Source organism: Streptomyces sp. NPDC029956 (assembly GCF_055574655.1).
The window spans coordinates 1-56,793 of the sequence record NZ_JBVHZJ010000007.1; the positions used below are offsets into that span (position 1 = coordinate 1).

Annotated in this window: 49 protein-coding genes and 1 pseudogene (1 of these 50 only partly in view); 37 read left to right on the plus strand and 13 right to left on the minus strand. The window is 73.9% G+C overall.

What is annotated here, in order from left to right; genetic code table 11:
* Positions 1–137: 137 nt before the first annotated feature.
* Positions 138–470 carry a DUF6204 family protein gene (locus ACZ4XX_RS07250; RefSeq protein ID WP_468506949.1) on the minus strand — a complete coding sequence of 111 codons (333 nt, stop codon included), beginning with the start codon at positions 468–470 and terminating at the stop codon, positions 138–140.
* 247 nt (positions 471–717) lie between these two features.
* Between ACZ4XX_RS07250 and ACZ4XX_RS07255 the strand changes: the two genes are divergently transcribed.
* Positions 718–2,754 (plus strand): DUF5107 domain-containing protein, encoded by a 2,037-nt coding sequence (locus ACZ4XX_RS07255; RefSeq protein ID WP_468506950.1) that lies wholly within the window; start codon positions 718–720, stop codon positions 2,752–2,754.
* A 293-nt stretch (positions 2,755–3,047) separates the two neighbouring features.
* Here ACZ4XX_RS07255 and ACZ4XX_RS07260 read toward each other — a convergent pair whose 3' ends face one another.
* Positions 3,048–4,025, minus strand: a complete 978-nt coding sequence (locus ACZ4XX_RS07260; RefSeq protein ID WP_468506951.1) for a helix-turn-helix transcriptional regulator — start codon at positions 4,023–4,025, stop codon at positions 3,048–3,050.
* Between the two features lie 244 nt (positions 4,026–4,269).
* Between ACZ4XX_RS07260 and ACZ4XX_RS07265 the strand changes: the two genes are divergently transcribed.
* The 3 genes from ACZ4XX_RS07265 (at position 4,270) to ACZ4XX_RS07275 (ending at position 7,265) form a co-directional block, all read left to right on the plus strand.
* Positions 4,270–4,611 (plus strand): hypothetical protein, encoded by a 342-nt coding sequence (locus tag ACZ4XX_RS07265; RefSeq protein ID WP_468506952.1) that lies wholly within the window; start codon positions 4,270–4,272, stop codon positions 4,609–4,611.
* Positions 4,608–5,729 carry a winged helix DNA-binding domain-containing protein gene (locus tag ACZ4XX_RS07270; RefSeq protein WP_468506953.1) on the plus strand — a complete coding sequence of 374 codons (1,122 nt, stop codon included), beginning with the start codon at positions 4,608–4,610 and terminating at the stop codon, positions 5,727–5,729. Before ACZ4XX_RS07265 ends, ACZ4XX_RS07270 begins: the two co-directional genes overlap by 4 nt.
* A 117-nt stretch (positions 5,730–5,846) precedes the next feature.
* Positions 5,847–7,265 carry a hypothetical protein gene (locus tag ACZ4XX_RS07275; protein ID WP_468506954.1) on the plus strand — a complete coding sequence of 473 codons (1,419 nt, stop codon included), beginning with the start codon at positions 5,847–5,849 and terminating at the stop codon, positions 7,263–7,265.
* A gap of 22 nt (positions 7,266–7,287) precedes the next feature.
* Here the strand turns inward: ACZ4XX_RS07275 and ACZ4XX_RS07280 are convergent, their stop codons facing one another.
* The gene (locus tag ACZ4XX_RS07280) at positions 7,288–8,145 is read right to left on the minus strand and encodes a methyltransferase domain-containing protein (protein ID WP_468506955.1); all 858 of its coding nucleotides are present in this window, start codon (positions 8,143–8,145) and stop codon (positions 7,288–7,290) included.
* A gap of 103 nt (positions 8,146–8,248) precedes the next feature.
* Positions 8,249–8,767 (minus strand): GNAT family N-acetyltransferase, encoded by a 519-nt coding sequence (locus ACZ4XX_RS07285; protein WP_468506956.1) that lies wholly within the window; start codon positions 8,765–8,767, stop codon positions 8,249–8,251.
* A 254-nt stretch (positions 8,768–9,021) separates the two neighbouring features.
* On the opposite strand from ACZ4XX_RS07285, the gene ACZ4XX_RS07290 reads away from it, so the two are divergent.
* The 3 genes from ACZ4XX_RS07290 to ACZ4XX_RS07300 all read left to right on the plus strand — a co-directional run bounded on the left by ACZ4XX_RS07290 (position 9,022) and on the right by ACZ4XX_RS07300 (position 12,947).
* Complete coding sequence (locus tag ACZ4XX_RS07290) at positions 9,022–10,284, plus strand: sulfite oxidase (RefSeq protein WP_468506957.1); 1,263 nt, start codon at positions 9,022–9,024, stop codon at positions 10,282–10,284.
* 118 nt (positions 10,285–10,402) lie between these two features.
* Complete coding sequence (locus ACZ4XX_RS07295; protein WP_468506958.1) at positions 10,403–11,635, plus strand: aminotransferase class I/II-fold pyridoxal phosphate-dependent enzyme; 1,233 nt, start codon at positions 10,403–10,405, stop codon at positions 11,633–11,635.
* Between the two features lie 244 nt (positions 11,636–11,879).
* Positions 11,880–12,947: an MBL fold metallo-hydrolase gene (locus ACZ4XX_RS07300; protein ID WP_468506959.1), complete on the plus strand. Its 1,068-nt coding sequence runs from the start codon at positions 11,880–11,882 to the stop codon at positions 12,945–12,947.
* Positions 12,948–12,977: 30 nt separating this feature from the next.
* On the opposite strand, the gene ACZ4XX_RS07305 is transcribed toward ACZ4XX_RS07300, so the two are convergent.
* Together ACZ4XX_RS07305 and ACZ4XX_RS07310 are read right to left on the minus strand one after the other, a co-directional pair.
* Positions 12,978–13,637 (minus strand): DedA family protein, encoded by a 660-nt coding sequence (locus ACZ4XX_RS07305; RefSeq protein ID WP_468506960.1) that lies wholly within the window; start codon positions 13,635–13,637, stop codon positions 12,978–12,980.
* A 232-nt stretch (positions 13,638–13,869) separates the two neighbouring features.
* Complete coding sequence (locus ACZ4XX_RS07310; RefSeq protein ID WP_468506961.1) at positions 13,870–14,649, minus strand: MBL fold metallo-hydrolase; 780 nt, start codon at positions 14,647–14,649, stop codon at positions 13,870–13,872.
* Positions 14,650–14,795: 146 nt separating this feature from the next.
* Here ACZ4XX_RS07310 and ACZ4XX_RS07315 point away from each other — a divergent pair, with 146 nt between their 5' ends.
* The 5 genes from ACZ4XX_RS07315 (at position 14,796) to ACZ4XX_RS07335 (ending at position 20,379) form a co-directional block, all read left to right on the plus strand.
* Positions 14,796–15,212 carry a recombinase family protein gene (locus tag ACZ4XX_RS07315; RefSeq protein WP_468506962.1) on the plus strand — a complete coding sequence of 139 codons (417 nt, stop codon included), beginning with the start codon at positions 14,796–14,798 and terminating at the stop codon, positions 15,210–15,212.
* A 293-nt stretch (positions 15,213–15,505) separates the two neighbouring features.
* The gene (locus ACZ4XX_RS07320; RefSeq protein ID WP_468506963.1) at positions 15,506–17,647 is read left to right on the plus strand and encodes a phage holin family protein; all 2,142 of its coding nucleotides are present in this window, start codon (positions 15,506–15,508) and stop codon (positions 17,645–17,647) included.
* Between the two features lie 278 nt (positions 17,648–17,925).
* Positions 17,926–18,228 (plus strand): hypothetical protein, encoded by a 303-nt coding sequence (locus tag ACZ4XX_RS07325; protein WP_468506964.1) that lies wholly within the window; start codon positions 17,926–17,928, stop codon positions 18,226–18,228.
* Positions 18,229–18,287: 59 nt separating this feature from the next.
* Positions 18,288–18,452 carry a hypothetical protein gene (locus ACZ4XX_RS07330; RefSeq protein WP_468506965.1) on the plus strand — a complete coding sequence of 55 codons (165 nt, stop codon included), beginning with the start codon at positions 18,288–18,290 and terminating at the stop codon, positions 18,450–18,452.
* Between the two features lie 76 nt (positions 18,453–18,528).
* The gene (locus ACZ4XX_RS07335; protein WP_468506966.1) at positions 18,529–20,379 is read left to right on the plus strand and encodes an alpha/beta hydrolase; all 1,851 of its coding nucleotides are present in this window, start codon (positions 18,529–18,531) and stop codon (positions 20,377–20,379) included.
* Positions 20,380–20,425: 46 nt separating this feature from the next.
* On the opposite strand, the gene ACZ4XX_RS07340 is transcribed toward ACZ4XX_RS07335, so the two are convergent.
* A complete protein-coding gene (locus ACZ4XX_RS07340) occupies positions 20,426–21,637 on the minus strand; it encodes a low temperature requirement protein A (RefSeq protein ID WP_468506967.1) in 1,212 nt (403 codons plus the stop codon).
* Positions 21,638–22,116: 479 nt separating this feature from the next.
* Here ACZ4XX_RS07340 and ACZ4XX_RS07345 point away from each other — a divergent pair, with 479 nt between their 5' ends.
* Positions 22,117–22,551 (plus strand): hypothetical protein, encoded by a 435-nt coding sequence (locus ACZ4XX_RS07345; RefSeq protein ID WP_468506968.1) that lies wholly within the window; start codon positions 22,117–22,119, stop codon positions 22,549–22,551.
* 24 nt (positions 22,552–22,575) lie between these two features.
* On the opposite strand, the gene ACZ4XX_RS07350 is transcribed toward ACZ4XX_RS07345, so the two are convergent.
* A complete protein-coding gene (locus tag ACZ4XX_RS07350) occupies positions 22,576–23,403 on the minus strand; it encodes a helix-turn-helix domain-containing protein (RefSeq protein ID WP_468506969.1) in 828 nt (275 codons plus the stop codon).
* A 91-nt stretch (positions 23,404–23,494) separates the two neighbouring features.
* Between ACZ4XX_RS07350 and ACZ4XX_RS07355 the strand changes: the two genes are divergently transcribed.
* Entirely contained in the window at positions 23,495–23,800 is a 306-nt protein-coding gene (locus ACZ4XX_RS07355; protein ID WP_319313399.1) for a 4a-hydroxytetrahydrobiopterin dehydratase, read from the plus strand.
* A gap of 106 nt (positions 23,801–23,906) precedes the next feature.
* The gene (locus tag ACZ4XX_RS07360; protein ID WP_468507131.1) at positions 23,907–24,641 is read left to right on the plus strand and encodes a class I SAM-dependent methyltransferase; all 735 of its coding nucleotides are present in this window, start codon (positions 23,907–23,909) and stop codon (positions 24,639–24,641) included.
* 23 nt (positions 24,642–24,664) lie between these two features.
* Here ACZ4XX_RS07360 and ACZ4XX_RS07365 read toward each other — a convergent pair whose 3' ends face one another.
* On the minus strand, positions 24,665–25,594 hold the full coding sequence (locus ACZ4XX_RS07365; RefSeq protein ID WP_468506970.1) for a Rossmann-fold NAD(P)-binding domain-containing protein: 930 nt from the start codon (positions 25,592–25,594) through the stop codon (positions 24,665–24,667).
* Positions 25,595–25,688: 94 nt separating this feature from the next.
* Between ACZ4XX_RS07365 and ACZ4XX_RS07370 the strand changes: the two genes are divergently transcribed.
* Both ACZ4XX_RS07370 and ACZ4XX_RS07375 read left to right on the plus strand, forming a co-directional pair.
* Positions 25,689–26,621, plus strand: a complete 933-nt coding sequence (locus ACZ4XX_RS07370) for an AraC family transcriptional regulator (RefSeq protein WP_468506971.1) — start codon at positions 25,689–25,691, stop codon at positions 26,619–26,621.
* A 98-nt stretch (positions 26,622–26,719) separates the two neighbouring features.
* Positions 26,720–27,685, plus strand: a complete 966-nt coding sequence (locus ACZ4XX_RS07375; RefSeq protein ID WP_468506972.1) for a class I SAM-dependent methyltransferase — start codon at positions 26,720–26,722, stop codon at positions 27,683–27,685.
* 70 nt (positions 27,686–27,755) lie between these two features.
* On the opposite strand, the gene ACZ4XX_RS07380 is transcribed toward ACZ4XX_RS07375, so the two are convergent.
* The 4 genes from ACZ4XX_RS07380 to ACZ4XX_RS07395 form a co-directional block, all read right to left on the minus strand.
* Complete coding sequence (locus ACZ4XX_RS07380; protein WP_468506973.1) at positions 27,756–28,223, minus strand: RICIN domain-containing protein; 468 nt, start codon at positions 28,221–28,223, stop codon at positions 27,756–27,758.
* A gap of 167 nt (positions 28,224–28,390) precedes the next feature.
* Positions 28,391–29,179, minus strand: a complete 789-nt coding sequence (locus ACZ4XX_RS07385) for an aldo/keto reductase (RefSeq protein WP_468507132.1) — start codon at positions 29,177–29,179, stop codon at positions 28,391–28,393.
* Positions 29,180–29,340: 161 nt separating this feature from the next.
* Positions 29,341–31,164, minus strand: coding sequence for an AMP-dependent synthetase/ligase (locus ACZ4XX_RS07390; protein ID WP_468506974.1), 1,824 nt, complete (start codon positions 31,162–31,164; stop codon positions 29,341–29,343).
* Positions 31,165–31,539: 375 nt separating this feature from the next.
* Positions 31,540–32,397: a LysR substrate-binding domain-containing protein gene (locus tag ACZ4XX_RS07395; RefSeq protein WP_468506975.1), complete on the minus strand. Its 858-nt coding sequence runs from the start codon at positions 32,395–32,397 to the stop codon at positions 31,540–31,542.
* Positions 32,398–32,542: 145 nt separating this feature from the next.
* On the opposite strand from ACZ4XX_RS07395, the gene ACZ4XX_RS07400 reads away from it, so the two are divergent.
* The 20 genes and pseudogenes from ACZ4XX_RS07400 to ACZ4XX_RS07495 all read left to right on the plus strand — a co-directional run.
* Positions 32,543–33,724, plus strand: coding sequence for a bile acid:sodium symporter family protein (locus ACZ4XX_RS07400; protein ID WP_468506976.1), 1,182 nt, complete (start codon positions 32,543–32,545; stop codon positions 33,722–33,724).
* Positions 33,725–33,749: 25 nt separating this feature from the next.
* Positions 33,750–34,289 (plus strand): isochorismatase family protein, encoded by a 540-nt coding sequence (locus tag ACZ4XX_RS07405; protein ID WP_468506977.1) that lies wholly within the window; start codon positions 33,750–33,752, stop codon positions 34,287–34,289.
* Positions 34,286–34,669 (plus strand): (2Fe-2S) ferredoxin domain-containing protein, encoded by a 384-nt coding sequence (locus ACZ4XX_RS07410; RefSeq protein ID WP_468506978.1) that lies wholly within the window; start codon positions 34,286–34,288, stop codon positions 34,667–34,669. The genes ACZ4XX_RS07405 and ACZ4XX_RS07410 overlap by 4 nt, the downstream gene beginning before the upstream one ends.
* Positions 34,670–34,842: 173 nt before the next feature.
* Positions 34,843–35,799, plus strand: a complete 957-nt coding sequence (locus ACZ4XX_RS07415) for a beta-ketoacyl-ACP synthase III (RefSeq protein WP_229313489.1) — start codon at positions 34,843–34,845, stop codon at positions 35,797–35,799.
* Between the two features lie 181 nt (positions 35,800–35,980).
* Positions 35,981–36,541, plus strand: a complete 561-nt coding sequence (locus ACZ4XX_RS07420) for a cupredoxin domain-containing protein (protein ID WP_468506979.1) — start codon at positions 35,981–35,983, stop codon at positions 36,539–36,541.
* Between the two features lie 286 nt (positions 36,542–36,827).
* Positions 36,828–37,481, plus strand: a complete 654-nt coding sequence (locus ACZ4XX_RS07425) for a class F sortase (RefSeq protein ID WP_468506980.1) — start codon at positions 36,828–36,830, stop codon at positions 37,479–37,481.
* A 155-nt stretch (positions 37,482–37,636) separates the two neighbouring features.
* Complete coding sequence (locus tag ACZ4XX_RS07430) at positions 37,637–38,818, plus strand: ROK family transcriptional regulator (protein ID WP_468507133.1); 1,182 nt, start codon at positions 37,637–37,639, stop codon at positions 38,816–38,818.
* Between the two features lie 301 nt (positions 38,819–39,119).
* Complete coding sequence (locus ACZ4XX_RS07435; RefSeq protein WP_468506981.1) at positions 39,120–40,637, plus strand: sugar ABC transporter ATP-binding protein; 1,518 nt, start codon at positions 39,120–39,122, stop codon at positions 40,635–40,637.
* Complete coding sequence (locus ACZ4XX_RS07440) at positions 40,634–41,632, plus strand: ABC transporter permease (RefSeq protein ID WP_468506982.1); 999 nt, start codon at positions 40,634–40,636, stop codon at positions 41,630–41,632. Before ACZ4XX_RS07435 ends, ACZ4XX_RS07440 begins: the two co-directional genes overlap by 4 nt.
* Before the next feature lie 127 nt (positions 41,633–41,759).
* Positions 41,760–42,806: a substrate-binding domain-containing protein gene (locus tag ACZ4XX_RS07445; RefSeq protein WP_468506983.1), complete on the plus strand. Its 1,047-nt coding sequence runs from the start codon at positions 41,760–41,762 to the stop codon at positions 42,804–42,806.
* Positions 42,807–42,947: 141 nt separating this feature from the next.
* A complete protein-coding gene (locus tag ACZ4XX_RS07450) occupies positions 42,948–44,318 on the plus strand; it encodes a Gfo/Idh/MocA family protein (protein ID WP_468506984.1) in 1,371 nt (456 codons plus the stop codon).
* 13 nt (positions 44,319–44,331) lie between these two features.
* A complete protein-coding gene (locus tag ACZ4XX_RS07455) occupies positions 44,332–45,336 on the plus strand; it encodes a sugar phosphate isomerase/epimerase family protein (RefSeq protein ID WP_468506985.1) in 1,005 nt (334 codons plus the stop codon).
* Between the two features lie 258 nt (positions 45,337–45,594).
* Positions 45,595–49,280, plus strand: a pseudogene (locus tag ACZ4XX_RS07460) (ThuA domain-containing protein).
* Between the two features lie 241 nt (positions 49,281–49,521).
* A complete protein-coding gene (locus ACZ4XX_RS07465) occupies positions 49,522–50,751 on the plus strand; it encodes an inositol-3-phosphate synthase (protein ID WP_468506986.1) in 1,230 nt (409 codons plus the stop codon).
* Positions 50,748–51,809, plus strand: coding sequence for an SCO3242 family prenyltransferase (locus ACZ4XX_RS07470; RefSeq protein WP_468506987.1), 1,062 nt, complete (start codon positions 50,748–50,750; stop codon positions 51,807–51,809). The genes ACZ4XX_RS07465 and ACZ4XX_RS07470 overlap by 4 nt, the downstream gene beginning before the upstream one ends.
* Entirely contained in the window at positions 51,806–52,780 is a 975-nt protein-coding gene (locus ACZ4XX_RS07475; RefSeq protein ID WP_468506988.1) for a sugar phosphate isomerase/epimerase family protein, read from the plus strand. The genes ACZ4XX_RS07470 and ACZ4XX_RS07475 overlap by 4 nt, the downstream gene beginning before the upstream one ends.
* Positions 52,774–53,334, plus strand: coding sequence for an EboA domain-containing protein (locus ACZ4XX_RS07480; RefSeq protein ID WP_468506989.1), 561 nt, complete (start codon positions 52,774–52,776; stop codon positions 53,332–53,334). The genes ACZ4XX_RS07475 and ACZ4XX_RS07480 overlap by 7 nt, the downstream gene beginning before the upstream one ends.
* Positions 53,334–54,182, plus strand: a complete 849-nt coding sequence (locus ACZ4XX_RS07485) for a TatD family hydrolase (protein ID WP_468506990.1) — start codon at positions 53,334–53,336, stop codon at positions 54,180–54,182. The genes ACZ4XX_RS07480 and ACZ4XX_RS07485 overlap by 1 nt, the downstream gene beginning before the upstream one ends.
* Positions 54,183–54,191: 9 nt before the next feature.
* On the plus strand, positions 54,192–55,547 hold the full coding sequence (eboE, locus tag ACZ4XX_RS07490; protein ID WP_468506991.1) for a metabolite traffic protein EboE: 1,356 nt from the start codon (positions 54,192–54,194) through the stop codon (positions 55,545–55,547).
* Positions 55,544–56,793, plus strand: partial view of a nucleotide pyrophosphatase/phosphodiesterase family protein gene (locus tag ACZ4XX_RS07495; RefSeq protein WP_468506992.1) — the 5' portion only. The gene runs 193 nt beyond the window's last position; only the first 1,250 of its 1,443 coding nucleotides appear in the window; the start codon lies at positions 55,544–55,546; the stop codon falls past the right edge of the window. Before eboE ends, ACZ4XX_RS07495 begins: the two co-directional genes overlap by 4 nt.

The window sequence follows — 56,793 nt, forward strand, 5'->3', positions numbered from 1 at the left end:
CGGTGCTTAACCAGTTGCACGCCGAATTGCCCGAAGTTACCATCTCCAAGACCCCTTTCCCCCCCCCCCCCCCCCCCCTCCCCCCCCTCCCCACCCCCCCCCCCCCCCCCCCCCCCCCCCCCCCCCCCGCCGGGCGCTCAGCGCTTGTAGTTGATCTTCATCGTGTCGAGGTCGGTCACGGTCGACCGCAGTGCCTTGTACCCGTGGCCGAGCTCCCCGAGCGCGGTCTCCACGCGCTCCTCCGCGAGCGCACCGGCCATCTCGTCGCCGTCCTCCGCGTCGGAGACGACGACCAGGCGGTACGAGAAGTGCTTCAGGGTCCGGTCGTAGGTCAGCGAGCCCTCCTCCGTGAACTGCATCGCGGTCAGCCCGTGCGCGTCCACCTCGGCGAGCAGCCGGGTCCGGCTCTCCTCCGACAGACCGTCGAACGTGCCGCGCACGATGACCCGGTAGGTGTGCTGCGTGCCCATTCCTCGAACTCCCTGTGCCCTGGTTCTCCGGCCGCCCGACGGCGTACCGGCCCGCCACACTACGGCGGCGGCCGCCCGGTCCGCCGGGATTTTCCGGCCGCCCCGGGCCGCGGTGCCAGACGCCCCCGGGCCGCGGTGCCAGACGCTGCCGCACCTCGGCACCGGCCGCCCCCGCACCTCGGCACCGGGCTGAGCCCGGGGTCGAGAACCCCTGGTCAGGAAGGCCTCCGGCGTGTTCCATGGGGCGATGACGACCGTACGACGTGCCGTACTGACGCTGCCCGCCGCCCCCTTGGGCCCGGACAACCCTCTTCCCGCACTGCGGGCCCCCGTAGGCGCCGGGGCCCACGCGGTCGACCCGCTGACCCTCGCGGAGCTCCCGCGCGACATGGCCCGCGGCATCGGCCGGGACCCGCTGCGCAGCCTGCTCCCCGCCCCCGTGCGCGACGGCTACGGCCGGGAGCGCACGCTCACGGACGTCGACACGATCGTGATCGAGAACGACCGGCTCCGGGTGACCGTGCTGCCCGGTCTCGGCGGCCGCGTCCACTCCCTCCACCACAAGCCCACCGGACGCGAACTCCTCTACCGCAATCCGGTGTTCCAGCCTGCCGCGTTCGCCCTCAACGGCGCCTGGTTCTCCGGCGGCGTCGAGTGGAACATCGGGGCCACCGGCCATACGACCCTCTCCTGCTCGCCCCTCCACGCGGCGACCGTCCGCGCGCCCGACGGCGGGCCGATGCTCCGCCTCTGGGAGTGGGAGCGGCTGCGCGACCTGCCCTTCCAGGTCGACCTCTGGCTCCCGGAGGACTCCGACTTCCTGTACGTCGGGGTCCGGATACGCAACCCCCACGAGCGCACCGCCCCCGTCTACTGGTGGTCCAACATCGCCGTCCCCGAGGACCGCCGCGTCCTCGCGCCCGCCGACGCCGCCTGGCACCACGGGTACGAGCGCGGCCTCAGCCGGGTCCCCGTACCCGTCACCGAGGACGGCACCGACCGCACGTACCCGTTGAACAGCACCCACGCCGCCGACTGGTTCTACGACCTGCCCGAGGGGCAGCGCCGCTGGATCGCCGCTCTCGACTCGGACGGCACCGGTCTCGTCCAGACCTCCACCGACCCGCTGCGCGGCCGCAAGCTCTTCGTGTGGGGCACCGGCCGCGGCGGCCGGCGCTGGCAGGAATGGCTGACGGAACCCGGCACCCCGGGCTACGCCGAGATCCAGGCCGGGCTCGCCCGTACCCAGCTGGAACACCTGGAGCTCGCGGGCGGCGCGGAGTTCAGCTGGCTGGAGGCGTACGGACCGCTCGCCGCCGACCCCGCGACGGCGCTCGGCGACGACTGGACCGCCGCCCGCTCCGACGTCGAGCGCAGCCTGTCCGGGGCCCTGCCCCGAGCCGTCGTCGACGCCGCGTACACGGCCTGGCGGGAGGGGGCCGCCGACTGTGCGCCGGAGGAGGTCCTCGCGGCCGGATCCGGCTGGGGAGCGCTCGAAGTCCTGCGCGGGGGGCACGAGTTGCCCGGTACGCCGTTCCCGGAGTCGATGCTCGGACCCGAGCAGGAGCCCTGGCGGGAACTCCTCCGCACCGGCGTCCTGCCGCCTCCGGCGAAGGGCGCGGCACCCGGTGAGGCCCCGGTCGCCCCGGCGTCCGCGCTCGGGACCGCACCCCTGATCGCGCCGATGGTCGCGTCTCCCTGGCGGGACATGCTGGAGACCGCCCCGGCCGACCCCACCACCGAGTGCCAGCTCGGCATCGCCCAGTGGCACGCAGGTGACCGGGCCCAGGCGGTACGGAGCTGGGAGCGGGGCCTCAAGGGGGCGACCACGCGCTGGCCGCTGCTGTACTGCCTGGCCGTCGCCGACCGGGAGGACGGCCACCCGGAACGAGCCGCCGAGCACTTCGCGGAGGCCTTCGCCGACCACGAGGCGACGTGGGGCGGCGGGGAGGCCGCCCCGGATCGTGAGGGATCGCACGCCCTGGTCGCCGCCGCCCTCGGCCGTGAGGCGCTCGACGCGCTCCTCGCCGTCGACCGCCCCGACCGTGCCCGGGCCTTCTGGCACCGGCTGCCGGACGCCGTCCGGCGGCGCGGCGCCTTCCGGCTGCTCGACGTCCGGCTGCTCCTCGCCGAGGGTCGGCCGGACGAGGCGCGGGCCGTCTTCGAGGCGGGATTCGAGGTCGCGGACCTGCGCGAGGGCGCCGAGGTCCTGGGCGATCTCTGGGAGCGGATCACCGATGAACTCCTGCCGGACGCGTACGAGTTCAGAATGCGACCGAGCTGACGGAAGGGGTGACCCCAGGGGGGCGGTCGCTACCCTGGGCGGGGCGGAGACCAGGGGGACCGGAGGTCCGGGGTGGCGGCGTGGGCGACACAGGAGTGCCGGTGCGGGCATCCGCGTTTCCGGCACGGAGAACCCCGGTTCTCGGGAACCTGTGACGGCTGCCTCTGCGGATCCTTCGAGCTGCCCCCGGCTCCCGCCCTCGCGGACGAGCCGCCCCCGCCCCCGGAGCGGGACCGCACGCCCCACCCCGCCTGCCCCCTCCAGGACCCGGACTGCACCGGGTTTCACGACCTCTACTGAACGTTCCGCGAGGTCGCCCGGAGGAAGCGGGCGCCCCACTCCCGGAGGTGCGCGGCGAACTCCGGCGGTCCCAGGACCTCGAACTCGGCTCCCACGTTGCCCAGCGCCTGCGTGGGCCAGTCGAGGGACGTCGAGGTCATGGTGAGCCGGCAGCTGTCCCGGTCGACCGGCTCGACCGTGCCCCACCGGCCGACCGTCCGCCGCACCCGCGCGGCGGGCGCGTGGACGAGGACCTCGACCGTGTGCGGCGCCGGGCCCCCGCCCGCCGCTCGTACGAAGGCCGCCGCGTCCTCGGCCGGGAGCGGACGCATCCGGAAGCGGGCCCCGGTCGCCGTCGGTCCGGTCAGCCGGTCCAGGCGGAAGCTGCGCCAGCCGTGCCGCTCCAGGTCGTAGGCGACCAGGTACCAGCGCCCGCCGAGGGCGACGACACGGTGCGGCTCGACCTCGCGCTCGGTGGCCGCGGAGCCCCGGGCGGTGTAGCCGAACCGCAGCCGCTCCTCGTCCCGGCACGCCTGGGCGACCGTGGTGAGCACCTCAGCCGCGACGGCCGGCCCGGTCGCAGTGGCGGAGACGGTCACCGCCCGCAGGGCGTCCACCCGGGCCCGCAGCCGGGGCGGCAGGACCCGCACCACCTTGGTGAGCGCCCGCAGCGACGCGTCCTCGATCCCCGCGATCCCGGTCTGCGCCGCATCGCCGATGCCGTCGGCATCGCCGATGCCGACGGCGAGGGCCACCGCCTCCTCGTCGTCGAGCAGGAGCGGCGGCAGGACGGCGCCGGGCGCGAGCTGGTAGCCGCCGTCCGTGCCGCGGGCCGCGCCGACCGGGTAGCCGAGCTCGCGCAGCCGGTCGATGTCACGGCGCAGCGTCCGCTCGGACACCCCGAGCCGTTCGCACAGGTCGGGGCCGGTCCAGTGGCGGTGGGTCTGCAGCAGGGAGAGCAGCCGGAGGGTTCGGGAGCTGGTGTTCGCCATGCGGGGGGATCCTGCCCCGAGTTCCGGTCGGAAAGTGACCGGAAGGGTCCCTAGGGTCGATCTCGAAGGCACCGGAGGAAACCCCGGGCTGGCCGGACCGATCCGGTCGAGTCCGCTCCGGACCGGACTCGACCGGACTCGACCGGATCGCTGGGCCGGACTCGACCGGTACCGATACCGGTGCCGCGGAACGCATCCGACGTGTACCGGTGCCATGGAGCGCGACCGACGTGAGGACCAGGAAATGACCACTTGTGAGATCCGGTCGGCCGCGCAGATCGCCCGGTGTCGCGGCGCGGCGCGGGTGATCGGCAGTGCCGGGAGCCCGGCGAAGGCCGCGTACCGGGTGGACGAGCCCGGCTTCGACGCCGCGTCCGACCACCACGACGGTTCCCCGGCCGACCGGCTCCGGGGGTCGGCGCCCGAGGGCGTCTCGGTGTTCTTCGCCGTGATCGGCGGCGAGCGGTACGAACGCTTCGTCTCCCCGCAGACGGTCGTCGCGGGCGGCATCGAGGACGTGCCGGGCGCGTTCCTCCCGCTGCCCCAGGGGGCCTGCCAGGGCGACGTCTCGGTGCGTCTGTCGTGACCGCTCTCTCCGTCCGGGCCCTGAACCGGGCCCTTCTCGACCGGCAGTTCCTGCTCGCGCGGACCGACCGCACGCCGCTCGACGTGATCGGACGCCTGGTCGCGCTCCAGGCGCAGGAGCCCAACTGGCCCTACGTCGGACTGTGGAGCAGGATCCACGGCTTCACCCAGGCGGATCTCACCACGCTCGTCGAGGACCGCAAGGTCGTCCGGTCCGCCCTGCTCCGCAGCACCCAGCACCTCACCGGGGCCGACGACTTCCGCCGCCTGCGGCCGCTGGTGCAGCCCGTACTCGACCGCACCGCGGGCGCTTCGTACTTCCCCCGGAACCGCGCCGCGGGGCACGGCGTGGGTCTGGACGCGGCGGCCCTCGTCGCCGAGGGGCTCGCCCTGCTCGGGGGCCTGACGCTGCCCCGCAAGGAGCTGGGCAGGCGACTCGCCGAACGCCACCCCGGTCACGACGGACGGATCCTGGCAGGGGAGCTCGAGCTGCGGACCCCGCTCGTCCACGATCCCGCCACCGGCTCCTGGGGCTCCTGGGGCAACCGGTCGGCGATCTCCGTCACGCCCGCCGAAGCGTGGCTGGGACGACCGGTCGAGGCCACCGGCGACGGCGAGGCGGCGAAGGAGCTGATCCGCCGCTACCTCGCCGCCTTCGGTCCGGCCGGTGTGAAGGACGTCCAGGCCTGGTCCGGGCTGACCCGCCTGGGCGAGGTCGTCGCGGAGATGGGCTCCGAGCTGCGCCGCTACGCCGGCCCCGGAGGAGGGGAACTGTTCGACCTGGCCGGCGCGGAGCTGCCCGACCCCGAGACCCCTGCCCCCGTGCGACTGCTGCCCGCGTTCGACAACGTCCTGCTCGGCCACGCCGACCGGACCCGGATCATCGGCGACGAGGACCGGACCCGCGTGATGCCCGGCTCGGCGCAGGTCCGGCCCACGTTTCTGGTGGACGGCCGGGTGCGCGGAACGTGGTCCCTCACCGCCGGAACCCTGCGACTCACCCCGTTCCGGCCGCTCCGCGCCGCCGACCGGGCGGCCCTGGAGGAGGAGGCGCAGCGGCTGCTGCCGTTCACGGGCGGCACGGCGGTGGCCCACGACGACCTGTCACCCGCCAGCTGATCGCGGCCAGGGGATGTCGGCGGAAGGGGCGCCGGAGGCGCATTGCGCCGATCATGGGAACGGGCACCCTTCGCGCCGACGGGCGCCCGTTCCGCCAGGGAGGCAGGAGGTACGGGCATGACGCGCACGCGTGAGGTCTACTCCTACGACTACGCGGCCGACTTCGGGCTCAGCGGACTCGCCGGCACCCTGTGCGCCCGGTCGACGCTCCGCCTCGACGAACCGGTGGTCCTCGACATCGCCGAGTCCGAGGCGGAGGACGACGACCACCGGCTCGGCGCGGACGTACGGCTCCTCCTGGAGTCCCCGCTGCCGGACGACGTGCTCCGTACCGTGTGGCTGGCGGCCGTACGCCGCTGCTTCGACCCCGCGGAGGGGGGCATCGACACCCGGACCTGGCTGGGCGGGGTCGCGGAGCTGTGCCCGCCGCGGGCTCCGGAGCGCGACCCGTACGAGTTGCGGTCCCTGGACGCGGCGCGGCCCGTCGTGCCGGAGGAGGAGCTGCGGACGACCGTGGCCGCGGAGATCGAGTCGGCCGCCGCCGGCCTGGAGCTCCGCGTCGCCGTGCCCGGAATCGTCCCGGCCCTCCTCCGGGTCGTGCGGGAGGCGGACGCCGACCTGGGGTTCCGGCTGTTCCTGAGGGCGCTCAAGGCGTACTCCGTGCCGGTCGACGCGGATGCGTACGACCGGCTGATCGCCCTCGGGGACGGGCTGGCGTACCCCCCTGCCGCGGTCCACGAGGGCCTGACCGTGCGCTGGCGCCCCCTCGACCCCGGCCGTCGCGACTTCGCACACGGACGGTTCGGGCTGCCGGCGCTCGCGTCCGCGCTCCGCGGGACCGAGTGGACCTACGGGGGCACTCCGCGCGAACACGTCCAGCAGGTCGCCGACGACGGCCCGGGGCACGCCCCGGGAGCCTACGCCGCGGTCCTCCTCGACGACGCCTGGCGGCTCCTCGACTCCGCCCTGCCGGAGGAGGCGGTCGGCCTGCTCTGGCGGACCGCGGCCGGGCGCCTGTACGTCCCCGACGAGGACGGGTTCGACGCCGACGGGCGGGCCTGGCTCGAGCAGGTCTCCCAGGTGTGCCACGCCCACCTCGCGGAGGTCGACCCCGCCTACGCGCCGTTCCTCTCGCCCGCGAGGACCGAGCTGACGGAGGCGGTGCTGCGGGAGGTGCGCGAGGCGGTCCATGCCGACGCGGAGCAGGTACGAGGGGTGGCGCGGGTCCTGGAGGACGTGGTCACCGCGGTCGACCCGGACCTCGGCTTCCGCCTCCTCCTCCGCCTTCTGGACACGTACGCCGTCCCCGTCGACGAGGCCCGGCGCGACCGCTACCGGGCGCTCGCCGACCGGCTCGGGTTGAGCCACGACCACGACGGGCTGAGCGACGGCCGCGGCGACGGGCTCGGCGACGGGCACGACGGGCTCAGCAGTGGCGAGGACGGGCGTGGCGGTGGCTACGCCGGGGCGAGCGGGGACCACGCCGGGTTCGGCGCGCGCCGCCCCGACGGCCGGTTCGCGGCGGACGTGCCGTAGCCCACCCCCGCCCCCGGGCCCGTCAGGACACCCGGCACAGGATCTCGCCGTGCGGGACCATGAACCAGGCGTCCTCCCGCGTGCCCCACTCACGCCAGGCCTCGGCGATCTCCGTCAGCTCGGCCTTGGTCGCGTGGCCGCCGGACACGGCCAGGTCGGCGTAGCCGGAGCCGGTCGTACGGTCCGCCCACAGACCGCTCCACCAGGCCCGCTCCTCGGGCGTCGCGAAGCACCAGGTGCCGGCGGTCGTCGTGATGTCGGTGAAGCCGGCCTGCCGTGCCCAGGAGAGCAGTCGCCGTCCCGCGTCCGGTTCGCCGCCGTTGTCCCGGGCGACGCGGTGGTACAGGTCCAGCCAGCCGTCCAGGACGGGCCGTTCGGGATACCAGGCGAAGGCTCCGTAGTCGCTGTCGCGGGCCGCGACGACACCGCCGGGGCGGCACACCCGCCGCATCTCGCGCAGCGCCTGCACCGGGTCGCCGACGTGCTGGAGCACCTGGTGGGCGTGGACCACGTCGAAGGATTCGTCGGGGAAGTCCAGGGCGTGCACGTCGGCCACCGCGAACTCGACGTTCTCCAGGCCGCGTTCGGCCGCCACGGCCCGGGCGTTCGTCAGGACGCCCTCGGCCGCGTCGACCGCGGTGACCCGGCCGGGGGAGACCAGGGCGGCCAGGTCGGCGGTGATGGTGCCGGGTCCGCAGCCCACGTCCAGGACGTCCAGCCCCGCGGAGAGCGCGGGCAGCAGGTAGGCCGCGGAGTTGGCGGCCGTCCGCCAGTTGTGCGAGCGCAGGACCGACTCGTGGTGACCGTGGGTGTAGACGGCGGTCTCACGGGCCGTCTCGTGGCCCGCGGGCGGCGTGGAGGGGATGGAGGCATGCGTCATCGGAGCGACTCCCTCGTGTGTGGGTGCGTGCTCACCACCGTACGCATCGATGTCGCATGATGAGATCTGCGTCTTGAGATGTGGACAACATTCCTGTGGTGCCTCAGGTGAACAGGGCGCCCCGGTAACGGAGTTCCTCGAGCACTCGGCCGCCCGTCTCCTCCCGCACGACCTCACCGTCCGGGCGCCAGCCCGCCGCCTCGTAGAAGCGGCGCCCCCGTGTGTTCCCCGCGAACACCCACAGCGCCACCGTCCGGAACCCCGTGGCCGCGAGGGTCTCCGCGGAGGCTGCGAGGAGGGCCCGCCCGACTCCCGTGCCCCACACCTCCGGCAGGGCGTAGAGGGCGGCCAGTTCGGCCGTGGTCCGCCGGTCGAACTCCCCGTCCGGCCAGGCGCGGAAGCAGGAGAAGGCCCGCACCCGCTCGTCGGGCCCCGTCTCCACCAGGACCGTGGGCCGTTCCGGAGCGGTGAGGCGGGCCCGCCAGGCGGCGGTGCGCTCCCCGACGTCCAGGGCTTCCAGGTACGGGCCGGGCAGCAGGTCGCGGTAGGCGGCCCGCCAGGACAGCACGTGCACGGCGGCGATGCCCGCCGCGTCCTCGGGAAGGGCTTCTCGTATCGGCATGCCGCATTGTCGGTCGGGCGCCGCCCCCGCCGCCTCGCAATTACGGCCTGCTTCCCGGACCTGCCTACACAGTTCCGGCCCCTCGCCGGAAACACCTGCGCACATGCGGCGCACCGGACCGACCGCCCTCCGGGCCGACCTGACGAACCCCCTGTGACAGCAGCATGAACGGGCCGTCCGGACCGCCTCCGCGCCCCTAGGATCGGCCGCGCCGCCGCCCGGTGGCGCACCTCTCCCACGTGCCGAGGAGTCCCGTGCCGAACTCGCCCGCGCCCGACCGCCGTTCCGTGCTGAAGGTCCTCGCGGCGGCCCCGGCGGTCTCCGCCCTCGGCGGGCTCGCCACCGCCACCACGGCCACCGCCGCATCCGCGCCCGCCCCCGCGAACGCACCCGCACCCTCGCGCGCCACGGCCGGAGCCGCCGTCCCGCTCGCCGCGCCCGGGATCGTCAAGGCCCTCCCGGCCGAGTACTTCACCGTCCGGGGCACCAACGCCGAAGCGCGGTTCGACGGCTTCGGGGACACCGGCCTCCTCACCCCCGTGGACCGCTTCTTCGTCCGGAACCACACCACCACCCCCGTCCTCGACGCCGCCGACTGGCGCCTGACCCTCTGGGGCGACGGACTGCACGGCCGCAGCCCGGTCCACTTCACCTACGGGCAGCTCCGGGACCTGCCCTCCGTCACCCGAACGGCCCTGATCGAGTGCGCCGGAAACGGCCGCAGTCTCTATACGAGCCAGCAGGGCGAGCCGGTCACCGGCACCGCCTGGACCCTCGGCGCCGTCGGAGCCGCCCGCTGGCGCGGAGTGCGCCTCGCCGACGTGCTGCGACGAGCCGGGATCGCCCGCGACGCCGTCGACCTCCAGCCGCGCGGCCTCGACGACCCGTACGTCTCCGGCGGGATCGACCACGGCCGGGTCCGCCGCCCGCTGCCGGTCGCCAAGGCCTTCGACGACGTGATCCTCGCGTACGAGATGAACGGCGAGCCCCTCCCGTACGACCACGGCCATCCGGTCCGGCTCGTGGTGCCCTCCTGGGTCGGCATCGCCTCCATCAAGTGGCTCGGCGACATCGAGGTCTCCACCCGGCCGCTCACCTCGCCCTGGTCCACGGACTGGTACCGCCTCTTCGGCGACGCCCACCCGGCCGGCGGCAGCGCCCCGATCGGCCGCCAGACGCTCAAGTCCGGCTACCAGCTGCCCTTCGGCGCCACCCTGGAGGCCGGCCGTGTCCACCGGCTGACCGGCAGGGCCTGGTCCGCGCACGCGCCCGTACGGGCGGTCGAGGTGTCCACCGACGGCGGCGCGCGCTGGCGGCGGGCCCACCTCCACGACACCCCGCGCCGCGACGGCTGGGTCCGCTGGAGCACGCCGTGGCTCCCGCGCGCCACCGGGCCGGTCACCCTGCTCTCGCGGACCACCGACGCGGCCGGCGGCACCCAGCCCGAGCGGGCCGTGCACAACACCCAGGGCTACCTCTTCAACGCGATCGTGCGACACCCGGTGACCGTCGCCTGACCCGTCGCTCGGAGCGTCGCCTGAACCGACGCCTGGAGCGGCGGAAACGGCCGAACCTTCGTATAAAGGGCACGGGGGTGCCGTGCCGGCGCCCCCGTGTGCTCAGGAGGTACGGGACATGCGGCAGACGGCTCCGGACGGCCGCGGCCCGGTGCGCTACGGCCCTCCCGCCCCCGACACGGGCCTGCCCGTCCTGCCGGGACTCGCCGGGCTCCTCTCCGCCGCCGCCGGGCGGACCACCCCCGAGCCGCCCGGCGGCGGACCCGTCCTGCGCGAGGCCGCCTCCGGCTACTGGTGGCGCCGCGGCCTGCGCACCCACCCCGAGGACGTCGTGGCAGGCCCCGGCGCCCCCGCGCTGCTGCTCGCCCTGATCGCCGCCCACGGCGGCGACCTCCTGCTGCCCCGGCCCTGCCCCGCCTGGTGGACCCCACAGGCCCGCCTCCTCGGCCGCCCGGCCTACCACGTGCCGACCCCCGCCGAGGCGGGCGGCGTCCCCGATCCGTACGCCCTCCTGGAGACCGTCCGGCGGATCCGTGCCGAGGGCGGCACCCCGCGCGTCCTCCTGCTCTCCGTCGCCGACGACCCCACCGCCACCGTCGCCCCGCCCGAACTCGTCCGCGAGGCGTGCGAGGCCGCCGTCGCCGAGGGACTGCACGTCATCAGCGACGAGACCTGGCGCGACACCCGCCACCACCCCGAGGACACCGTGCTCCTCAGCCCCGCCGAGATGTGCCCGGACGACGTGACCGTCCTCTCCGACCTCGGCGGCGCCCTCACCCCGGCGGCCTGGCCCTGCGCCGTGGCCCGCTTCCCGCCCACCGATCCGTCCCGCGCCGACCGCTGGACCGACCGCAGGGCCCGCGTCCTCGACGTGCTCACCGCTCTCGGGGCGGTCGTCCCCGGACCCGTCGCCCCCGCCGCCGCGCACGCCCTGGACGAACCGGAGGACGTCACCGTTCGGGCCCGGCGCGCCGCCGCCGTCCACGGTCGCCTGGCCGCGGCCGCGCACCGCGCCGTCCTCGCCGCCGGGGCCCTCGCCCGGCCGCCCCAGGCGGGCCGCCACCTCTACGCCGACCTCGGGCCGCTGCGGTCCGGTCTCGCCGCCCGGGGGGTCACCGACTCCCTGGAGCTGGAGAGCCACCTCGGCGCACGCCTCGGAGCTCCCGCGACCGGCGGCCACCGCTTCGGCGACGAACTCGGCGCTCTGCGCGTGAGGTTCGGCACCGGCATGTTCCTGGGCGGCACGGCGGAGGAACGGGCGGAGACGCTCGCAGCGCGGGACCCGGAGACGCTTCCCCACGTGGCGGCGAAGCTCGCGGAGTTCGGGGGAATCCTGGAGGAACTCCGATGACCGCGCCCCCGGTCGGCCGCCGGCCGAAGCGCCCCGGGCGAGCCGTGGCAGCGGTGGCAGCGGTGGCAGTACGGGTCGTGGCCGCACGAGCCGGAGTCGTGCGAGAGGCACGAGCCGAAGCCGTGCGAGGGACACGAGCCGTACCAGCCGGCCGCCCCCAGGCAACCGCGTCATCCACACCAGCCCGAGCCTCCGCACGAGCCTCCGCACGAGCCGAACCATCCGCGCAGAACGGAGCCCGCAGATGACGGAACGGACGGCAGACCCCGCGCGGGCAGCCCAGGCCGCCGCGTACCAGCCCGATGCCGCCACGGCTCCCGGCCCTGCCACCGGGCCGGCGCCCGCTCCCGTCCTCCATCCCGTCGGGCGGCTCCGGCTCGACTGGCCCCGCAGCTTCGCCGACCGGCTCACCGCCCCGCTCCCCGGCGTGCGGGCCCTGGCCCGCCTCGCCCGCGAGGGAGCCGTACGCCCAGGTCCCGAAGGCCTCCGCGACATCCCGCTGCTGCCCTTCGAACCGGGCCCGCTGCCGCCCGCCGGACCCGACACCCTCGCCCTCACCTGGGCCGGGCACGCCAGTTGGGTGCTGCGGATCGGAGGACTCACCGTCCTCACCGACCCGGTCTGGTCCCGGCGGATCTTCGGCACCCCCGCCCGGCTCACCCCCGTCGGCGTCCGCTGGGAGGACCTGCCCGACATCGACGCCGTCGTCATCAGCCACAACCACTTCGACCACCTCGACGCCCCCACCCTGAAGCGCCTTCCCCGGCACACCCCGGTCTTCGTCCCGGCCGGCCTCGGCCGCTGGTTCACCCGCCGCCGGTTCAGCCGGGTCACCGAGCTCGACTGGTGGGAGGCGGCCGAACTCGACGGCGTGCGCTTCGACTTCGTCCCCGCCCACCACTGGTCCAAGCGCACCCTCCTGGACACCTGCCGCTCCCTGTGGGGCGGTTGGGTGCTCACCGACCGGTCCGGGCGGCGCGTCCACTTCGCGGGGGACACCGGATACGGCCACTGGTTCGCCGAGATCGGCCGCCGGTACCCCGGCATCGACCTGGCCCTGCTCCCGATCGGCGCCTACGACCCCCGCTGGTGGCTCAGCGACGTCCACACCGACCCGGAGGAGGCGGTCCGCGCCCACCAGGACCTGGGGGCGCGGCGGATGGCCCCGATGCACTGGGCGACCTTCGTGCTGTCCTCGGAGCCCGTCCTCGAACCCCTCACCCGGGTCAGGACCGCCTGGGAGCAGGCCGGGCTGCGCCGCGAGGACCTGTGGGACCTGCCGGTCGGCGGCTCACGGGTGCTCGCGCCCTGACGCGGTGTGCGCCGACGGCACGTGCCCCGTCTACTGCTCCGACACCCCGCCCACCTTCGGCCTCGGCCCCCGCAGCCGCCGCCACAGCGCCGGGACCGCGCTGACGAGGACCGTGAGGCCGACCGCGGCGACGACGCCCTGCCAGGGCTCCGGGAACAGCGAACCGCCCAGGATGCCGATCAGCTGGTACGTCGCCGCCCACGCCAGACAGGCCGCCATGTCACCGCGCACGAACCGCCGCAGCGGCATCTCCGACAGCAGGCACGCCAGCATCACCGGGATCCGCCCCGCCGGCACGAGCCGGGACAGGACGAGCACCGACACCTGATGCGTGTCGAGCCGCTCCTGCGCGTGCGCCAGCCGATCCGGCGTCACCCGGCCCCGCAGCGCGGCGAGCCACCGCGAGCCGTTGCGCGAGCGCACCCCGCGCTGCCCCAGCCAGTACAGGGCGGTGTCGCCGAGGAGCGCCGCGAACGCCGCCACCAGGAAGACGAGGAGCAGCGCGAGCGGCGACGTCTGGTGGAAGGCGACCACCGCCGCCGAACTGACGATCGCGCCCGTCGGCACGACCGGAACCAGGGCGCCGAGCGCCACGAGGAGGAACAGGGAGGGATAGCCGACGGCCTGTTGCGTCGACTCCGGCGGCAGCTCCCGCACCACCGTCACGACCCCGGTGAGCCCGTGGATCACCGGCCGCCCCCAGGCCGCGCCGCGGGTGCGGACCGGGGCGCCGTTCCCGCCTCGGCCGCGGTCGCCCCCGCCTCGGTCGCCCTCTCGCGGGTCGTCGCCCCCGCCCCGATCGCCCCCGCCCAGGTCGCGGTGGCCGCCTCGCCGATCGCCGTCGCCCCCGCCCCGGTCGTCGCCCGCCCGTCCGCCGGAGCGGGAGCCGCCTCCGCCGAACGTCCGCCCCTCGTCCCCCGTCTCACCGGGCCACCTCCGGACGTACCCGCTCGCCGTGCGCGAGCAGATGGACGGCCACCTTCGGCGCCAGCCGCGCCGCGTGCCGTACGAACTCGTCGCCCGGCGCGTGGAACTCGTGCGGCCTGATCCCGTCAAGCCCGATCGGCCAGTACGTGCCGTAGTGCACCGGGACCGCCGCCGCGGGCGACAGCTCGGCGAGCGCCTCGGCCGCCCGGCCCGCGTCGAGATGGCCGTGCCCCAGGTACGGGCCCCAGCCGCCGACCGGCAGCAGCGCCACGTCCACCGGGCCCACCGCCTCCGCCATCCCCTCGAAGAGGCCGGTGTCCCCGGCGAAGTACGTCCGTGCCTCGCCCTCGACGACGTACCCGAGTGCGGGGGCGCGGTGCGGCCCCACCGGCAGCCGCCGTCCGTCGTGGCGCGCGGGCACCGCCCGTACCGTCACGCCCTCGACCGTCACGGTGTCGCCCGGCTCCACCTCGGTGAGCCGCAGCCCGTTCCCGTCGAGCCTGCGCAGCCCGGGTACGGCGGCGGGGGCGCCGCGCGGCACGACGATCAGGGTGCCGGGCGCGAGCCTGGCCAGTGACGGCAGGTGCAGATGGTCGGAGTGCAGGTGCGAGACGAGGACGGCCTCGGCGACCGCGGCCTCGGGGGGAGGCAGGGCGCCGCGCCGCCGCCGCAGGTGGGCGAGCCGCCGTGCGAACAGCGGATCGGTGAGGAAGCGGACCCCGGAGTCCTCGACCGTGCAGGTCGCGTGACCCCACCAGGTGACCTCCACCGGCATGCCGCCTTCCGTCGTCTCGGGTTCCTGCCGTCGTCCACCGTCGTTCACGATGTCCGCGCTCGTACCCTCGCTCCGTATCGAGGGTAAATGTCCGCTGCGGGCGCCGGAGGATGTTCGGCCGTGCCGTCCCGCAGTAGGGTCGGCCCATGGACGACGTTCGGGTGGCGGCGATCGCCAGCCTCACCCCGCTCGAAGAGCTGGACAGCGACCCCTTCCTCGTGGACACGCGCCGCCAGCACGCGGTGTGTGCGCGCTGGGCCGACGACAAGGGGTACGTGGTCGCCCGCCGGCTGCTGTTCTACGGTATCCGGCCCGACCACGAGGCCCTGTGGGCGGACGTGGAGGCGGGGGCGGTCGACCTGTTCGTCGCCGCCAACGAGCGGGTCCTCGCGCGCGCGTTGACCTCCGTGTCCGGCTTCCGCGCGGAGTGCGCGCGGCGCGGGGTGCGGGTGGAGACCGCCTGTTCCGACGAGCCTGCGTGCGAGCCGGAGTACGACGCGGCGGCCAAGGCGGGGGTCCACCGGCGGCTCTCGATGCCGACGGCCGGTTACGACGGCTGCTGACGTACGACCTCGCGCAGAGCCGCCCGGCGTACGGCCGCGCGTACACAGACGCCCGGCGTACGACCGCGCCTACGACCTCACGGACGCACGCGCGTACGCCGTCCCGTGCCGCTTCACGTACGTCTTCGCGCCTGACCCGATGGACGTCTTCGCGACGTCTTCGCGTACGGCCCGACGGACGTCTTCATGCCCGACCTGACACACCCGGGCCGATCGCCGTCACTCGTTCTCCCCGCCGACCGCGGGCGTTGTGCCACGCTTGAGACAGGAAACGGGTGAAAGGTGTAGCGGGCGTGGGTGACGGGCGATGGGGTGGCGCCGACCGCTGGCGGTCCGCGGGCAGTGCGCTGGGGCGGGTGATCGCGGTGTGGGCGGTGTCGACGCTCACGATGCTGATCCTCGCCGGGCTGCTCCCCGACTTCGAGCTGCAGTCCGCCGACGGCGACAGCTTCACGAGGACGGCGCTCACCGCCGCCGCAGCGGCCGGCGCCTTCGGCCTGCTCGGCGCGCTCGTGTGGCCGGTGATCGTAAGGGCCCTGCTGCTCGTCCCCGCGCTCCTGCTCGGTCTGCTCGTGTTCTTCCTCAACGGTTCACTGCTGCTCGTCGCGCTCTGGGTGATCCCCGACGGGCGCGGCGCCGCGAACCCCGAGACCGCCGTCGTGGTCGCCGCCGTCATGTCCGCCGTCGCCTCCGCCACCTCCACCGGCCTCGCCGTCCGCGACGACGGCGCCTACCGGCGCCGGCTCTACCGGCTCACCGGCCGCACCCGGCCCCGCGCGTCGGGCGACGCACCCGAGCAGATCCCCGGGACGGTCTTCCTCCAGCTCGACGGCGTCGGCCACCACGTCCTGCGCGGCGCCGTCGCCGACGGGCTCATGCCGACCGTGGCGTCCTGGATCGACGCCGGCCACCGGCTCACCCCGTGGCGCACCGACTGGTCCAGCCAGACCGGCGCGAGCCAGCTCGGCATCCTGCACGGATCCAACGAGGACGTGCCCGCCTTCCGCTGGTACGAGAAGGACTCCGGCCGGCTCATGGTGTCCAACCGCCCGGCCAGTGCCGTGGAGCTCCAGCGCAGGGCCGTGCGCCGCACCGGGGACGGGGGCCTGCTCACCGTCGACGGGGCCTCGCGCGGCAACCTGTTCAGCGGCGGCGCCGACCAGCTCGCGCTCGTCCTGTCGATGGCCGCCCGGCGCGGCCCGCGCAACCGCTCGCGCGCCGGCTACTTCGCGTACTTCTCCGACCCGGCCAACGCCGTCCGCACCGCCGGTTCGCTGGTCGCCGAGTGCGGCCGTGAGGTGTTCCAGTCGACGCGGGCGCTGGTGCGCCGCGAGACCCCGAGGGTCTCGCGCGGCGGCACGTACCCCTTCGTGCGCGCCTTCGCGACCGTCGTGGAGCGGGACGTCGTCGTCTCGGCGGTGATGGGGGACATGCTGGCCGGGCGGACCGCCGTCTACGCCGACCTCGTCGCCTACGACGAGGTGGCCCACCACTCGGGCCCGCACGGCCGGGACACCGAGGGGGTCCTGCGCCGGCTCGACCGCTCGATCGCGCTGATCGCCACCGTCGCCGAGCACGCCCCCCGCCCGTACCGGATCGTGTTGCTCTCGGACCACGGGCAGAGCCCCGGCGAGACCTTCGAGGGGGCGTACGGGCTGACGCTCAAGGACCTGGTCAGGGCCGGGTGCGGGCTTCCCGTGCCGCGCCGGGTGCGCAGGACCCGCAGCGGTTCGGAGGCACGGGACGCGGCCAGGGACGCGCTGCGCCTCGCACTGCACCGGCCGGTGGACGAGACCGGCGAGACCGCGAAGGAGCTGCCCGCCCGGCCCTCCGAGCCGGTCGTCCTCGCCTCCGGCAACCTCGGTCTCATCTCGTTCCCCGACGTGCCGCACCGGATGACCCGGGAGGAGATCGACCGGCGCCACCCGGCCCTGCTCCGCACCCTCGCCCACCATCCGGGCGTCGGCTTCGTCCTGGTGGCGAGCGCCGAGCACGGCTCGGTGGTGCTCGCCCGCGACGGGGTGGAGGTGCCGGTCGCCGATCTCGACGACGGGGGACCGCTCGCCGTCTTCGGTCGGGGCGCGGCGCGGGCGGTGCGGCGTACGGACGGCTTCCCGCACGTCGCGGACATCATGGTCAACTCGATGTACGACCCTGCGACCGGCACCGTGCACGCCTTCGAGGAGCAGATCGGCTCGCACGGCGGCCTCGGCGGCGAGCAGTCGCACCCCTTCCTGCTCTCGCCGCCTGAGCTGTCGCCGCCGGTCGGCGCGGGGGAGGAGCTGGTCGGCGCGGAGCAGGTGCACCGGGTGCTGCGGCGCTGGCTGCGGGAGTGCTCGGGTCCGCAGGTCCCGCTGGAGATCTCGCCGCCCGCGGGCGGCTCGACATCTCTTCGTCCGATCGACGAGCCGGTCGCGCAGGACAAGCACCGCTGACGGACGGTCCGGCCGAGTCCACCGCCACCGGCTGTCGCCACCGGGGCGATCGCCGCCCCCTGCGGTGAACCGGTGAATCACGAGTCCCACCCGTAGGCCGCTCGGGCGGATCTCGGGCCGGACACGCGTGTCGGGACCCCGGCGGGGCAGTACGGATCTCCGTGAGCCCCGCGCCCGATCCGACCACCGCGCCGCCCGCCGCCCCGGCGGGCCGCCCGGCGTGCGCGAGGCGGGGGTGGCGAGGCCGGTTCCCGGCCCCTGACCGCCGCCTCTGGGTCGTGCTGCTCCTCGTCCTCGCCGCACTGCTCGGCACCGGGGCCTCCGGCGCGCTCACCGGCGGGGCCGAACTCCGGCCCGCCACCGCGTCCCCCGCGCCCGACCCGGGCGCCGAGACCCACGACCCTGCCGGTACCGAGGCCGGGCTGCCCGGCCGCTCCCGTCGGCACCGGACGGGCATCCGCCCGGTCCGCCGCCCGCGCCGCCTCCCGTACGGCGCCCGGGACCGGCGCCGCGGCCCGGCCGCCGCCCCCGTCCCCGCCCCGCGCGGCGACGCGCTCCGGTGCGTGGTGATGCGCTGCTGAGAGGCCCACGCCCCTCCGCAGCCCCCCGACATCACCCCCGCACCACGAGGAGCTTCGCCATGTCCGTCGACCCGTACGCCGTTCTCCAGGCCCTGCTGCGCGCCGAGGCCTCCCGGGCCCAGCGCTCCGAACGCCGCGCGCCCGAGCCCGCCGCCCCGGCGGCCGAGCCCGCCCCGGCCCCGGCACCCGAGCCGCCCACGTACCGGGACGAACCCCTCCGCTGACCCTCCGTCACGCCCCGACGCGGGCCACGGCGAAATCTGATTGCGTACCGGCGTCCGGGCGTACGAGGGTGTTCCGATGACCTCGACCGGCCGGAACACCAGACCCGATCGGTCCGCCGGACCCGCGTCCGACGAGCAACGGGGGGCGCTGCGGGAACCCGCCGCCACCGCAGGCGCCCCTCCTCGTCCGCCCCTCCCGCGCCGCGCCGCCGACCGGCTCCTCGCCTTCGCGCGGCGCCCCTACTGGGACCGCCCCGACCCCTCGTACCGTATCCGCCGCTGGCCCGACCTCACCGCGCTCTGCCTCGCCACGGTCTTCTTCTGGGCGAGCCTGACCCCGTCCCTTGTGCCCCGCCCCTGGTACCTCCAGGGCCTCGTCGGCGGGATCACCGCCGTCATCGGATACGCCCTCGGCTCCGGGCTCGCCTGGCTCTACCGGGCGCTCGCCCCGTGGCGGCCGGCCGCCCGGTTCCGTACCCGCTGCTGGCAGGCGTACTGGCTGCTCAGCCCGGTCCTCGCCGCCTGGTTCGTCTCCGGCAGCGCCCGGATGCAGCGTCAGCTCCGGGTCCTCCAAGGGCTCCCGCCCGCCCTCACCTGGCACACGCCGATGATCGCCCTCATCGCCCTCGGCCTGCTGCTCGCCGGTCTGTTCGTCGCCCGCGCCGTCCGGCTCGGCTCCGTCACCCTGATACGACAGCTCGGCCGGCTCATGCCCCGGCCCTTCGCCTTCGCCGTCGGCGCGGTCGTCTCCACCCTCCTCGTCCTCGTCGGCGTCCGCGACATCGTCTTCGACCGAGGAGTCGTCGACATCGCCGACCGCATCGCCGAAGCCACCAACGGCGGGACCAAGGACGGCATCCGGCGCCCCGCCTCCCGCCTCGTCTCCGGCGGACCCGACTCCCTCATCCCCTGGGAGAACCTCGGCTACCAGGGCCGCAACTTCGCCGGCTCCACCCCCACCCGCGGCGCCCTCACCGCCTGGACCGGGCGGCCCGCCCGCGACCCCGTCCGCGTCTACATCCCGTCCGCGCTGCCCGCCGCCTTCCAGGACGGCAGCCCGTTCGCCGCCCAGGCCAGGCTCGCCGTCCGCGAACTCGAACGCACCGGCGCCTTCGAACGCGCCGTGCTCGCCGTCGCCGGCACCACCGGCACCGGCTGGGTCGACCCGAACGTCGCCGAGGCCCTGGAGTACATGTACGAGGGGGACACCGCGATCGTCGCCGTCCAGTACTCGTACCTCCCCAGCTGGGTCTCCTTCCTCGTCGACAAGGAGAAGGCGGGCCAGGCCACCCGTGCCCTCCTCGACGCCGTACGCGCCCGGCTCGACACCCTCCCCGCCGCCCACCGGCCCCGGCTCGTCGTCACCGGCGAGAGTCTCGGCGCCTACGCCGTCGAGGCCTCCTTCGACAGCGCCGACGACCTCCTCGCCTCCACCGACGGAGCCCTGCTGCTGGGCGCCCCCGACTTCTCCCCGATCTCCCGCGAGATCCGCCGCGACCGCGACCCGGGCAGCCCCGTCTGGCGTCCCCAGTACCGGGACGGCGCCCACGTCCGCTTCGCCCAGTTCCCCCAGACCGACCTCGCCCGCCCGGCCGCCGCGTGGGAACACCCGCGCGCGGTCTACCTGCAGAACGCCTCCGACCCCGTCGTCTGGTGGTCGCCCGACCTCCTCCTCGACAAACCCGCCTGGCTGGACGAACCCCTCGGCCCCGACATCACCCCCGAGATCACCTGGTTCCCCTTCGTCGCCTTCTGGCAGACCTCCGTCGACATGGCCGTCTCGTACGGGGTCGACGCCCCGCACGGCCACCGCTACGGCGCCGGAGCCGTCGACGGCTGGGCGGCCGTCCTCCCACCGCCCGGCTGGACGACCGCCGACACCGCCCGGCTGCGCGCCTTCATCGGCCACCGGGCGGCGGCGTACTGACACCGGGGAGGAGCCGGGGTCGGCGTCGCCCCCGCCCCTCCGTCCGTCACGCCGCCTCGACGGCCTCGAACGGCTGCGCCGCCCTGCGCCGGCCGTGCAGCCACACCAGGGCCGCCGCGACGACGGCGAGGGACACGAGCGCCACCAGGGCCGGGACGAGACCGACGAGCGGGCCCGCCGCCAGGCAGCACACACCACCCAGGGCGAGGGCGGTCGGCCGCCGGCCCGTGGTGCGCAGCACGATCGCGGCGGCGCCCAGCAGATACACGCCTACGCCCCCGGTCAACGACCAGGCCACGACCCCGTGGAGGGGCTCCGCGAGCCCGTAGTGCCCGGTGTCGGCGACCTGTTGGAGGACCTTCTTCATCCCGAGCGCGCAGAGCACGACACCCGCGACCAGCGGCAGATGCAGGAACGTGTACACGTCCCGGGCGAACCGGGTGCGGTCGTCGCCGTCGAGGCCGGCGAGCCGGTGCTCGGCCGTCTCACCGAGCTGCCGGAAGTACAGCCGCCACAGCCCGGCCGAGAGCAGCAGCCCGGCCGCCGAGGCGCCGAGCACGGCGAAGGTGAGCGGGAAGCCGGAGACGCCTACGCCCATCGCGACGATGGACTCGCCGAGCGCGATGATCACGATCAGGCCGTGCCGCTCGGAGAAGTGCCCGGGGGAGTTGACCCGCCAGCCGGTGGCGCCGGTGACGAAGATGCCCAGGTAGTCGACGGCCACCGCCCCCAGCCACAGCAGGAGTTGGACCCGGCCGCTGTACGAGCTGCCGATCAGGAGCAGCACCAGCGGCGGGACGACCGACGTCAGGGCCGTACGGCGCAGCGTGGCGCGCAGGACGGGGTCGCCGGGGCTGGAGACCCAGTAAGACACCAGGTGCAGGACGCGCACCGCGCCGTAGCAGAGCACGAAGAGCAGCGGCGTCGACAGCCCGCCCGGCGGGTCCGCGAACACGTCCGGGACGGCGAGCGACACGATCAGGACCACGGCCATGACCGTGACGAGGACCCCGAACAGGGCGCCGGAGTCGGCCCGTACGACATTTCCCAGCCAGGCGAAGCAGCACCAGCACCACCACAGCAGTGCGAGCACGACCATCGCGCCGACCACCCGCACCGGCGAGGGCGCGGCCGCCATCAGGGCGGTGACCTGCGTGATCGCATACACGAACACCAGGTCGAAGAAGAGCTCCGCGGGCGTCACCGCGTGGTCGTCCCCGGTGGCCACCATGCGGGCCCGTTCCCTGCTCCACGCCATGTCTCTCTCCCCCTCCGGGGAGACCACCCCCGGCCACCCCGGCGCGAACAATACTCACGCCCGGCGCCCGGTGGCAGACGGTTCCCGCCACCGGCCGCGCCACACCCGCGCACGACCTGCGCCGCCGCGATCGCCCATGGAACAGCGGGAGTCGAACCTCGCCGCCCTGGCCTCCTGTCGGACGTCGGTGCGCCTGGCCGTCGGGGGCGGCTCCCTGTCGGCTCGGGGAGCCGGACGGGGAGCCACGCCGGACGACACCCGGCGAACGCAGGCGGACTTCGACGACCGTCGTGCCACTCAGAACGTGGGAGAGCGGGCGGTGTGCGCGAGGCCGGGGGAGGCGCCGCATTACCTCCCACGTAATCGACCCCCGCCCCGCCGCCCGGCATGCTCGGAGACACCGGAACCCGGGCGGCGCACTCCGCTCGGGCTCCGGGTCCACCACCAGCGCGAACGTCCCCCATGGAGGGTGATCCGCCATGTCCCAGGCCCTGCTCGCCGGCCTTGCCCGCACCACCCGTCCGCAGTCCGCGGTGCGCCGCTTCCTCGCCCTCGACGCCGTCGTCACCGGGGCGAACGGCATCGCCTACGCCGTCGCCTCCGGCCCGCTCGGGGAGCTCCTCGGCGTCGACGCGGGCCTCCTGCTCGAACTGGGCGTCCTGCTCGCCGTGTACGCCGCCGGTGTCGCCTGGCTCGCGAGCCGCCCGCAGCCGCCGGCGCTCGGTGTGAAGCTCGTCGTCGACATCAACGCGCTCTGGGCCGTCCTCAGCATCGTCGCCCTCGTCGCCTGGCTTGAGCCGACCACTGCCGGCCTGGTGTGGACACCCCTTCAGGCGGCCACCGTCGGCGGCTTCGCCCTCGCGCAGTGGGCGGCCCTCCGGGCCGTCGCCGCCAGGCCGTCCCTTCCGGCTTGACCGGCAGGATCCGAAAGAGACGACCTAGCCGCCGAACGGCGGCAGGGACTGGAGGTACACGACCGTCGCCGGGTCGGCCGGGAGGAACGTCTCGATGGCCAGCTCGGCGACCGTCACGTCCAGCGGGGTGTTGAACGTCGAGATCGACGACACGAACGACAGCACCCGCCCGTCGTGCTCGATCCGCAGCGGCAGCGCGAAGTACGGGTACAGCTCGTCGGGACCCGGCGCGCCCGCCCCGTCCCCGTCGTCCGCGCCCGGCGGCGGGGGATACGCCAGCACCTCCGCGTACAGCGCCCGCAGCGACTCCGAGCGGGCCAGCCCGATCTGACGCTCCATCTGGTGCAGCAGATGCCCGCGCCACTCCGGCAGGTTCCGGATCCGGGGCGCGAGCCCTTCCGGATGCAGGGTGACCCGCATCGCGTTCAGCGGCGGCGTCAGCAGATGCTCCGGCAGCCCGTCGAGCAGCAGCCCGATGGCCCGGTTCGCCGCCACCACCGTGTACGAGCCGTCCACCACGAGCGCCGGATACGGCTCGTACCCCTGCAGCAGCTGCTCGATGCCCGCCCGCAGCGTCTCCAGACGCGGGGCGTCGAGCGGCGACTCCGCGTACCGGGGCGCGTACCCGGCGGCCAGCAGCAGGGCGTTCCGCTCGCGGACCGGCACCTCCAGGTGCTCGGCCAGCCTGAGGATCATCTCCTCGCTCGGCCGGGAACGGCCCGTCTCCACGAACGAGATGTGCCGCGCGGAGGAGTCCGCACGCAGCGCCAGCTCCAGCTGGCTCAGCCGCCGCTGCTCGCGCCAACCGCGCAGCAGTGGCCCCACTCCCGTGTCGCTCACGACCGTTGTCATGGCCAGACGGTATCTCAGAGGGGGACCCGGGTAGTTTCCTCCGGGGACCCCTGTCCGTCACCCGCACCACCCGACCGGAGGGAGCACCGCCGTGCCCACACAGCCGCTGTCGCAGAAGGAGATCGAGGACCGACTGCGGGAGCTCCCCGGCTGGTCCGTCGAGGACGATCGGCTCACCCGCGAGTACCGGCTCGGCGACCACTTCGCGGCGACCGCGTTCGTCGTCCATGTGGCCAGGATCCAGCAGGAGCTCGACCACCACTCGGATCTGACCCTCGGCTACAACACCGTCGCCCTGTCCGTGAACACCCACTCCGCCGGCGGCGCCGTCACCGACAAGGACTTCGGGCTCGCCGAGCGCGTGGAGGGAATCGCCCCGGGCCACGGCGCCGCCTGACACACGGTCACCCTCCGCACGTCACCCACCACCTGCCACCCACCACCCACCACCTGCCTCTTCGTACGGTCACTCCCCTCGTACGATCGTCGGCATGGCGGACACCCTGCTCGACTACGAGACCGAAGCGGCGCACTACGACCGGACCCGGGGCGGGGTGCCCCGGGCCGGTGCCGCGGCCGAGGCCGTCCTGAGCCTCGTGCCGCCCGGCGCCCGGACCCTGCTCGACCTGGCCTGCGGAACCGGCCTCGTCACCGAACGGCTCACCCGGCCGGGACTGCGCGTCTACGGGGCCGACGCCGCCCACGCCATGCTGCGGGTCGCCGAGGGACGCGTACCCGGCCGGGTCGTCCGCGCCGACGCCCGGCGACTGCCGTTCCCCGACGCCTCCCTGGACGCGGTCGGCGCCGTCTGGCTGCTGCACCTCGTCCCCTTCGCCGCGGAGATCGTCGCCGAGGCCGCCCGCGTCCTGCGCCCCGGCGGCGTCCTGATCGCCACCGTCGACAAGGACGCGGCCCACGACGTCGGCAGCGACATCGACACGATCCTCCGCCCGTACCGCTCGGCCGGGGCGGCCTCCGACCGGGCCGACCTCATCACCGGGTACGCCGCCGCCCACGGTCTCGCGCCCGCCCCCGGCACCCACTTCGCGGGACACAGCCAGGGCGGCACCCCGCGCGACACCGTACGGAAGCTGCGCGCCGGGTACTTCGCCTCCTGGTTCCCCGGTGACGCGGCGGCCGTCGAGACGCTCGCCACCGCCCTCGCCGCCCTCCCGGACCAGGACCGGCCCCGTGCCGATCCCCGGTACCGGCTCGCCCGATTCGTACGGCAGGACTGAGGAGGGAAGCGCGGGCCGCCGGCTCAGGCCGCCTCGCCGGCCCAGGTCGCGTCCGCGAACGCCCCGAAGGAGCGCGGCTCGCGGCCCAGGACCCGCTTCACCCCGTCCGTCACCGAGGCGTTGTGGCCGTCGAGGAGCGTCGCGAACAGGGCCGCGAGCCATTCGGCCTCCGGGGCCGGCAGCCCGAACTCGGTGAGCATCGCCGCGTACTCGGACCGGGACGCCGACCGGTAGGCCACCGGACGCCCCGAGGCACGCGAGATCTCCGCCACCACCTCCGCGAAGCCGATCGGACGGGGTCCCGTCAGCTCGTGCACCCGCCCCGCGTGGCCCTCCGTCGTCAGGGTCTCGACGACCACGTCCGCGAGGTCGTCCACGTCGATGAACGGCTCGGCCGTGTCACCCGCCGGGAAGACGACCACGCCCTCCGCGACCCCCTCCGCGAGCAGCCCCTCGGAGAAGTTCTGCGCGAAGAACGAGGCGCGCACGACGGTCAGTTCCACCCCGACCGCCGCCGCACGCAGGGCCTCCTCCGCCACGACGGCCTCCGGCTCCCCGCGCCCGGACAGCACCGTCAGCCGCCGTACGCCGTGCTCCGCGGCCAACCGGCCGAAGGTCTCCATCGCCTCGACCCCGCCCGGCGCGGCGAGATCCGGGTAGTAGGCCACGTACGCGGCGTCCGCGCCCCGCAGTGCCGGGCCCCAGGTCTCCGGAGCCTCCCAGTCGAAGGGCGTCGAGCCGGAACGGGACCCGGCGCGGACGGTCGCCCCGCGCGCCGTGAGCCGCTCGGCCACGCGACGCCCGGTCTTGCCGGTGGCGCTCGTCACCAGGACGGTCGCGCTCCCGCCGTTCGGGCTGTGCCCGTTCGTGCTCTGCTCGTTCGTGCTCTGCCCGTTCGCGCTCCGGCCGTTCGTGCCCTGCTCGTTCCGCGTGTCGTTCGTCTGGTTCGTCATGGGTCAAGACTCCCGCCCACGGCGCCCGCAGCCCATGCTCCGCCGTCTCACACCCCTATGTCTCCGTCTCACGGCCCGCCTACCCTGGTGACCCATGGACGCACTCGCCGGACTCCTCGACGGACCACGCGCCAGGGGCGCCTTCCTGCTCCGCATGGTCATGGAGCCGCCGTGGTCGGTGCGCATCGAGGACGGCGCACCGATCTGCGTGATGTGCGTGACCGAGGGCGAGGCCTGGGTCGTTCCCGCCACCGGCGACCCCGTCGTGCTGCGGCCCGGGGACATCGCCATCGTCCGGGGCCCGCGGCCGTACACCGTCGCCCACGCCCCCGACGCCCCGCCCAGCGCCGTCATCGGGCCCGACGGCGTCTGCACCACCCTCAGCGGCGAGCCGCTCGCCGACCGCATGCGGCTCGGCGTCCGCACCTGGGGCAACGCGCCCGACGGGGGCACCACGGTCCTCGTCGGCACGTACCGGATGGACGGCGAGGTCGGCCGCCGGCTGCTCGACGCCCTGCCGGAGCTGCTCCATCTGCCCGCCGACGCGTGGAACTGCCCCCTCATGCCGTTCCTCGGCACGGAGATCGCCCGCGACGAACCCGGCCAGACCGTCGTCCTCGACCGGGTCCTCGACCTCCTGCTCATCTCCGGAGTCCGCGCCTGGTTCTCCCGGCCGGGTGCCGAGGCCCCCGCCTGGTACCGCGCCATGGGTGATCCGGTCGTCGGCCGTGCCCTGCGACTGCTCCAGGACGACCCCGCCCATCCCTGGACCGTCGCCTCGCTGGCCGCGAAGGCGGGCGTGTCCCGGGCCGCGCTCGCCCGCCGCTTCACGGAACTCGTCGGCGAGCCCCCGATGGCGTACCTCACCGACTGGCGGCTCGCGCTCGCCGCCGATCTGCTGCGCGAGAGCGACGCCACCGTCGAGTCCGTCGCCCGGCAGGTCGGCTACAGCGGCGCCTTCGCCCTCAGTGCCGCCTTCAAGCGGGTCAGGGGCGTCAGCCCGCAGGAGCACCGCGCCGGGGCATGAGTCGGCGGGTATGACGATACGAGCAACACAGGATCGATTTTCTTGCCAGAACGGCAACGCTTCTCGCGCTCGCGGCCGACTCGACGCACCCTGGACCCATGAGCCAGCACACCGCAACGCAGCACGGCCACTCGCACGGCGACGGGCACGCGCACCAGCACATTCCCGGTGCCCCGCACGCCGCCGGGCACAAGCACGGCCACGGTTCCCACCACCACGGCGCCCCTCTCGACTGGAACGAGATCGCCCCGCTCCTGGAGTGGCAGGCGGAGATCGAGAGCCCCGCCTACGCGGACGCCGCCGCCTGGCTCGGCACGCTCACCGCCGTGCAGGGCGTCCGCCGGGTCCTCGACGTCGGCAGCGGCCCCGGTGTCGTCACCGGCGTCCTCGCCGAGGCCTTCCCGGCGGCCGGGGCGGTCGCCGTCGACGGCAGCCCCGAGCTCCTCGTCCGTGCCCGTGAACGCGCCGTGGAACGCGGTCTCGGCGCCCGGGTCTCCACGCTTCACGCCGAACTCCCGGAAGGCATCGCCGAACTGGGGAAGGCCGACGTGATCTGGGCGGGCAACTCCCTGCACCACATCGGCGACCAGCGGGCCGCGCTCGTCGAGTTCGCGGGCCTGCTGAACCCCGGCGGCCTGATGGTCCTCGTCGAGGGCGGGCTGCCCAGCCGGTACCTGCCCTGGCACCTCGGCTTCGGCCGGCCGGGCCTGGAGGCGCGCCTCGACGCCGCCAACGCCGACCGGTTCGCCGAGATGCGGGCGGACACCCCCGGCCACAAGGACGAGCCGGACGACTGGCGGGCCCTGCTCGCCGACGCGGGCCTCACCCCCGCAGGCACCCGCACCTTCCTCACCGACGTCCCCGCGCCGGTGTCCCCGGTCGTACGGGAGCTGGCCCTCACCCACTTCGGCCGGGTCCGGGACAGCTTCGGCGACCGCCTCGACGCGGACGACCGCGCGATGCTCGACCGGCTCCTCGACCCGGCCGACGCGCTGTCGCTCCACCACCGCACGGACCTCTTCTACCTCGCGGCCCGCACGGTCCACACCGCTCGCAAGGGCTGAGGACCGCCGCGCCCGGGCCGGCCGTATCCCGGCGGGGTACCGCCGCGTCCCCGGCCGTATCCCGGCGGGGTCAGGACACCGGTTCCAGCCGCCACCACTGGAACGGGGAGTCGGTGTCCTCCCACTGCCGTACGCTGCCGCCGTCCTCCTTCGAGTCGTCGGCTACCTCCAGGAACAGCCCGCTGATGAAGCTCACGAGGGCGACCGTCCCCGGCGACTGCAGGTCCTGCTCGATGATCCACTCCTGCGCGCCGAAGTTGTTCGCCTTCCACTGCTGGATGTCGGCGCCGTTCTCCGTGGAGGCGTTGGCGACGTCGAGCCGCTTGCCGCTGGCCGCGTTGACCAGGTGGTGGAGCCCGCCGCCGTTCGGCACGGAGGTGATGTGCCAGTGCTGTCCCGGGGTGCCGTTCTCGGTGCCCTGCTGCACCTTGGCACCGCTGCGGCTCGACCCCTGGTACACCTCGAGGAGCAGCCCGCTGGCCACGTTCCGCACCCGGTAGAGGCCGTCCTCGACGGGCACCGGAGAACCACCACTCACCGAATCGACTCCCTCACTCGCCGTTCGCCACGCTGCCGCACGGTCCGCCGTCGACTCTATGCCGGGGGTACGACAACGGCGCCGGGGTCCGGGCGGACCTCGGCGCCGTCGTCACCGTCATCGTCGTCGTCGTGGTGCGCCGCCCGTCGGACGCGCCGCGCGATCGGTCAGGCGCCGAACTCCGCCGGGTCCGGGCCCAGTCGGCGGCTCTCGTCGAGGGCGGCGATCGCCGCCAGGTCCTCGGCGTCCAGCTCGAAGCCGAAGACGTCGATGTTCTCCTGGATGCGCGACGGGGTGACCGACTTCGGGATCACCACGTTCCCCAGCTGGAGGTGCCAGCGCAGCACCACCTGGGCCGGGGTCCGCCCGTGCTTGCGGCCGATCGCGACGATCGCCGGCACGTCCAGGAGCCCCTTGCCCGAGCCGAGCGGCGACCACGCCTCGGTCGCGATGCCGTGCCGGGCGTGCGCGTCCCGCGACGCCTGCTGGGAGAGCTGCGGGTGGAGCTCGATCTGGTTGACGGCGGGCACCACCGAGGTCTCCCCGATCAGCCGCTCCAGGTGCTCCGGGAGGAAGTTCGAGACACCGATCGCCTTGGCGCGCCCGTCCGCGTGGATCTTCTCGAACGCGCGGTAGGTGTCGACGTACGCGCCCTTCGAGGGGACCGGCCAGTGGATCAGGTACAGGTCGACGTAGTCGAGCCCGAGCTTGTCGAGCGAGGCGTCGAAGGCCTTCAGCGTCGAGTCGAAGCCCTGCTCGCTGTTCCACAGCTTGGTGGTGACGAACAGGTCCTCGCGAGCGATCCCGGACGCGGCGACGGCACGGCCCGTGCCTTCCTCGTTGCCGTAGATCGCGGCGGTGTCGATCGAGCGGTAGCCGGCTTCCAGGGCGGTCGCCACGGCCGTCGCGGCCTCGTCGTCCGGCACCTGCCAGACACCGAAGCCCAGCTGCGGCATCCGCACGCCGTTGTTCAGGGTGACCGAGGGAACCTTGCTGTCCGTGCTCACGTGGAGGGGATCCTTACGTTGTCGCGGGTCTTGCCTGACTGCTCCCACCCTCAACGATCCGGGGAAGTCATGCATTCCGTCTCCCGGGTCACGATGCCCCCGGTCCCCGCTCAGCCGTACAGCGCCGCGACCTCCGCCGCGTACGCCCGCTCGATCGCCTTCCGCTTCAGCTTCAGGGACGGGGTCAGCAGCCCGTGCTCCTCGCTGAACGGATGCGCCAGGATCCGGAAGGTGCGGATGGACTCGGCCTGCGAGACCAGCGTGTTCGCCGCCACCACCCCCCGCCGGATCTCCGTCTCCAGGGAGGGATCGCGTACGAGCTCCGCCGGTGCGAGCGGCGCCCGCCCCTGCATCGCGAGCCAGTGCTCCACCGCCTCCTGGTCGATGGTCACGAGCGCGGCGATGTACGGCCTGTCGTTGCCGACGACGATGCACTGGGCGATCAGCGGATGCGCCCGCACCCGCTCCTCGAGGGCGGTCGGCGCGACGCTCTTGCCGCCCGAGGTCACCAGGATCTCCTTCTTGCGCCCGGTGATCGTCAGATAGCCGTCCTCGTCGAGGGAGCCCAGGTCCCCGGTGGCCAGCCAGCCGTCGTTGAGGACGGCTGCGGTCGCCTCGGGGGCGTTGAGGTAGCCGGAGAAGACCTGGCCGCCGTGCAGCCACACCTCGCCGTCCTCCGCGATGTGCACCGTCGTCCCCGGGACCGGCTGCCCCACCGTGCCGTACCGCGTCCGCTCCGGCGGGTTCGCGGTCGCGGCGGCCGAGGACTCCGTCAGGCCGTACCCCTCGAAGACCGTCACCCCCGCACCCGCGAAGAACAGCCCCTGCCGGCGGTCCATCGCCGAACCGCCCGACATCGCGTGCCGAAGCCGTCCGCCGAGGGCCGCGCGGACCTTCGCGTACACCGTCTTCTCGAAGAACTGGTGCTGCACCCGCAGCGCCGCCGAAGGCCCCGGGCCGGTACCGAAGGCCTTGTGCTCCAGGGCCTCCGCGTACGCGACCGCCACCTCCACGGCCTTGTCGAACGGGCCCGTCTTCCCCTCCCGCTCCGCCTTGCGCCGCGCCGCGTTGAAGACCTTCTCGAAGACGTACGGCACGGCCAGGACGAAACTCGGCCGGAAGGCGGCGAGGTCCGGGATCAGGTCCACCGCCGCCATCACCGGCTGGTGCCCCAGCTTCACCCCGGTCCGGACCGCCGCCACCTCCACCATGCGCCCGAAGACGTGCGCGAGCGGCAGGAACAGCAGCGTCGACGCCTCCTCGCCCGGCCGGGAACGGAACACCGACTCCCAGCGCCCCACCAGCATGTCCGTCTCGAACATGAAGTTGGAATGGGTGATCACACAGCCCTTGGGGCGGCCCGTCGTCCCCGAGGTGTAGATGACCGTCGCGACCGTCTCCGGGGTCACCGCCCGCCGGTGCCGGTGCACGACGTCCTCGTCGATGTCCGCCCCGGCGGCCGTCAGCTCGGCCACCGCGCCCGCGTCCAGCTGCCACAGGCGCTGGAGCCGGGGCAGCCGGTCGATCACCGATCCGATCGTCATCGCGTGGTCCTCGTGCTCCACCACGCAGGCCGTGACCTCGGAGTCGTGCAGCATCCAGAAGACCTGCTCGGCGGAGGACGTCGGATAGATCGGCACGGGCTGTGCGCCGAGCGTCCACAGCGCGAAGTCGAAGAGCGTCCACTCGTAGCGGGTGCGGGCCATGACGGCGACCCGGTCGCCGAACCGCACCCCCTCCGCGATCAGCCCTTTCGCCAGACCGAGGATCTCGTCCCGGAACCGCGCGGCCGTCACGTCCCGCCACTCGCCGTCCGGACCCTTCCGGCCGAACGTGATCCGCTCCGGCTCCGTCAGGGCACGCTCGAACACGGCGTCCGCCAGACCGCCGACCTGAGGCGCCGCCTCGACGGGCGGCACGGTGAACTCGCGCACTGACCTGCTCCTCGACGGCTCGATGGCTGGAAAAGCTCGTTGTAGCGCTCCGTACGGCGCGGGTGACGGTACCCCACGGGACTGCCCGGCGGGAGGGCCTTTCACCAAGCCGGGACATACCGTGTTCGCACAGGTCAGGATGGGTGGCAGAGTCAAGTCACAGATGCTGCGGGGGCGTTACCGACCGCTCGGTACGTCCGCCGGGCGGGAATCTCCACGGAATCTGTACGGGCCGCTCACGGGCCGCCACCCGACGAGGCACCGCACGTGCACGTGCGGGGCTGTTCGGACGGGGCCGCACGTGCGCGTGGGGAGCCGACCGGACGGGGCCGCCGTGTGCTCGGCGGTCCCGCCCGGGCCGCACCGGGACCGGCGTCAGGCCGGCCGGTGCAGCCGGTCGCCGCCCGCCAGGATCGCCTCCGCCAGCGCGTCCGCAGCCTCCTGCACCGCCCCGCCCCGGCGCCCCGCGCGCAGCACGAAGCCGACGTCGCCGAGTTCCGGAAGCCCCGCCACCGGCACCAGACCCGGCGGCACCAGACCCCGCGTGTGCGCCATCACGCCGAGACCCGCCCGGGCCGCCGCCACGTTCGCGCTCAGGCTGGAACTCGTACACGCGATCCGCCACGCCCGCCCGTGCCCCTCCAGGGCCTCCAGGGCCCGCGCCCGGGTGATCCCCGGCGGCGGATAAAGGATCAGCGGAACCGGACGGTCGGGATCCAGCCGAAGGCCCGGCGCCCCGATCCAGATCAGGGAGTCCTCCCACACGAGCCGCCCCTCGCTCTCCCCGTCGCGCCGCTTGGCCAGGATCAGATCCAGCCGGCCCGCGGCGAGCCGTGCCTGGAGCGTGCCGGACAGCTCGACCGTCAGCTCCAGGTCGACCTCCGGGTGCTCGCGCCGGAACGACTCCAGGATCTCCGGCAGCCGGGTCGTCACGAAGTCCTCCGACGCCCCGAAGCGCAGCCGCCCGCGCAGCCGCGTCCCGCCGAAGTAGGCCGCCGCCCGCTCCTGGGCCTGGAGGATCGTGCGCGCGAAGCCGAGCATCGCCTCGCCGTCCTCGGTCAGCGCCACCCGATGGGTGTCCCGGGTGAACAGCGGCCGGCCCGTCGCCTCCTCCAGGCGCCGCACGTGCTGGCTGACGGTCGACTGCCGCAGCCCGAGGCGGTCCGCGGCCCGGGTGAAGCTCAGCGTCTGGGCCACGGCGAGGAAGGTGCGGAGATGAGTGGGCTCGTACACAGGACGACCGTAACGCCCGCAAGCCGTGATCATCGCGAATCGCGATGACAGTCAGTGCACTGTGCGGGATTCCCGATCACCGGGTCCTGGGCCAGGATGGAAAGGCGCGAGGCGCCCTCTCGCCGTGCACAGAGCAGTGGAGCCCATGACCGCCCGTACGCCCGCCCCCACCCCGCGCGGAGACCGCACCGGTACCCCGCGCGGAGACCGCACCGGTACCCCGCGCGGAGACCGCACCGGTACCCCGCGCGGAGACCGCCCCGGTACCCCGCGACGCGCCCTCCGGCTGCCCGCCTGGCTGCCCGTCGACGGGTACGTCCTGGCGCTGCTCGGCACGGTCGGCCTCGCCGCGCTCCTCCCCGCGTCCGGCGGCGCCGCCCGCGTCGCGGAAGGCACGGCCACCGGAGCCGTGGCCCTCCTCTTCTTCCTCTACGGGGCACGGCTCTCCACCCGCGAGGCGCTCGACGGCCTCAAGCACTGGCGGCTCCACCTCACCGTCCTCGGCAGCACCTTCCTGCTCTTCCCGCTCCTCGGACTCGCCGCCCGCGGCCTCGTCCCCACCGTGCTCACCCCCCAGCTCTACAGCGGCCTCCTCTTCCTCTGCCTGGTGCCGTCCACCATCCAGTCCTCCATCGCCTTCACGTCGATCGCCCGCGGCAACGTGCCCGCCGCGATCTGCGCGGGCTCCTTCTCCTCCCTCGCCGGCATCGTCCTCACCCCGCTGCTCGCCGCGCTCCTCCTCGGCAACAGCGCGGGCGGCCTCTCCGCCGACGCGCTCCTGAAGATCGTGCTCCAGCTCCTCGTACCGTTCCTCGCCGGACAATTCCTGCGACGTTGGGTCGGCGGCCTCCTCGTCCGCCACAGGAAGGTCCTCGGGTACGTCGACCGGGGCTCGATACTCCTCGTCGTCTACACCGCCTTCAGCCAGGGCATGGTCGCCGGCATCTGGCACCTGGTGACCCCGGCCCGGCTCGGCCTGCTGCTCGCCGTCGAGGCCGTCCTGCTCGCGGCGATGCTGGCCCTGACCTGGTACGGAGCCGGGCGTCTCGGCTTCGGCCGGGCGGACCGCATCGCGATCCAGTTCGCCGGTTCGAAGAAGAGCCTGGCGGCGGGACTGCCGATGGCGAGCGTCCTCTTCGGCGCCCAGGCGGCGCTCGCCGTGCTCCCGCTGATGCTCTTCCACCAGATGCAGCTGATGGTGTGCGCGGTGATCGCGAAGCGCCGCGCGCGTGACGCGGAGGGGAATCCCGGGACGGACGGGACCCCGGCGGCTCCCTCAGGGGCTCCCTCCGTAGGCCGGATCACACCCACGACCACCCCGGGATGATCATCCCGGCCGCTACGGTGCTCCCATGCCCGCACTCGATCCCGGCCGCACCGCGCTCGTCCTCGTCGACCTCATGGAACGCATCGTCGCGCTGCCCCTCGCACCCCGCCCCGGCACCGACGTCCTCACGGCCGCCACCCGCCTCGCCGACACCTTCCGGGCGGCCGGCGCGCCCGTCGTCCACATCCGGGTCGAACGACCGAACGTCGAAGCCCAGCCGCCCGGCAGCGACCTCGTCGCCGGCCTCGTGCGGGAGGGCGAGCCCGTCGTCGTCAAGCGCACCATCGGCGGCTTCCAGGGCACCGGGCTCCACGAAATCCTCACCGGGTTCGGCGCCACCACCCTGGTCCTCGGCGGCATCGCCACCAACCTGGGTGTCGAGTCCACGGCCCGCGCCGCCGGAGACCTCGGCTACGACCTCGTCTTCGCCGAGGACGCCATGAGCGCGCTCACCGCCGACGAACACCGCGCCTCCGTCGACCTCGACTTCCCGCGCCTCGGAACGGTCGCCCCCGTCGCCGCGATCACCCTGGAAGCCCCGGCCACCCCGGACGGCCGCGCGTGACCCCGGTCCCGATACGTTACGGGGCCCGCCCCTGCTCCCTCGTCGTCTGCCGCGGCTGCTGCTGCGGCGACGCCCGCAAGAACCCCGGCACCGACCACGCCGGACAGCTCGCCCGCCTCCGGGAGGCCGCCGCGGCCTCCGGCGGCCGGCTCGCCGTCCGTACGAGCGACTGCCTCGGCCCCTGCGCCCAGGCCAACATCGTCGTCGTCCAGCCCTCCACCGAGGGCCGGCGGCGCGGCGGCCGGGCCGCCTGGATCGCCTTCACCCTCGACCAGGACTCCCTCGACGACATCCTCGCCTGGACGGCCGCCGGCGGCCCCGGCATCGCCCCGCCCCCGGCCACTCTCGCCCTCCAGATGATCGACCCGCCGAAGAACTGACCCCGTCCGCGGCCCCACGCCATGCCGTGGGGCCCGTGGGGCGCCCGGGTCCTTGTCACGGTCGGCCAAGGGCTACGGGGGAATCTTGGTGGTTTACGTCACCTGTTACCCATCAGTCGCTGGCAACACTGGGAAATCCTGCCGGACGATCGAACCACCGAGGGGGTCCCGGGATGACGGGCACTCGCATTGCCGCGCTCGGGCACTACCAGCCCGCCAAGGTGCTCACCAACCATGACCTCGCGGAGTTGGTCGACACCGACGACGCGTGGATCACCAGCCGGGTCGGTATCCGCACCCGGCACATCGGGGGGCCCGACGAACCCGTCGACGAGCTCGCCGCGCACGCGGCGGGCAAGGCCCTGGCCACCGCCGGGCTCACCCCCGACGACATCGACCTCGTCCTCGTCGCGACCTCGACGGCCATCGACCGCTCGCCGAACACGGCCGCCCGCGTCGCCGCCCGCCTCGGAATGACCTCGCCGGCCACCATGGACCTCAACGTGGTCTGCGCCGGGTTCACCCACGCCCTGGCCACCGCCGACCACGCCGTGCGGGCCGGTGGGTCCCGCCGCGCCCTGGTCATCGGCGCCGACAAGATGAGCGACGTGGCCGACTGGACCGACCGCACGACCTGCGTCCTCGTCGGCGACGGCGCGGGCGCCGCGATCGTCGAGGCCGTGGACGACGAGGCGCCGGGGGCCGTGCGCGGCATCGGCCCGGTCCTGTGGGGCTCGGTCCCGGAGATGGGCCACGCCGTCCGGATCGAGGGCACCCCGCCCCGCTTCGCCCAGGAGGGCCAGAGCGTCTACCGCTGGGCCACCCAGCAGCTGCCCGCCCTCGCCCGGCAGGCGTGCGAGCGGTCCGGCATCGGCCCCGAGGAACTCGCGGGCGTCGTCCTGCACCAGGCCAACCTGCGGATCATCGAGCCGCTCGCCGCGAAGATCGGCGCCGTCAACGCGATCGTCGCCCGCGATGTCGTGGACTCCGGCAACACCTCGGCCGCCTCCATCCCGCTGGCCCTCGCCAAGCTCGTCGAACGCGGCGAACTCGCCTCCGGAGCCCCGGTCCTCCTCTTCGGCTTCGGCGGCAACCTGTCGTACGCGGGCCAGGTCGTCCGGGTGCCGTAGAGACGGGCCCGCGCGGGCCGCGCGGGCCGCCGCCGTTCCCTGTCGCCGCCCCGTACTCCGTTCGGCGGAGCCCGGTGGCGGTGCGCCGGTGGCGGACCTAGCTTCGATCGCGGTGAGGGTCGTCGTATTCCGGGCACGGAATCGCTCCGTGACCGCCCCTCCCGTGATCTGGAGGACCGTCATGCGCGCGATACGTGCCGCTTCCGCCGCCCTGCTGAGCGCCGTCGTCGTCGTGGTCACGGTCGCACCGGCCGCCCTGGCGGGCGAGGACGACCGCGGCATCACGTCCTTCGGCTTCTCCGTCAGCCCCGAGACCGTCGCCCCCGGCGGCACCGTGACGCTGAAGTCCGACGGCTGCGAAGTGCCGTCGGTGACCGTCACCTCCGGGGTGTTCGACACCGTGACCCTCGACGAGGGCCGTTCGGGCAGCGCGACCGTCGACCTCGACGCCAAGGCCGGGGCCCAGTACGAGATCACCTTCGACTGCAAGGGCGAGCGCGGCACCGCCACCCTCACCGTCGCCCAGGGCGACACCGGAGGGAACACCACCGGACACGACGAGGGCATGCCGTCCGGAGCGAACAAGGGCGTGAAGGCCGGCTACGGCACCGCCGCCGCCTCCGACGCGGACACCGACGGCCTCGGCGTCACCGAGGTGGTCACGGGCGTGCTGCTCATCGTCGGGGCGCTCGGCGCCGCCATCGTCCTGACCCGCCGCCGCGACCTCGACGGCCGCGCCTGACGGCCGGGACCAGGGGGGCCTGAAACGGCCCCTCCGCCCCGGTGTGACGAGGTCCGGGACGGAGGGGCGCCACACAGGCGGACGCCCGTGAGCGGGCTCCGCCGCGTACGCGCCAAGGGCGCCCCGGCGGCGGGCAGGACGACGGCACGAAGCCAGTGCGGACCGTGTGCAGTCGGTGCGGACGGCATGAAGTCGGTGCGGACGGTGTGCAGTCGGCGCGGACGGCACGAAGTCGGCGCGGACGGTGTGCAGTCGGTGCGTTCACGGTGCGAGGAGGAGAGCGGGCGTGGGGCGGTCGGACGGTGCGGGGCGGCACGGCGCGTGGGGGCTCGTCGCCGTGGTCCTGCTCGTCGGCGTGCACCTCGTGCGCGGTGGTACGGACGAGCTCCGGGCCGACGGCCCCCCGCAGCCGCTCGCCGTCGCCGCACCCGACGCAGCCCGCGCCGAAGCCGCACTCGTCCCCTCCTCCGCACCCGATCCGCTGACCCCGTCGACCCCGCTCCGGGTCCGTGTCCCGGCCGTCCGGATCGACGCGCCGATCACCAAGGTCGGGCTCGACGCCGACGGCTGGATCGAGGCCCCTCCGCCCGAGGAGGACCGGCTCGCGGGCTGGTTCACCGGCGCGGTCACCCCCGGCGAGCGCGGCACCGCCGTCGTCGTCGGGCACGTAGACGTCCCCGGCGGCCGGGCCGTCTTCTACGACCTGGGCGCCCTCCGCAAGGGACACCGCGTGGAGATCGCCCGCCGCGACGGCCGGACCGCCGTCTTCGCCGTGTACGGGGTCGAGGTCGTCCCCAAGGAGGGCTTCCCCGCCGAGCGGGTCTACGCCGACGCGGGCGTGCCCGAGCTCCGCCTGATCACCTGCGGCGGCACGTTCACCGAGGAGAACGGCTACGCGGGCAACGTGGTGGTCTCGGCCCGCCTGGTCGGGGTCCGCTGACCCTTCTCCCGCCCCCGACCCCGTCTTTGTCCCCAATCGGGAAAAAGTCAGAGCGGATTCATGCGCAACTTCTTCCCACTCCGGTGAGCCGCTGCTACGTTCCCCTCGAAAGCACGAAGACGAGCGGGTACGAGAGGGAGGGGCGCGTGAGACGCATGACGGCACGACCTGCCAACCGACATCAGGCGCGACTCCTCAGGCTGTTGCGCGACGGAGGACCCAACTCCCGCGCCCAGCTGGGGGATCAGATCGATCTCTCCCGTTCCAAGCTCGCCGTCGAGGTCGACCGGCTCCTGGAGACCGGTCTCGTCGTCGCCGACGGCTTCGCCGCCTCCCGGGGCGGCCGTCGCTCGCACAACATCCGGCTCGCACCCGAACTCCGCTTCCTCGGCATCGACATCGGCGCCACCTCCATCGATGTCGCCGTCACCAACGCCGAGTTGGAGGTGCTCGGGCACCTCAACCACCCCATGGACGTCCGCGAGGGCCCCGTCGCCGTCTTCGAGCAGGCCCTGTCGATGGCGGCGAAGCTCCGCTCCACCGGGCTCGCGGAAGGCTTCGACGGCGCCGGCATCGGCGTCCCCGGACCCGTCCGCTTCCCCGAGGGCGTCCCCGTCGCACCGCCGATCATGCCCGGCTGGGACGGCTTCCCCGTACGGGAGGCGCTCAGCCAGGAACTCGGCTGCCCCGTCATGGTCGACAACGACGTGAACCTCATGGCCATGGGGGAGCAGCACGCCGGAGTCGCCCGCTCGGTCGGCGACTTCCTCTGCGTCAAGATCGGCACCGGTATCGGCTGCGGCATCGTCGTCGGCGGAGAGGTCTACCGCGGTACGACGGGCAGCGCGGGCGACATCGGGCACATCCAGGTCGAGCCCGACGGCCGCCCTTGCGCCTGCGGCAACAACGGCTGCCTGGAAGCCCACTTCAGCGGTGCCGCCCTGGCGCGTGACGCCGAGGAAGCGGCACGCGGCGGCGGGTCGGAGGAACTCGCCGCCCGGCTCGCGTCGGCCGGCCGGCTCACCGCCGTCGACGTCGCGGCGGCCGCCGCGGCCGGAGACGCCACCTCACTCGCCCTCATCCGTGAGGGCGGAAACCGGGTCGGGCAGGTCATCGCCGGACTCGTCAGCTTCTTCAACCCCGGTCTGGTGGTGATCGGAGGCGGTGTCACCGGCCTCGGTCACAACCTCCTCGCCAGCGTCCGCACCCAGGTCTACCGGCAGTCCTTGCCGCTGGCCACCGGCAACCTGCCCATCGTCCTCGGCGAACTGGGCCAGACAGCCGGCGTCACGGGCGCGGCCCGCCTCATCAGCGACCACCTCTTCTCCCCGGCGTAACAAGGTTCAAGGGCACCCGCCCCTCCCTCCCCGGGACATCGTCCAGGGGACCCGGGGGCGGAACGGACGGGCGCACACCCCACCGGCCCGCACCCCTCGCACGACCGCGCGCCCCGGCGCACCTGCACACACGGCACCACCCCGCACTCCACACGCCCCGGCGCCCGCCGTACACCCCGCGCCCCCAGGCGCGCCCACACCCGCCGTAGCACCCCGTAACCCCACGCGCCCCAACCCACGCGTCCCAGCCCACCCGCACCCCGCCGGACGGCCACCCGCACTCGCCGAGGGGATATCCGCCATGCCCGAACACCCCCCGTCCCTCCTCACCATGTCCGGAATCACCAAATCCTTCCCCGGCGTCCGCGCCCTCGACGGAGTGGACCTGGAGGTCGCGCCCGGCGAGGTCCACTGCCTCCTCGGCCAGAACGGCGCCGGCAAGTCCACCCTCATCAAGGTCCTCGCCGGCGCCCACCAGCCCGACGAGGGCCGGATCACCTGGAACGGCGCACCCGTACGGCTCCGCTCCCCGAGCGCCGCCGTCCGCCTCGGCATCGCCACCATCTACCAGGAACTCGACCTCGTCGAAGGCCTCTCCGTCGCCGAGAACGTCCACCTCGGCCACGAACCCACCACCGCCGGATTCGTCCGCACCCGGGAAGTACGGGAAACCACCACCACCCTCCTGAAACGCCTCGGGCACCCCGAGATCGACCCGGCCCGCCGCGTCGGCGAACTCTCCGCCGCCCAGCAGCAGATCGTCTCCATGGCCCGCGCCCTCTCCCACGAGGTCCGTCTCATCGTCATGGACGAGCCGTCCGCCGCCCTCGACCCCGACGAGGTCGCCAACCTCTTCCGGATCGTCGCCGACCTCACCGCCGACGGCGTCGCCGTCGTCTACATCTCCCACCGCCTGGAGGAGATCCGCCGCATCGGCGACCGCGTCACCGTTCTCAAGGACGGCCGCGCCGTCGCCCGCGGCCTGCCCGCGGCGACCACCCCGACCCGTGAGGTCGTCGCCCTCATGACCGGCCGGGACGTCCCCTACGTCTTCCCCGAACGCCCCGCCCACCCACCGACGGGCGAACCCGTCCTCCGGGTCCAGGGACTCGCCAGGAAAGGGGAGTTCGAGGCCCTCGACCTCGAACTCCGCCCCGGCGAGATCGTCGGCCTCGCCGGACTCGTCGGCTCCGGCCGCTCCGAGATCCTGGAGACCGTCTACGGAGCGCGGAAGCCCACCTCGGGCCGCGTGACCGTCGACGGACGGCCCCTGCGCCCCGGCAGCGTCCCCGCCGCCGTCGCCGCCGGACTCGGCCTCGCCCCCGAGGAACGCAAGGCGCAGGGCCTGCTCCTCCTCGAATCCGTCACCCGCAACGTCTCCGTCTCCTCCCTCGCCCGCTTCTCCAGGGCCGGCTGGATCGACCGCGCCACCGAACGCGAGACGGCCAGGACCGCCACCCGCACCCTGTCGCTGCGCCCCGATCTCCCGGACGCCCCGGTCCGCACCCTGTCCGGCGGCAACCAGCAGAAGGCCGTCCTCGCCCGCTGGCTCCTCCGGGGCTGCCGCGTCCTCCTCCTCGACGAACCCACCCGGGGCGTCGACGTCGGCGCCCGCGCCGAGCTGTACGCGGTCATCCGGGGGCTCGCCGACGACGGCCTCGCCGTCCTCCTCGTCTCCAGCGAGGTGCCCGAGGTCCTCGGCCTCGCCGACCGCGTCCTGGTCCTCCGGGAGGGCCGGGTCGTCCACCAGGCGCCCGCCCGTGACCTCGACGAACACCGCGTACTCGACCTCGTGATGGAAGGGAGCCCTGCGGCATGACGCTCACCACCCCGGCCAAGGCGCCGCCCCGGGAAGGCCGCTGGCGGACACTCGGCCTCAGGGCCGACGTCCGCAACCTGTCGCTGCTCGGTGTGCTCGCCGCACTGATCGTCGTCGGCGGCCTGACCCGGCCCGCCGAGTTCCTCGCCACCTCCAACCTCCAACTCGTCCTGACGCAGGCCTCCGTGATCGGCGTCGTCACCGTCGGCATGACCTTCGTCATCACCAGCGGCGGCATCGACCTCTCCGTCGGCGCGATCGTCGCCCTCGCCTCCGTATGGGCCACCACTCTCGCCACCCAGGAGTTCGGCTTCGCCGGCATCCTCTTCACGGCCGTCGCCGTCGGACTCGGCTGCGGCCTCGTGAACGGCGTCCTCGTCGCGTACGGCGGCATGGTCCCGTTCATCGCGACCCTCGCCATGCTGGCCTCGGCCCGCGGTCTCGCCCTCCAGATCACCGACGGCAAGACACAGATCGTCACCGTCGCGTCCGTCCTCGACCTCGGCCTCCCCGACGCCTACGTGCTCGGCATACCGCCGCTCGTCCTCGTCTTCGCGGCCGTCACCGTCGCCGGCTGGCTGCTCCTCAACCGGACCACCTTCGGCCGCCGCACCATCGCCGTCGGCGGCAACCCGGAGGCCGCCCGCCTCGCCGGCATCGACGTACGCCGCCAGCGGCTCTTCCTCTATCTGCTCTCCGGCCTGTGCTGCGGCATCGCCGCCTTCCTGCTCGTCGTGCTCGCCGGCTCCGGCCAGAACACCAACGGCAACCTGTACGAGCTCGACGCCATCGCCGCCGCCATCATCGGCGGCACCCTCCTCAGCGGTGGCCGGGGCACCATCGTCGGCTCGGTCCTCGGCGTCCTCGTCTTCACGACGATCACCAACATCTTCGCGCTCAACAACCTGCAGAGCGACGTCCAGCAGATCGCCAAGGGCGCCATCATCGTCGCCGCCGTCCTGCTCCAGCGCCGCACGGTCCGCGACGGAACCTGACCGGACACACGCCGAACCCACCCCCCCGGCACCACCGCCCCCCGGCTCCCCCCGTCACCACCGCCCCTGGTCACCCCCGTCACCACCGCCCCCTTCACCACCACCCGCTCGGAAGGGATCCACCGCCATGCCCGAAACCAGCCGCAGACACCTCCTCCTCGGCGGCGCGGCCGTCTCCGCCGGCGCCCTGCTCACGGCCTGTACGAGCAACGAGCCGAAGGACGCCAAGGACACAGCGCCCGTCGGGAGCGCCGCACCGGCCGCCGACGACAAGCCCGGCACCCCCGTCACCATCGGTTTCGCCGGCCCGCAGGCCGACCACGGCTGGCTCAACGCCATCAACGACAACGCCGAGCGGCGCGCGAAGAAGTACTCCGACGTCACCCTGGAGATCACCGAGGGCTCCAACGACACCGCCACCCAGATCGGCCAGGTCCAGACCCTCATCAACAAGAAGGTCGACGTCCTCGTCATCCTCCCCGCCGACGGCAAGGCCCTCACCCAGATCGGCCTCCAGGCCATGAAGGCCGGCATCCCCGTCATCAACCTCGACCGGATCTTCGCCTCCCCGCAGGCCTACCGCTGCTGGATCGGCGGCGACAACTACGGCATGGGCCTCAACGCCGGCAACTTCATCGGCGAACAGCTCAAGGACAAGCCGAACGCCACCGTCGTCGAACTCGCCGGCATGGACAGCCTCGAACTCACCAAGCAGCGCACCCAGGGCTTCGACGACGCCCTCAAGAACTACCCCAACATCCGCAAGGTCGCCCGCCAGGCCGCCGACTTCACCGTCGAGTCCGGGCAGGCCAAGATGGCCCAACTCCTGCAGGCACAGCCGAAGTTCGACGCCCTGTGGAACCACGACGACGACCAGGGGGTCGGCGCGCTGCGGGCCGTCGCCCAAGCCGGCCGCAAGGACTTCCTCATGGTCGGCGGCGCCGGCGCCAAGGCCGCCATGGACGCCATCAAGGCCGACACCGGAGTCCTCAAGGCCACCGTCCTCTACCCGCCCACCATGGCCGCCTCCGCGATCGACCTCGCCCGCGCCCTCGGCCAGAAGAAGGGCGTCGGCGGCATGTCCGAGCTGGAGATCCCCGCCTCGATCACCCTCTACTCGGCCGTCGTCACCAAGGAGAACGTCGACGAGTACCTGCCCACCGGCTTCAGCTGACCGGCCCGGCCCCGGGCGACCGGGACCCGGGCGGTCCGTACCCGGGCGGCCCCCGCCGGGCCGCCCGGCCGGACCGGTCCCCGGCGGCCCGACCGCCCCCGGGGAGCAGGAACTCGCCGCACCACGAAACGGAGGAACCGTATGGAACAGACGGAGAGCGAGGCCGCACCGCCGACGCTCGGCATCGGCATGGTCGGCTACGCGTTCATGGGAGCCGCCCACTCACAGGGCTGGCGCACCGCGGGCCGCGTCTTCGACCTGCCGCTGCGACCCGTCCTCGCCGCCGTCGCGGGCCGAGACGCCACCGCCGTCCGGGCCGCCGCCCGACGGCACGGCTGGGCCGCCGCCGAAACCGACTGGCGCGCCCTGATCGCCCGCGACGACGTCCAGCTCGTCGACGTCTGCACCCCCGGCGACAGCCATGCGGAGATCGCCGTCGCCGCCCTGGAGGCCGGCAAGCACGTGCTGTGCGAGAAGCCGCTCGCCAACTCGGTCGCCGAGGCCGAGATCATGGCAGCGGCCGCCGAAGCCGCCGCCGCCCGGGGCCAGATCGCCATGGTCGGCTTCAACTACCGCCGCGTGCCAGCCCTCTCGTACGCCCGGCAGCTCATCGCGGACGGCCGGCTCGGCACCCTGCGGCACGTCCGCGTCACCTACCTCCAGGACTGGCTGGTCGACCCCGCCTTCCCGCTCACCTGGCGCCTGGAACGCGAACACGCGGGATCCGGCGCGCTCGGAGACCTGGGGGCGCACGCCGTCGACCTCGCCCAGTACCTGGCGGGGGAGCCGCTCGTCGGCGTCTCGGCACTCACCGAGACCTTCGTACGGAAGCGGCCGCTGCTCGCGGGCGTCGCCGCGGGCGGCCTCGCCGGGGGAACGGGATCGGAGGCGTACGGGCAGGTCACCGTCGACGACGCGGCCCTGTTCACGGGGCGGCTCGCCTCCGGCGCGCTCGCCTCCTTCGAAGCCACCCGGATGGCCGCGGGCCGCAAGAACGCGCTGCGCCTCGAGATCAACGGAGAGCGCGGCTCGCTCGCCTTCGACCTGGAACGGCTCAACGAACTGTCCTTCCACGACCACACCGAACCGGCGGTCTCGGCCGGCTTCCGCCGCATCCTGGTGACCGAACCCGACCACCCGTACCTGGAGGGCTGGTGGCCACCCGGTCACGCGCTCGGCTACGAGCACACCTTCGCCCACCAGGCCCGCGACCTGGTCCACGCCGTCGCGAGCGGCATCGCCCCCGCGCCCTCGTTCGCCGACGGCCTCCAGGTCCAGCGGGTCCTGGCCGCGGTGGAGGAGAGCGCCCGGAGCAACGCGGTCTACACCCCGGTCGGCATCCCGGTCCACACTTCTGCCGGCGGGGCCGCCGCCACGGCCACGGGCACGACCGGGGGCCCGGCCACCGGCACGGCTCCCGGCGCGACCGGAGGCCCGGCCACCGGCACGGCTCCCGGCGCGACCGGAGGCCCGGCCACCGCCACGCCCGCCGACACATCCGCACCGAGCTAGGAGGCGCCCGACCGTGCCACGACCCTTCACGCTCTTCACCGGCCAGTGGGCCGACCTGCCCCTGGAGGAGGTCTGCCGGCTCGCCCGCGACTTCGGCTACGACGGCCTCGAACTCGCCTGCTGGGGCGATCACTTCGAGGTCGACAAGGCCCTCGCCGATCCGGCGTACGTCAAGGGCAGGCGCGAACTGCTCGACGCGTACGGCCTGAAGTGCTGGGCGATCTCCAACCACCTGGTGGGACAGGCCGTGTGCGACCATCCCATCGACGAGCGTCACCAGGCGATCGTGCCCGCCCGGATCTGGGGCGACGGCGACGCCGAAGGGGTGCGGCAGCGGGCCGCCCGCGAGCTCGCGGACACCGCGCGCGCCGCGGCCGCGCTCGGTGTGGACACCGTCATCGGCTTCACCGGCTCCTCCATCTGGCATCTGGTGGCGATGTTCCCGCCGGTTCCCGAGCGCATGGTCGAGCGCGGCTTCGAGGACTTCGCGGAACGGTGGAACCCGATCCTCGACGTCTTCGACGCCGAGGGCGTCCGCTTCGCCCACGAGGTCCACCCCAGCGAGATCGCCTACGACTACTGGACCACCCAGCGGGCCCTGGACGCCGTCGACCGGCGTCCCGCCTTCGGGCTCAACTTCGACCCCAGCCACTTCGTGTGGCAGGACCTCGACCCCGTCGGCTTCCTGTGGGACTTCCGCGACCGCATCTACCACGTGGACTGCAAGGAGGCCCGCAAGCGGCTCGACGGCCGGAGCGGCCGGCTCGGCTCCCATCTGCCCTGGGGCGACCCCCGCCGCGGCTGGGACTTCGTCTCTGCGGGACACGGCGACGTGCCCTGGGAGGACGTCTTCCGGATGCTCCGGTCCATCGGCTACGCCGGGCCCGTCTCCGTGGAGTGGGAGGACGCCGGCATGGACCGGCTGACCGGCGCCCCCGAGGCGCTGTCCTTCCTCAAGCGGTACGACTTCGATCCCCCGACCGCCTCCTTCGACGCGGCCTTCGGGAGCGCCGACTGAGGTGAGAGCGCAGGTCCGCGCCTGGCGGCGAGATGCCGCCGGGCCGGTCCGTGCTGCCCGCGAGAGTCTTTGTCCTCTCGCGGGGAAAAGTTCGACCGCACTGGTGCACAAGGGCTTTCCGTGGTGGACGAACCCGGCTACGGTCCCTGATGTGTACATGACGTAACTGTGTGACGTAACTGCGTGACGTGACCAGCGTGACGGCGCACGCCGGTCTCCGGACAACCCGCACAACCGGCCCGACTCCGGAGGACACCCGTGCACAGAAAACGACTCCGCCCCAGGAAGTCGCTCGCCCTACTCGCCATCGGACTGCTCACCCTCGGCACCCCCCAGGCCCTCGCCGCCGAACCCGAGGCCCCCACCCCCGCCGCCGCCTCGGCAGCCGAGGAATTCCAGCAGATCACCCTCGCCAAGGGAGGCGAGGAGGTCGGCGAACCCATGTCCCTCGCCGTACTCCCGGACCGCAGCGTCCTCCACACCTCCCGCAACGGCGAACTCCGCCGCACCGACGCCGCCGGCAACACCACCGTCATCGGCACCGTCCCCGTCTACTCCCACGACGAGGAAGGCCTCCAGGGCATCGGCCTCGACCCGGACTTCGCCCGCACCAAGGCCGTCTACCTCTACTACGCCCCACCCCTCGACACCCCGCCGGCGACGCACCCGAGAACGGCACCGCCGCCGACTTCGCGAAGTACGACGGCGTCAACCGCCTCTCCCGCTTCACCCTGAGAGCCGACGGCACCCTCGACAACGCCAGCGAGAAGAAGGTCATCGACATCCCCGCCACCCGCGGGATCTGCTGCCACGTCGGCGGCGACATCGACTTCGACGCCCAGGGCAACCTCTACCTCTCGACCGGCGACGACTCCAACCCCTTCGCCTCCGACGGATTCACCCCCATCGACGAACGCCCGGGCCGCAACCCCGCGTTCGACGCCCGCCGCACCTCGGGCAACACCAACGACCTCCGCGGCAAGATCCTCCGCATCAAGGTCGCCGACGACGGCACCTACACCGTCCCCGACGGCAACCTCTTCGCCCCCGGCACCGCCAAGACCCGGCCCGAGATCTACGCCATGGGCTTCCGCAACCCCTTCCGCTTCAGCGTCGACAAGGCCACCGGCGTCCTCTACGTCGGCGACTACGGCCCCGACGCCGGCGCCGCCGACCCCCAGCGAGGCCCCGCCGGACAGGTGGAGTTCGCCCGCATCGCCAAGCCGGGCAACTTCGGCTGGCCGTTCTGCACCGGCGACAACGACCCCTACGTCGACTACGACTTCGCCACCAAGACGCCCGGCGCCACCTACGACTGCGCCGCCCTCAAGAACGACTCCCCGTACAACACCGGACTCGTCGACCTCCCGCCCGCCCAACCCGCGTGGATCCCCTACAACGGCGGTTCCGTACCCGAGTTCGGCACCGGCTCCGAATCACCCATGGGCGGCCCCGTCTACCGCTACGACCCCGCCAGCACGTCCCCGGTGAAGTTCCCCGAGGCGTACGACGGCGACTTCTTCGCCGGCGAGTTCGGCCGCCGCTGGATCAAGCGCATCGACCAGGACGCCGACGGCACCGTCGCCGCCATCAACGACGTCCCCTGGACCGGCACCCAGATCATGGACATGGCCTTCGGCCCCGACGGAGCCCTCTACGTCCTCGACTACGGCACCGCCTGGTTCGGCGGCGACCACAACTCCGGCCTCTACCGCATCGAGAACGCCACCGGCGGACGCTCCCCGGTCGCCGAGGCCGGCGCGAACAAGACCTCCGGCACCGCCCCGCTGAAGGTCGCCTTCTCCTCCGCCGGCACCACCGACGGTGACGGCGACGCCCTCACGTACACCTGGGACTTCGGAGACGGCGGCACGTCCACCGCCGCCAACCCCACCCACACCTACCGCAAGAACGGCACCTACACGGCGACCGTGACCGCGAAGGACGCAAGCGGCCGCACCGGCTCCGCCTCCGTCCACCTCGTCGTCGGCAACACCGCACCCAAGGTCACCCTCGAACTCCCCGCAGAAGGCGCCCTCTTCTCCTTCGGCGACGACATCCCCTTCAAGGTCACCGTCACCGACCCCGAAGACGGCACCATCGACTGCGCCAAGGTCAAGGTCACCTACGTCCTCGGCCACGACAGCCACGGCCACCCCGTCACCACCGCCAACGGCTGCACCGGCACCATCAAGACCTCCGCGGACGGCGGCCACGACGACGACGCCAACATCTTCGCCGTCTTCGACGCCGAGTACACCGACGGCGGAGGCGGCTGCCAAGCCGCCCTCACCACCCACGACCAGGCCAAACTCCAGCCCCGCCACCGCCAGGCCGAACACTTCGACGCCCAGGACGGCGTCAACCTCTTCGACAAGACCCAGGCCAACGGCGGACGCACCGTCGGCGACATCAACGACGGCGACTGGATCTCCTTCAAGCCCTACAACGTGACCGGAGCCACCAAGCTCACCGCCCGCATCTCCTCCGGCGGCAACGGCGGCTTCCTCGAAATCCGCACCGGCTCACCCACCGGCCCCCTCCACGGCTCCGCACCCGTCCCCGTCACCGGAGGCTGGGAGACCTTCCAGGACATCGACGTACCCCTGCGGAACCTGCCCCGCAAGACCACCGAACTCTTCCTCGTCTTCAAGGGCGGCACCGGCGCCCTCTACGACCTCGACGACTTCACGTTCTCCAGCACCCCGGCCGACCGCAACGCCAGACGAGTCCTCGTCTTCTCCAAGACCGCCGGCTTCCGCCACGACTCCATCGGCACCGGCATCACCGCCCTCAGGGAACTCGGCGCCGACCACGACATCATCGTCGACAACACCGAAGAACCACGCCAGTTCACCACCAACAACCTCGCCCGCTACGACGCCGTCGTCTTCCTCTCCACCACCGGCGACGTCCTCGACGCGGACCAGCAGAAGGCCTTCGAGAACTACGTCTCCACCGGCGGCGGCTACATGGGCATCCACGCCGCGGCCGACACCGAATACGACTGGAGCTTCTACGGCGGACTCGTCGGCGCCTACTTCCAGTCCCACCCCCAGATCCAGCCCGCCACCGTCCGCGCCGAAGACCACACCCACCCCGCCACCGCCCACATCGACGGCCCCTGGCAGCGCACCGACGAGTGGTACAACTACCGCACCAACCCCCGCGACCAGGCACGCGTCCTCGCCACCCTCGACGAGACCACCTACCAGGGCGGCACCATGAAGGGCGACCACCCCATCGCCTGGTGCCAGACCTACGGAGGCGGCCGCTCCTTCTACACCGGCGGCGGCCACACCAAGGAGTCGTACGCCGAACCCGCCTTCCGCCAACACCTCCTGGGCGGCCTCCGCTACGCCACCGGCCAGGTCAAGGCCGACTGCAGGCCCCAGACCGGCTACCGCGACCTCTTCAACGGCGAGACCCGCGAAGGCTGGAAGCAGGCCGGACCCGGCGGCTTCGACATCACCGACCGCGCACTCCACTCCACCGGCGGCATGGGCATGCTCTGGTACCAGGCCAGGGAACTCCGGTCCTACTCGCTCACCCTCGACTGGAAACTCACCGGCGACTCCAACTCCGGCATCTTCGTCGGCTTCCCCGCCAGCGACGACCCCTGGTCCGCCGTGAACAACGGCTACGAGATCCAGATCGACGCCACCGACGCCGCCGACCGCACCACCGGAGCCGTCTACGGCTTCAAGTCCGCCAACCTCAAGGCCCGCGACCAGGCCCTCCGCCCGCCCGGCCAGTGGAACACCTACGAGATCCGCGTCCAGGGCGAACGCCTCCAGGTCTTCCTCAACGGCATCAAGATCAACGACTTCACCAACACCGACCCCGCCCGCAGCCTCACCAGCGGCCACATCGGCATCCAGAACCACGGAGCAACCGACAAGGCCGCCTTCCGCGACATCCGCCTCAAGGAACTCCCCTCCTGACGGAGCACCTCTCCTGACGAAGGTCCCCTTCTGACGGAGTTCCCCTTCTGACGGCTCCTGACGGCTCCTGGCGGAGCTCGCTCCCTGACGGAGCTCCTCCGACCGGCTCCCACACCCAGCTGACGGGAGCCCCCGGACGACGGTGGGCGGGGCGGCGCCGTACCCCCCGCCCACCGTCACGACCCACCCCACCCCACCCCACCACCCCTCTTTCCGCTGGACGAGCAGGGAGGCCGACGCCATGACCCACGCACCCCGCACCGGAATCTGGCTCATAGGCGCGAGAGGCTCCGTCGCCACCACCACCATGGTCGGCTGCGCCGCTCTCGTCGCAGGACTCCATCCACCCACCGGCATGGCCACCGAAACCCCCGAACTCGCCGACGCCGGCCTGCCCCCACTCGCCTCCCTCGTCTTCGGCGGACACGACACCACCGACTGCCCGCTCCCCAAGCGCGCCGAACAACTCACCACCGCCGGAGTCCTCCCGTACGGCCTCACCCGGACCGTCACCCGCGAACTCGAGGCCGCCGACCGCGAGATCCGCCCAGGCGGACCCGCCCCCGGCGACACCCGCACCGACGAACAGCTCATCACCGCCTTCACCCACGACCTGACGGACTTTCGCCGACGCATTGGCCTGGACCGCGTCGTGGTCGTCAATGTGGCATCCACGGAGCCGGCGTCGGGGGGCGCCGGGCTCCCACCCAGCACCCTGTACGCCGCCGCCGCACTGCGCGCCGGATGCCCGTACATCAACTTCACCCCGTCCACGGGCCTGCGTCACCCCGCACTCGCCGCCCCGCTCGCCGCGAGCCGGCTGCCGCACGCGGGCCGCGACGGCAAGACCGGCCAGACCCTGCTCCGCGCCGTCCTCGCCCCGATGTTCCGCCAGCGCGCCCTGACCGTGCGCGCCTGGTCCGGCAGCAACCTCCTCGGCGGCGGCGACGGAGCCGCCCTCGCCGACCCGGCGGCCGCGGCCGCCAAGAACGCCGGGAAGGAACGCGTCCTCACCGACACCCTCGGCCCCGGCATCGAAGGCCAGGTCCACATCGACGACGTCCCCGCGATGGGGGAGTGGAAGACCGCCTGGGACCACATCGCCTTCGACGGCTTCCTCGGCACCCGCATGATCCTCCAGACCCTCTGGCAGGGCTGCGACTCGGCCCTCGCGGCCCCCCTCGTCCTCGACCTGGCACGCCTCACGGCCCGCGCCCACGAGAAGGGCCTCGCGGGGCCCCTGGAGGACCTCGCCTTCTACTTCAAGGACCCGGAAGGCACCCCACCGGCCTCACTGGCGGACCAGTACGACCGCCTGCTGACCTTCGGCCGCACACTCGGCGACCACCCGGGCAGGGTGAACCCGCGTACGGGCGATGCGGGTGACGTGAGCGATGCGGGCGCGGCGGACGCGGGCACAGGGCACGCCGGTACGGACGACACGAGGCCGGGGACGGGGGCCGCCCGATGACCCGGCGGCGTACCGGCAGGGCGCAGGCCTGGGCGGAACTCCTCCGCGTATCGGCCCTGTTCTCGGTGCCCGGGGACGCCCTCGCGGGCGCGGCGGCGGCCGGGGTCCGCCCCGGCCGGGGCACGTTCTGCGCGATCGGCGCCTCGCTCTGCCTGTACGAGGCGGGGATGGCCCTCAACGACTGGGCCGACCGGGCCGAGGACGCGGCCGAACGCCCCCACCGCCCCCTGCCCTCCGGCCGCATCGCGCCGAGCGCCGCCCTCGCGGTCTCGGCGGCCCTGACGGCGGCGGGCCTGGCACTGGCCTCCCGCGCGGGCCGTCCCTCCCTCGCGGTCGCCACCGCCCTCGCCACCACGGTCTGGGCCTACGACCTCGGCCTGAAGCACACCCCGGCGGGTCCCGGCGCCATGGCCACGGCCCGGGCCCTCGACCTCCTTCTGGGCGCGACGGCCTCGACGGGCGGCGACGGCGGACCCCACCGCCGCGCTGCCCACGCCCTGCCGTCCGCGGCCCTGCTGGGGGCGCACACCTACGCCGTCACGGCCGTCTCCCGTCACGAGACGCAGGGCGGCTCCACCCGCACCCCGCTTGCCGCCCTCGCCGTCACCCTGGCGGTGGCAGGAGCGGCATCCGGTGAGGTATTCGGCGCGCGGCGCGACACGACCACCGCGCCCTCCCTCTCCGGGCCCCCCGCCCCCGCCCCCCACCCCCACCCCGTCCTCCCTGCCAGCCGGCCCCTCCCCTCCTCCGGGCTGCTCCCCTCCCGCCGGCTCCTCTCCTCCGGCCCTCTCCTCTCCGTTCGCCGGCCCCTCTCCTCCCGTGGTCTCGGCACCCTCCTCGCCCTGGCCTATGCCCGAACCCCGGCCACCCTCCTCCTCCACGCCGCGCTCAACCCGTCTGCGGCGCTCACCGAGCGGGCAGTCGGCGGGGGGATCCGGGCCACCATTCCGCTGCAGGCCGCGTTGGCCGCCCGGGCAGGGGCGCCGGGGACCGCGCTCGCCCTGCTCGGCCTGGTCCCGGCCGCGCGCGCCCTCGCCCGGAAGGTGAGCCCCACATGAGTACCGCCGGCACCGCCGGTCCCGCCCCTCGCCGGCCGGACCCGTCCCGTACCGGGTCCGCCGCCCGGCTGGCCGCCCCTGCCTCCTCCCGTTCCGCTCCGCGCTCCTCGGGCCGCCCGCGGCTGGGCTACGGCACCAACGGCCTCACCGATCTCCGCCTCGACGACGCCCTCGGGCTCCTCGCCGATCTCGGCTACGACGGCGTGGGGCTGACCCTCGACCACATGCACCTCGACCCCCTCGCCCCCGACCTGGCTGCCCGTACCGCCCAGGTCGCCCGGCGCCTCGGCGAGTTGGGGCTCGGAGTGACCGTCGAGACCGGCGCCCGCTACGTCCTCGACCCGCGCCGCAAACACGGCCCGTCCCTCCTCGACCCCGACCCCGAGGACCGCGCCGCCCGGGTCCGGCTCCTGCTGCGGGCCGTTCGGGTCGCCTCCGACCTCGGCGCGCACGCCGTGCACTGCTTCAGCGGCATCCTCCCGGCCGACACCCCACCGGACGAGGCCTGGAAACGGCTCACCTCCTCGCTCACCCCTGTCCTGGAGGCCGCGGAAGCCGCCCGCGTCCCCTTGGCCGTCGAACCCGAACCCGGCCACCTCCTCGCCACCCTCGACGACTTCCACCACCTGCGCGGACTCCTCGGCGACCCCGCGCCCGCCGTCCTCGGCCTCACCCTCGACATCGGCCACTGCCAGTGCCTCGAACCCCTCCCTCCCGCCGACTGCCTGCGCGCGGCCGCCCCCTGGGTCCACCACATCCAGATCGAGGACATGCGCCGCGGTGTGCACGAGCACCTGCCGTTCGGCGACGGCGAGATCGACTTCCCGCCGGTGCTCGCCGCCCTCGCCGAACTCACCGCCGCCGGCTACCCCGGTCTGACCGTCGTCGAGCTGCCCCGCCACTCCCACGCCGGCCCCGGACTCGCCTGCACCTCCCTCTCCTTCCTGCGCCGGGAGACCCCGACATGCTGACCGTCACCGCCGCCGCCCGCGCCTGGCTGGACTCCGCCCTCGCCGAGGCCGAGGCCCGAGCCCCCGGCTGGGAGGAGCGCTTCGTCGCCGCCGGCCGGCACTGTGGGCACGAGCACGCGGACGAGGCCCGCACCCTTCTTCTCCGGACTGCCGGCGCCGACCCCGACACCCTCACCCGGCTCTACCGGCACGGCGCCGCCGCCGAGCGCCGCGCCGTCCTCCTGGTCCTCCCCGCTCTCGTCACCGGTCCCGAGGCCGTGCCCCTCGTCGAGGACGCCCTCCGCACCCACGACACCACCCTCATCGCCGCCGCCGTCGGCCCCTACGCCGCCACCCACCTCACCCCCCACGCCTGGCGGCACGCCCTCCTCAAATGTCTCTTCACCGACGTCCCCGTCACCGCCGTCGCCGGACTCGCCGAGCGTGCCGCCGGTGACGGCGAACTCGCCCGGATGCTCGCCGACCACGCCGCCGAACGCACCGCCGCCGGCCGCGACGTCCCCGCCGATCTGACCCGCGTCCTCGCCCTCACCGCCCCCACCGAGGAGTCCTGATGCGCATCTTCGACCCGCACATCCACATGACCTCGCGCACCACGGACGACTACCGGGCGATGTACGACGCCGGGGTCCGCGCCCTCGTCGAACCGTCCTTCTGGCTCGGCCAGCCGCGCACCTCGCCCGCCTCCTTCCTCGACTACTTCGACTCCCTCCTCGGCTGGGAGCCCTTCCGAGCCGCCCAGCACGGCATCGCCCACCACTGCGCCCTCGCCCTCAACCCGAAGGAGGCCAACGACCCCCGCTGCGACCCCGTCCTCGACGACCTGCCCCGGTATCTCGCCAAGGACGGCGTCGTCGCCGTCGGCGAGATCGGCTACGACTCCCTGACACCCGCCGAGGACACCGCGCTCGCCGCCCAGCTCCAGCTCGCCGCCGACCACGGCCTGCCGGCGCTCGTCCACACCCCGCACCGCGACAAGCTCACCGGCCTGCGCCGCACCGTCGACGTCGTGCGTGAGTCCGCGCTCGCCCCCGACCGCGTCCTCCTCGACCACCTCAACGAGACGACCGTCAAGGAGGCCGCCGACAGCGGCGCCTGGCTCGGCTTCTCCGTCTATCCCGACACCAAGATGGACGAGGACCGGACGGTCGCGATCCTCAAGGAGTACGGCACCGACCGCGTTCTGGTGAACTCGGCCGCCGACTGGGGCCGCAGCGACCCCCTCAAGACCCGCGCCGTCGCCCGGGCCATGCTCGACGCCGGCTTCACGGACGACGACGTGGACCAGGTCCTCTGGCGCAACCCCGTCGCCTTCTACGGGCTCAGCGGACGCCTCCACCTCGACCTCCCCACCCCGCCGGACCTGCACGAGGGCAACTCCGTGCTCCGCGGCGGGGAATGAGGCGATCCGATGCGCTTCCGGCACCCCGACGGCTCCACCGTCCACCTCGCCTACTGCACCAACGTGCACCCGGCCGAGACCCTCGACGGCGTCCTCGCCCAGCTCCGCGACCACTGCGAGCCGGTCCGCCGTCGCCTCGGCCGTGACCGCCTCGGCATCGGCCTCTGGCTCGCCCGGGACGCCGCCCGCTCCCTGACCACCGACCCTGCCTCGCTGCGCGCCCTGCGGGCCGAACTCGACCGCCGCGGCCTCGAAGTGGTCACCCTGAACGGGTTCCCGTACGAGGGGTTCGGCGCCGACGAGGTCAAGTACCGGGTCTACCAGCCCGACTGGACGCACCCCGATCGGCTCGCCCACACCACCGACCTCGCCCGGCTCCTCGCCGCGCTGCTCCCCGAGGACGTCACCGAAGGGTCCGTCTCCACTCTGCCCCTCGCCTGGCGCACCCCCTTCGACGCCGAAGCCGCCGCCACCGCCCGCACCGCCCTGACGACGCTCGCCGGACGGCTCGACGCGCTGGAGGAACTCACCGGGCGGAGCATCCGGATCGGCCTCGAACCGGAGCCAGGCTGCATCGTCGAGACCGTCGCGGACGCCGTCGCCGCGCTCACTGCCGCACCGAACCCGAGCTCGAACTCGGACCTGAGCCCGAACCCTTCGCCGACCCCGGGCTCCGCACGGAACCCGGACCCCGCGCCTGACCCGGGCTCCGCGCCTGACCCGGGCTCCGCGCCTGACCCGGGCTCCGCGCCTGACCCGGGCTCCGCGCCGGGCCTCGCACCCCACCCCCGTATCGGCGTCTGCCTCGACACCTGTCACCTCGCGACCTCCTTCGAGGACCCGCGTACCGCCCTGGACTCCCTCGCCGCCGCCGGGATTCCCGTGCCCAAGGCACAGCTCTCCGCCGCGCTCCACGCGGAGCACCCGCACCTGCCCGAGGTCAGGGCGGCGCTCGCCGCGTTCGCCGAGCCCCGCTTCCTCCACCAGACCCGCACCAGGACCGCCGCCGGTCTCCGAGGGACCGACGACCTCCCCGAGGCGCTCGCCACCTCCGGCCGGCATGCCACGACCACCCCCGGTCTCCCGGACACGACCCCCTGGCGCGCCCACTTCCACGTCCCCCTGCACGCGCCCCCCGCCGCTCCGCTCAGCTCCACGCTCCCCGTCCTCCAGGACACCCTCGCCCTCCTCGTCGGCGGCCCGCACCCGCGCACCCGCCACCTGGAGGTCGAGACGTACACCTGGCAGGCCCTTCCTCCCGAGAGCCGCCCCCGCACCAGGGCCCGGCTCGCCGACGGCATCGCCGCCGAACTGACCCTGGCCCGCGACCTGCTGACCGACCTCGGCCTCAAGGAACTGCCATGAGCGACCCCGCGCCCGCAGCCACCGCCGCCACACCCGCGCCTGCACCCACATGCGCACCCACCCCTCTCCTGGTCCTCGACGTCGTCGGTCTCACCCCACAGCTCCTGCCGCACATGCCCCACCTGGCCGCTCTCGCCCGCAGCGGCTCCCAGGCCCCGCTCTCCACCGTGCTGCCCGCGGTCACGTGCACCGCCCAGACCACCTTCCTCACCGGCACCCTCCCCGCCGAGCACGGCATCGTCGGCAACGGCTGGTACTTCCGCGACCTCGGTGACGTCCTGCTGTGGCGCCAGCACAACGGCCTCGTCTCCGGCGACCGCCTCTGGGACGCCGCCCGCCGCACCCATCCCGACTACACCGTCGCCAACATCTGCTGGTGGTACGCGATGGGCGCCGACACCGACATCACCGTCACCCCCCGCCCCGTCTACTACGCCGACGGACGCAAGGAGCCCGACTGCTACACCCGGCCCCCGGCCCTGCACGACGAACTCACCGAGAAGTTCGGCACCTTCCCCCTCTTCCACTTCTGGGGCCCCGGCGCCGACCTCGTCTCCAGCCGCTGGATCGTCGACGCCACCCGTCACATCCTTCGCACCCGCCGCCCCGACCTCGCCCTCTGCTACGTCCCGCACCTGGACTACGACCTCCAGCGCTACGGTCCCGACGACCCGCGCTCCTTCCGGGCCGCGGCCGCGCTCGACGCCGTCCTCGCGCCTCTCCTCGCGGAGGCACGGGCCGAGGGCCGTACGGTCGTGGTCCTCTCCGAGTACGGCATCACCCGCGTCGAGCGCCCCGTCGACATCAACCGAGCCCTGCGGCGCGCCGGCCTCCTGGAGGTCCACACCCAGGACGGCATGGAGTACCTGGACCCCATGACCTCCCGGGCGTTCGCCGTGGCCGACCACCAGATCGCGCACGTCTACGTCAGGCGCCCCGCCGACCTGCCGGCCGTCCGGGAAGCCCTCGCCGACCTCCCCGGTCTGGAACGGCTCCTCGACGACGACGGGAAGAAGGAGAACGGCCTCGACCATCCCCGCTCGGGGGAGCTGGTCGCCCTCGCCGAGCCCGACGCCTGGTTCACGTACTACTACTGGCTCGACGACGCCCGCGCCCCCGACTTCGCGCAGCTCGTCGAGATCCACCGCAAGCCCGGCTACGACCCGGCCGAGCTCCTCATGGACCCGCTCGACCCCTACGTGCGGATCAAGGCCGCCAGGGAGATCGCCCGCAAGAAGCTCGGTAT

What these genes read in the sequence shown, in the direction of transcription:
- ACZ4XX_RS07250 (WP_468506949.1), bottom strand. Translation starts at nt 470, where the DNA reads ATGGGCACGCAGCACACCTACCGGGTCATCGTGCGCGGCACGTTCGAC.
- ACZ4XX_RS07255 (WP_468506950.1), top strand. Translation starts at nt 718, where the DNA reads ATGACGACCGTACGACGTGCCGTACTGACGCTGCCCGCCGCCCCCTTG.
- ACZ4XX_RS07260 (WP_468506951.1), bottom strand. Translation starts at nt 4,025, where the DNA reads ATGGCGAACACCAGCTCCCGAACCCTCCGGCTGCTCTCCCTGCTGCAG.
- ACZ4XX_RS07265 (WP_468506952.1), top strand. Translation starts at nt 4,270, where the DNA reads ATGACCACTTGTGAGATCCGGTCGGCCGCGCAGATCGCCCGGTGTCGC.
- ACZ4XX_RS07275 (WP_468506954.1), top strand. Translation starts at nt 5,847, where the DNA reads ATGACGCGCACGCGTGAGGTCTACTCCTACGACTACGCGGCCGACTTC.
- ACZ4XX_RS07280 (WP_468506955.1), bottom strand. Translation starts at nt 8,145, where the DNA reads ATGACGCATGCCTCCATCCCCTCCACGCCGCCCGCGGGCCACGAGACG.
- ACZ4XX_RS07285 (WP_468506956.1), bottom strand. Translation starts at nt 8,767, where the DNA reads ATGCCGATACGAGAAGCCCTTCCCGAGGACGCGGCGGGCATCGCCGCC.
- ACZ4XX_RS07295 (WP_468506958.1), top strand. Translation starts at nt 10,403, where the DNA reads ATGCGGCAGACGGCTCCGGACGGCCGCGGCCCGGTGCGCTACGGCCCT.
- ACZ4XX_RS07300 (WP_468506959.1), top strand. Translation starts at nt 11,880, where the DNA reads ATGACGGAACGGACGGCAGACCCCGCGCGGGCAGCCCAGGCCGCCGCG.
- ACZ4XX_RS07310 (WP_468506961.1), bottom strand. Translation starts at nt 14,649, where the DNA reads ATGCCGGTGGAGGTCACCTGGTGGGGTCACGCGACCTGCACGGTCGAG.
- ACZ4XX_RS07315 (WP_468506962.1), top strand. Translation starts at nt 14,796, where the DNA reads ATGGACGACGTTCGGGTGGCGGCGATCGCCAGCCTCACCCCGCTCGAA.
- ACZ4XX_RS07330 (WP_468506965.1), top strand. Translation starts at nt 18,288, where the DNA reads ATGTCCGTCGACCCGTACGCCGTTCTCCAGGCCCTGCTGCGCGCCGAG.
- ACZ4XX_RS07335 (WP_468506966.1), top strand. Translation starts at nt 18,529, where the DNA reads ATGACCTCGACCGGCCGGAACACCAGACCCGATCGGTCCGCCGGACCC.
- ACZ4XX_RS07340 (WP_468506967.1), bottom strand. Translation starts at nt 21,637, where the DNA reads ATGGCGTGGAGCAGGGAACGGGCCCGCATGGTGGCCACCGGGGACGAC.
- ACZ4XX_RS07345 (WP_468506968.1), top strand. Translation starts at nt 22,117, where the DNA reads ATGTCCCAGGCCCTGCTCGCCGGCCTTGCCCGCACCACCCGTCCGCAG.
- ACZ4XX_RS07350 (WP_468506969.1), bottom strand. Translation starts at nt 23,403, where the DNA reads ATGACAACGGTCGTGAGCGACACGGGAGTGGGGCCACTGCTGCGCGGT.
- ACZ4XX_RS07365 (WP_468506970.1), bottom strand. Translation starts at nt 25,594, where the DNA reads ATGACGAACCAGACGAACGACACGCGGAACGAGCAGGGCACGAACGGC.
- ACZ4XX_RS07370 (WP_468506971.1), top strand. Translation starts at nt 25,689, where the DNA reads ATGGACGCACTCGCCGGACTCCTCGACGGACCACGCGCCAGGGGCGCC.
- ACZ4XX_RS07375 (WP_468506972.1), top strand. Translation starts at nt 26,720, where the DNA reads ATGAGCCAGCACACCGCAACGCAGCACGGCCACTCGCACGGCGACGGG.
- ACZ4XX_RS07385 (WP_468507132.1), bottom strand. Translation starts at nt 29,179, where the DNA reads ATGCCGCAGCTGGGCTTCGGTGTCTGGCAGGTGCCGGACGACGAGGCC.
- ACZ4XX_RS07400 (WP_468506976.1), top strand. Translation starts at nt 32,543, where the DNA reads ATGACCGCCCGTACGCCCGCCCCCACCCCGCGCGGAGACCGCACCGGT.
- ACZ4XX_RS07405 (WP_468506977.1), top strand. Translation starts at nt 33,750, where the DNA reads ATGCCCGCACTCGATCCCGGCCGCACCGCGCTCGTCCTCGTCGACCTC.
- ACZ4XX_RS07415 (WP_229313489.1), top strand. Translation starts at nt 34,843, where the DNA reads ATGACGGGCACTCGCATTGCCGCGCTCGGGCACTACCAGCCCGCCAAG.
- ACZ4XX_RS07420 (WP_468506979.1), top strand. Translation starts at nt 35,981, where the DNA reads ATGCGCGCGATACGTGCCGCTTCCGCCGCCCTGCTGAGCGCCGTCGTC.
- ACZ4XX_RS07430 (WP_468507133.1), top strand. Translation starts at nt 37,637, where the DNA reads ATGACGGCACGACCTGCCAACCGACATCAGGCGCGACTCCTCAGGCTG.
- ACZ4XX_RS07435 (WP_468506981.1), top strand. Translation starts at nt 39,120, where the DNA reads ATGCCCGAACACCCCCCGTCCCTCCTCACCATGTCCGGAATCACCAAA.
- ACZ4XX_RS07440 (WP_468506982.1), top strand. Translation starts at nt 40,634, where the DNA reads ATGACGCTCACCACCCCGGCCAAGGCGCCGCCCCGGGAAGGCCGCTGG.
- ACZ4XX_RS07445 (WP_468506983.1), top strand. Translation starts at nt 41,760, where the DNA reads ATGCCCGAAACCAGCCGCAGACACCTCCTCCTCGGCGGCGCGGCCGTC.
- ACZ4XX_RS07450 (WP_468506984.1), top strand. Translation starts at nt 42,948, where the DNA reads ATGGAACAGACGGAGAGCGAGGCCGCACCGCCGACGCTCGGCATCGGC.
- ACZ4XX_RS07465 (WP_468506986.1), top strand. Translation starts at nt 49,522, where the DNA reads ATGACCCACGCACCCCGCACCGGAATCTGGCTCATAGGCGCGAGAGGC.
- ACZ4XX_RS07470 (WP_468506987.1), top strand. Translation starts at nt 50,748, where the DNA reads ATGACCCGGCGGCGTACCGGCAGGGCGCAGGCCTGGGCGGAACTCCTC.
- ACZ4XX_RS07475 (WP_468506988.1), top strand. Translation starts at nt 51,806, where the DNA reads ATGAGTACCGCCGGCACCGCCGGTCCCGCCCCTCGCCGGCCGGACCCG.
- ACZ4XX_RS07480 (WP_468506989.1), top strand. Translation starts at nt 52,774, where the DNA reads ATGCTGACCGTCACCGCCGCCGCCCGCGCCTGGCTGGACTCCGCCCTC.
- ACZ4XX_RS07485 (WP_468506990.1), top strand. Translation starts at nt 53,334, where the DNA reads ATGCGCATCTTCGACCCGCACATCCACATGACCTCGCGCACCACGGAC.
- eboE (WP_468506991.1), top strand. Translation starts at nt 54,192, where the DNA reads ATGCGCTTCCGGCACCCCGACGGCTCCACCGTCCACCTCGCCTACTGC.